Source organism: Caballeronia arationis (assembly GCF_001544975.2).
In the GTDB taxonomy this organism is placed as follows: Bacteria; Pseudomonadota; Gammaproteobacteria; order Burkholderiales; family Burkholderiaceae; genus Caballeronia; species Caballeronia arationis.
The window spans coordinates 1-42,765 of record NZ_FCOG02000053.1; the positions used below are offsets into that span (position 1 = coordinate 1).

Below are 42,765 nucleotides of genomic sequence, written 5' to 3' on the forward strand. Positions count from 1 at the left end.
CCGCTCAAATCCTTTGAGGGCGACACTTAGGGGCTGGGCCACTCTGTACTGCGAGGGTGGTGACGTCCTAACACCGTAGGCCCCCTAGCTGCATTCTTTGCTTACTTTCTTTGCAGCAGCAAAGAAAGTAAGTCCCGCCCCGGACAGGGGCAGAGCTAATAGACCACAAAGAAAGCAGGTTCCATAGGAGCGCAAAACCACTAGAGGGTGTCAAGAACAAGAACAACAACAAACCCCACCCCGAGCGCCAGCAAAAAAAACTCACCCGACAGTTACCGCCGCCGCCGGCGTCAAATCCTGACGATGATCAGTCAGGGCCTCGCGCACGATCGGATGCATCGCGGCGCTGGCCTCGGCGTCGTCGAGGGAGTTGAGGATCGCGAGCCGCATGCGCGGCTCCCAGAAGCGGCGAATGTGATCGGCGACGCTGTCGGCCGCTTCATGCTGGTCCGGCAGCGAATCGAAGAACTCGCCGATGCGGTTCGCCATGTCGATCAGGTTGTCCAGGTCCATGTCTATTTCCCCGAAGTCGTGACGAGCGAGTCCGCAGTCGCGTCCGTGCGCATTTCGAGCAACCCGATCTGCTGCGCGTTAAAGCGCGAGTAGTCCTTCTGCCACTGCGACGGCTGCTCGACCGGCATCACCTGCACCGCCGTCACCTTGTATTCCGGACAGTTCGTCGCCCAGTCGGAGGAGTCGGTGGTGATCACGTTCGCGCCCGATTCCGGGAAGTGGAACGTCGTGTAAACAACGCCCGGCTGCATCCGCTCGGTGATCTTCGCGCGCAGCACGGTCTGCCCCGCGCGCGATTCGATGCCGACCCAGTCGCCCGTCTTGATCCCGCGATCCTCGGCATCGACCGGATGGAGCTCGAGCCGGTCCTCGTCGTGCCAGCGCGAATTCTCCGTGCGCCGCGTCTGCGCGCCGACGTTGTACTGCGACAGGATACGGCCCGTCGTGAGCAGGAGCGGGAACTTGCGCGTGACCTTTTCCGGCGTCGCAACGAACTTCGTGATGACGAACTTGCCTTTGCCGCGAACGAATTCGTCGATGTGCATCGTAGGCGTGCCTTCCGGCGCATGCTCATTGCACGGCCACTGGATGCTGCCGAGTTCGTCGAGCCGGTCGTACGAGACGCCGTGGAAGGTCGGCGTGAGACGCGCGATCTCGTCCATGATCTGCGACGGATGCGTGTAGTTCATCTCGTAGCCGAGCGCGCGGGCGAGCATGATCGTCACTTCCCAGTCCGCGTAGCCGGGCTGCGGCGGCATGACACGGCGCACGCGCGAGATGCGGCGCTCGGCGTTGGTGAACGTGCCGTCCTTTTCCAGGAAGCTCGCACCCGGCAGCAGCACGTGTGCGTACTTCGCCGTTTCGTTCAGGAAGATGTCCTGCACGACGATGCATTCCATCGCCGCCAGCGCGCCCGTCACGTGATGCGTATTTGGGTCGGACTGGACGATGTCCTCGCCCTGGCAGTAGAGGCCCATGAAGGTGCCGTGCGCCGCGGCATCGAACATGTTCGGGATGCGCAGGCCCGGCTCCGGCTGCAGCTTCGCGCCCCAGGCTTCCTCGAAGAGGGCACGGGTGGCGGCGTCGCTGATATGGCGATAGCCCGGCAGTTCGTGCGGGAACGAGCCCATGTCGCACGAACCCTGCACGTTGTTCTGGCCGCGCAGCGGATTCACGCCGACGCCTTCGCGGCCGATGTTGCCCGTCGCCATCGCGAGGTTCGCGATGCCCATCACCATCGTCGATCCTTGCGCGTGCTCGGTGACGCCGAGGCCGTAGAAGATCGCCGAGTTGCCCGGCCGTGCATAGATGCGCGCGGCTTCGCGCACGAGCTGCGCGGGCACGCCGGTGATCGCTTCCATTGCTTCGGGCGAGTTGTCTTCCTGCGAGACGAAGTCGCGCCATTGACCGAATGCGCGTGCCTCGCAGCGCTCGGCGACGAACGCTTCGTTGACCAGCCCTTCCGTCACGATCACGTGTGCGAGCGCGTTGATTATCGCGACGTTGGTGCCCGGACGCAGCGCGAGATGATGCGAGGCCTTGATGTGCGGGCCATCGACGATATCGGTGCGGCGCGGATCGATCACGATCAACTGCGCGCCTTCGCGGATGCGCTTCTTCATGCGCGATGCGAAGACCGGATGGCCGTCGGTCGGATTCGCGCCGATCACGACGATCACGTCCGACTTCTCCACGGATGCGAATGTCTGCGTGCCGGCCGATTCGCCGAGCGTCGTCTTGAGGCCATAGCCCGTCGGCGAGTGGCAGACGCGTGCGCAGGTGTCGACGTTGTTGTTGCCGAACGCGGCACGCACGAGCTTCTGCACGAGATACGTTTCCTCGTTCGTGCAGCGCGACGACGTGATGCCGCCGATCGAGTCGCGGCCGTACTTGTCCTGGATGCGGCGGAATTCGCTCGCCGCGTACTTGATCGCTTCGTCCCACGAGACTTCGCGCCACGGGTCGGTGATCTTCGCGCGGATCATCGGCTTCTGGATGCGGTCTTTGTGCGTCGCGTAACCCCACGCGAAGCGGCCCTTCACGCACGCGTGGCCTTCGTTCGCCTGGCCGTTCTTGTTCGGCACCATGCGCACGACCTGGCTGCCCTTCATCTCCGCCTTCAGCGAGCAGCCGACGCCGCAATAGGCGCACGTCGTCACGACCGAATGCTCCGGCTGGCCGAGCATGATGACGGTCTTTTCCTGCAGGGTCGCGGTAGGGCAGGCGGCGACGCACGCGCCGCACGACACGCATTCCGATTCCATGAACGGCACGTTCTCGCTCGCGGCGACGCGCGATTCGAAACCGCGCGCGGCGATCGTCAGCGCGAAGGTGCCTTGCGTTTCCTCGCAGGCGCGCACGCAGCGGTTACAGACGATGCACTTCGACGGATCGTAGGTGAAGTACGGATTCGACTCGTCCTTCTTGTCCTTCAGGTGATTCGCGCCTTCATAGCCGTAGCGCACTTCGCGCAGGCCGACGACGCCCGCCATGTCCTGCAGTTCGCAGTCGCCGTTCGCGGGGCAGGTGAGGCAGTCGAGCGGGTGATCGGAGATGTAGAGCTCCATCACGTTCTTGCGCAACGACTGCAGCTTGTCGCTTTGCGTGCGCACCTTCATGCCCGCTTCGACAGGCGTCGTGCACGACGCCGGATAGCCGCGCTTGCCTTCGATCTCGACGAGGCACAGGCGGCACGAGCCGAACGGTTCGAGCGAGTCCGTCGCGCAGAGCTTCGGCACGTTGACGCCGGCTTCGATGGCCGCGCGCATCACGGAAGTGCCGGCGGGCACCGTCACCGGTTCGCCGTCGATTTCGAGCGTGACGTCGACGTCGGCGTGGCGCAGTGGCGTGCCGTAGTCGGTGAAGTCGAAGGGATCGCGCCGCTGCACCGAGGCCGCGCTCTTGCACGCGCAATTTCCGGAGCCGCAGCCGTTGTTCGTGTTGGACATGTCTTGTCTCCTGTCGATCAGAGTTGGCGCTTACGCTGGTCCCATGCGCCTTACTCTGGTCCCACCCAATGTATAAGTGCCTTAAGCCGCTTTCTGCGACGGCGCTTTCGCAAGGCCGAAGTCTTCAGGGAAATGTTCGAGTGCCGACAGCACCGGGAACGGCGTCATGCCGCCCATCGCGCAGAGCGATCCGGACACCATCGTGTCGCAGAGATCGCGCAGCAGCGTGACCTGTTTCGGCGACGTGTCGCCCGAGCGGATCTTCGCGATCACCTCGACGCCGCGCGTCGAGCCGATCCGGCAAGGCGTGCACTTGCCGCAGGATTCGAGCGCGCAGAAGTGCATCGCGTACTGGGCGAGATCGGCGAGGTTCGAGGTGTCGTCGTGGACCACGAGGCCGCCGTGGCCGACCACCGCGCCGACCTTCGCGTATTCCTCGTAGTCGAGCGGGATGTCCCACTGGCTTTCCGGCAGGTAAGTGCCGAGCGGACCGCCCACCTGCACCGCGCGCGCCGGCCGGCCGCTTGCCGTGCCGCCGCCATAGTCGTAGATCAGTTCGCGCAGCGTCACGCCGAACGCGAGTTCGACGAGGCCGCCTTGCTTTACGTTGCCCGCAAGCTGGAACGGCAGCGTGCCGCGCGAGCGTCCCATGCCGAAGTCGCGGTAGAACGCCGCGCCCTTCGCGAAGATGATCGGCACGGTCGCGAGCGTGATGACGTTGTTGATGACGGTCGGCTTGCCGTACAGGCCGACGAGCGCCGGCACCGGCGGCTTCGCGCGCACGATGCCGCGCTTGCCTTCGAGCGATTCGAGGAGCGCCGTCTCTTCGCCGCACACGTACGCGCCCGCGCCCTTCGCGACGAACAGGTCGAACGCGTGCGAGCTGCCGAGCACGCTTTCGCCGAGCCAGCCGGCTTCGCGTGCGCGGTCGATTGCGCGATTGAGCGTCGTGATCGAATGCGGATATTCGCTGCGCACGTAGATGTAGCCCTTCGTCGCGCCCGTGACGATGCCCGCGATGATCATTCCTTCGATCAGCACATAGGGATCGCTTTCCATCACCAGCCGGTCGGAGAACGTGCCGGAATCGCCTTCGTCCGCGTTGCAGACGATGTACTTCTGGTCCGCCAGCGCGCCGCGCACCGTGCGCCACTTGATGCCGGCGGGGAACGCCGCGCCGCCGCGTCCGCGCAGGCCCGATTCGATCAGCGACTCGCAGGCGGCATCGCCATTCATCACGAGCGCGTTGCGCAAGCCTTCGAGGCCGCCGTTCGCGGTGTAGTCCTCGACGGAGAGCGGGTCGGTGATGCCGATGCGCGCGAACGTCAGACGCTGCTGGTTCTTCAAGTAGGAAATTTCGTCGACCACGCCGACGTTCTTCTCATGCGCGCCGCCTTCGATAAAGCCGGCGTCGAACAGCGCCCCGACTTCCTCGGCTTCGACATTCGAATAGCCGATACGGCCTTGCGGCGTTTGCACTTCGATGAGCGGCTCGAACCACAAGAGGCCGCGCGAACCGTTGCGCACGATCTGGACTTCGACGCCGCGCTTCGCGGCTTCATCTGCGATGGCGAGCGCGACTGCGTCAGCGCCGAGCGCGAGCGCCGACGAATCGCAGGGAACGTAGATGCGTGTCATGCCGTTTCCTCCGTGCCGGCGTTCGCGCGGGTTTGCGCGGCGGCAAAAAGCCGATCGAATTTCTGCGGCGTGACCTTCGCGTACAACTCGCCGTTGATCATCATCGACGGCGACAGCGCGCACTGCCCGAGGCAGAACACCGATTCGAGTTCGGTATCGGCGTGATGGCCGCTGTCGAACTTGCAGCCCGTGTGACCTTCGACGTGCTGCGCGAGCGCTTCGGTGCCCATGCTGCGGCACGCTTCCGCGCGGCACAGCTGCACGGTGACGCGTGCGGGCGGCTCTGAGCGGAAGTGATGGTAGTAGGTGATGACGCCGTGGACCTCGGCGCGCGAAAGCGACAGCGCCTGCGCGAGCGGCGGGACGACCGCGGGCGGCACGAAGCCGACATCGTCCTGGATCGCGTGCAGGATCGCCATCAGGGTGGCGCCCTGAGTGGCGTGGCGACGCACCAGTTCGTCGGGCGCGCTAACGGAAACGGCAAGGGCTTGCTGCGGTTGTGTCATGGGGCTCCTCCAACGCTCGGTATATGTTTATCGTGTGCATATTCAAGACTTATAATTCGTGCACCGAGCCGATGTAGTGAACAATAGGCGCCGTGATATATCTTGGCAATAGGAAGGAGGAGTTCATATGATCGACGTCCAATGCCGCGCTGAACTCGTGCTGCGCGACGCCGATGGCCGGGAAACCAGTCTCAGCGCGGTTGTGCCGCTCCTGCAACTGGTATCGCAGACCGGAAGCATCGCGAATGCCGCAGCCGCTAAGGGTTTGTCCTATCGGCACGCGTGGGGTTTGCTGCGCGAAATCGAGGCCCGGCTGGGCGGCGCGCTGATCACCAAATCGCGCGGGCGCGGCTCCGTTCTCTCCGAACTCGGCGAGTCGGTGCTGCGCGCGCAGCGCATCTCCGGCGAAAGGCTCGATGCGCCGCTGCAATCGGTCGCGAACGAAGTGGCGGGCGAACTGAACCGCCGGCTTTCGCGCGACGCTTCGCCCGTGCGTATCCACGCTTCGCATGGATACGCCGTCGCGACGCTCGTGCGCGCGCTGGGCGAAAAGCGCGTTCCCGTCGACATCAAGTATCGCGAAAGCGCCGAGGCCGTGAGCGCCCTTGCTCGCGGGGAATGCGAACTGGCCGGCTTTCACTTGCCGATCGGCGAATTTCGTGCGACCTGCGCGCAGGTGTACCGGCAATATCTCGACGCCGGCAAGCATCAGCTCATTCACCTCACGCGCCGCACGCAGGGGCTGTTCCTGCCGAAGGGCAACCCGAAGCGCATCGAGGGTTTGCACGACCTCGCCCGCGGCGACGTGCGCTTCGTGAACCGGCAGCCGGGTTCCGGCACGCGGATGCTGCTCGATTTGTCGCTGCGCAGCATCGGCGTCGATCCGGACGAGATCAACGGCTACGCGACCACGGAACTGACGCACTCCGCGATTGCCGCGTTCGTCGCGAGCGGCATGGCGGATCTCGGCTTTGGCGTGCAGCCCGCGGCGCAGCATTTTGCGCTCGACTTCATCCCGGTCATCGACGAGGACTATTTCTTCGCCTTCGAGCGCAAACGCCTGGACGAAGGCCGGCTTGCCAGCGTGATCGGAATTTTGCGCAGCGACGCGTTCAACGACAGCGTCGCGCGTCTCGAAGGCTACGATCCGGCGCGCTGCGGCGTGGTGGTCGGGGTGGAGCAGGGCTTGAGCGGCGTGGAGGCGGCTTGAGCGGCCGGCGCGGCCTCGGTCCAACAGCAGCGAAACTGGCCGTAAACCGGTCGCAAAACTCCCGTTCCGAAATGAACGGTAAAATTCTCGCGTCGACAACGCCTGCCGCCCATCCCAAATTACGTTAACCTATCGGCTTGCCGTCCACGTTCTGCGCGTTGCCTACGCTTCGCCCCAATCCGCCATGAAACTGCCTCTCGTCGCTTCCGCCTGTGCCGCGCTCGTCGCCGGCGCGGTCTATCTCGTTCCCGTCGCCTTTGCCCAGAACTCGCCGGGCATCCCGGGCGGCATCCTCCAGGACCAGTTCCGTCTGAACGAGCATCCGCAGATGCAGTTCGCCGCCTCCGCGCCGAGCGACAAGTACCAGCAGGGCAAGTCGGCCTCGCGTCGCCGAGCGGACAACGGCGATCCGAACGGCTGCAACCTGAAGTGCCCGAAAGAGCCGGAATAACTTCCCCATGCGTCGGCGAGCCTGTCTGAGCATGGGTTCGTCGTCCGCCGCTGTTTTCTTCGCCCGTTCTTTGCTGTGCCGCGCAGTATCTGGCCGGCAAGCTTCCCGCTACACTGAAAAATCGACCGTCTTCGCGGCCGGAACGTGCGCCGTTTCCGGGCGCGTGTTGGCTATCGCGCGCTCAAGTTCAACAAACGCTGCACAGCGACCGAAAAACACTACGAGATGGCGGGCGTTTAGTATGACGTCAGGAGTAACTTAACAGGGCGTTGCCGAGAACCTTTCGGCGATGAGCCACTTCCTTCCAGACAAACAATAAAGGAAGCGCGCTGGTTGGCCCGCAGTCGCGCAAATTCAACGTGCGGCGACATGCGGCGACGGGGGCCGTGGTTACCCATTTTTTGCCCGTCGGGCCGCCAGGTGACGCTTCGGATATGCCGAGGGACTGCATAAATGCGAATTCTCCAGGTCATACTGGCGCCGCGCCTGTCGGGGGCAGAGGTGCTCGCGAAGGGCGTCGCGATCGGGCATCAGCGCGACGGCCACGACGTGTGCATCGCGTCGCTCATGCCGCAGCACAGCGACTTCGAGCACATTAGCGCCGAACTTCGCTCGCATGACGTGATGTGTCTGTTCCCAACGCGCACGCATGGCAAAGTTGGCCGGCTGCTGTTCCTGTATCAGGCGATCCGCGCGTTCAAGCCGGACATCATTTTTGCCCACTCGACCATTCCCGCGCTCTACGTGCGCGCGTTGCCGACGCGCGTGCCGATCGTCTGGGTCATGCATTCGGGCGCCAACGATTTTTCGAACAACGCGCTGCTGCGCGCGGAGCGCCTGCTGTCGGGGCGCGCGAAGGCGGTGATCGGCGTGTCGCAGAAGAATATCGACGACTACGTGAAGGAAGTCGGCCTGCATCCGTCGATGATCGTCGTGCCGAATGGCGTCGACGTCTCGCGCTTCACCGACGACGTTCCCGCCACGCCGGTCGCCTACAAGCAGATCGTGCAGGTCGGGCGCTATATCCCGGAGAAGAACCAGTTGCAGACCGTGGAGGCCTTCGCGCGGGTTGCCAGGGCCGATCCGGACGCGCGTCTCTTGCTGTGCGGCGTGATCGAGAACCTTGCCTATCACGCGGCCGTGGTCGATCTGGTCGCGAATCTCGGGCTGAAGGATCGCGTGACGATCGACGGTCCGCAGTCGAACGTCGCGCAAATTCTGCGGGCGTCGGCGGCGTTCGCGATGCCGTCGAGCTTCGAGGCGCACAGCATCGGCTTTCTGGAGGCGCTGGCTTCGGGGATTCCGGTGGTCGCGAACGCGATTCCGTCGTTCGCGTTCGCGGGCAATTTCTCGGGCGTTCGCCTCCTCGACACGAGCGATGCTGATGCCTACGGCCGCGCCCTGCTGGAATCGCTGACGCAGCCGCGCGCAACGCGCCCGCTCAACGGACTCACGCTGCAGAGCACCGCCGACCGGTATCTCGCCATCGCACGCGATGTGCTGAATCTGCGAGTGGGATTGAGCTGAGGGATTTTGTCGATAAGAAAGCGCCGCCGGTGAGAATCGGCGGCGTTTTTTTTCGCCTGACGATTGAGGCCCGGCAGCTGGCCTCGCTGCCGGTGGTCGCTTACTGGCTGAGCGATCTCAGCCAGAGCGATTCGGAGAACAGCCCCGGCAGGTTGCCCCAGATCTGCACGGTGCCGAGCCGAGTGCCGCTGTCGAAGTCGTAGCCCGAGATGCTCGGCGCGCCGCCCGTGAAGTAGTACTCGCCGAGCGTCGCGTTGGCGCGTTTGAAGAGCATCAGCGTCGTCCGGTCGTTGCGGCGGACGATCGCGGGCATCGTGTCGGCGTAGGACGTGTCGGCGAGGGTCGCGATGCGCGCTGGTGCGCCGAACGTCTTGCCGCCCTTCATCTTCCACACGTCGACGCTCGCGCTGTCGCCGCGCGGCTGAAGCAGGACGAGGTCGTCGATGCCGTCGCCGTCGACGTCGCCCGCAGCGACCTTCACCCACGCGGCCGGGAATTGCGGATACGGCGTGCCGCGCTCACCGATCGCGAACGCGCTGCCGGTGCTCGCGATCGGCGTCACGGCGAGCGCCGATTTCACGTTTTCGATGGCGAGGACCCCGTCGTGCGCGGAACCCGCGACGCGCGCCGGCAGGAAGCGCGCGGCGGCGTCGAGTTGCGGGGCCTCGAGCCAGCGCGCCGGGGCGCTGCTGGCGGTGTTGCCCGACGCGCTGCCGGTCAGCACCCAGAGGTCGACGCCGGTGTCGCCGCGCTTCTGCGCGATCATCACGTCGGCGCGGCCGTCGCCGTTGAAGTCGCCGGCGACATATTGCTGCGCCGTCGCGGGCGTGAACGCCGAGTCGGTCTGATACCAGAGGCGGGGCGGCTCGAAGCGGTTGCCGTTACTGCGCAGGAGCCAGAAAGCCGTACCGCCGTTGCGCGGCTCGACGACCATCAGGTCGGCGCGGCCGTCGCCGTCGAAATCGGCGACCAGGAAGCGTGCGCCGTCGAAGCAGAGCGTGTCCGCCGTGCAGGTGGGGGCGGTGGCTTCCGGGTCGAACGGAACGGCGTTCAGATACCACGGCATCGCGCCCTCGAAGCGCGACATCTCCGCGACCCACGCGTTGAAGCCCGGGCCGTCCTTGCGCCGCTGGATGTAGACCGTGCTGTCGCGTCCCGCGCCGCGCACGTCGCCGTAGAGCGCGCCTTCTTCGCGCGTGTCGGTCCATTGCGAGCGCGGCGACACCGCCCAGCGATATTCGGCGGTCAGGAGCGAGCAGCGCCCGATCGATACCGCGCCGTTCACCGCGCCGAGACAGCGGCCCGTCGGCGTGTAGACGAGCCCGAAATCCCACGGTGTCCAGCGCTGCGCGGTGGCGCTCGCGCTGCAGGCTTCCTCGACGAGCCGGCCGTCGCGCTCGGCGACGCACAGGTGCGTCGCCTCGTTGACGAGCTGCGCGTCGTTCTTGTCGCCGGGCGTGACGGGCAACGGCTGCCAGTGCCAGTCCTGCGCGACGGATTCCGAGCATGCCGCAAGGCGCGGGCTCTTGCCCGCACCGCCGCCGGAGCTCAGGCACTGGCTCGAGTATTCGTTGACGAGCTGCGTCGGGCGCGGCCGGAAGTCGGCGCCGGCGTCGCTCGTGCGGGCGGTGCTCCAGTAGCGGCGCGCGACCCAGTTGCCGTCCCACTGGAACTCGCCGAACACGTGGCCGGCGTCGTTGCCGTCGACGGCGAAATAGCTGCCGACGACATCGCGCTTGCGCAGCGTTTCCGTGGTGCTCAGGTTCTTCGGCAGGCCGCCCGTCGGGTAGGTCACGTGATAGCCGATCGGCAGGCTCTTGTCGAGGCTCTGCGCGACCGTGCGCGTGATGCGCGCGGCGTAGATGTGGTCCGGATGCTCGATGAACGGCACGGTGTCCGGGTTGAGCGTGTAGACCTCGGTCGCCTGCGAGAGGATCGCGCGCAACGTCGCGATGAGGGCCGGCCGGTCGTAGGTCGTGAAACCGGTGCCGTCGCGCTCCATCGGGTAGGTGCTGAGCGTCGCGCCTCGGTCCCACAGCAGGCCGAGCGGCACCTTTCCGCCGCGCACGGCGCCGCCCGGCAGACGCAATTCGAGCAGTTTCACGCGCGGCTGCTGCTTCAGCACCAGTTCGTGGACCGGCTTGCCCGCGAACATCACGTTCGATTCGCTCCATTCGTTCGCGACGCCGGCCATGCGCGCGTAGGCGAGCTTGGTGCCCGTTTCGCGCAGGAGCACGTAGTCGAACTTCGCGCCGTTGGCGCCGCCGATCAGATGCACGACCGTGACGCACCAGCCGGCGTCGATCTTGTCGCTGATGCCGGGGTTGACGAAGAGGAGGTCGTCGTCGAGGTGCGCGACGACGGTCACGAGCGTGCCGACGTGACAGTCCGCGGTCGATGCGCTGGTCGGCTCCGCCGCGCGCGCGTTCGCCGGGAACAACGCCGCGCAGAAGGCGCAGACGAGCGCGAGCCACGTGATCGACATCGACTTGCCCCTGCCCATGCTTCCTCCTTAAACGCCCGTTTAGCAGAATAAATCGGAAGATTGCCGCCGGCTAGCGTGGGAGTCGGTGGTCAAGCGAACACGGGCGCGGTTTCGGGGCGTGTTAAGGGGGGGCGGGCGAGGGCGGAGCGGGCAAGACTAAGGCCACGCGTAGCGTTCGCCGCGCGGGGTGATGGGGGCATCGAACTTCCGTTTGCGTAAAGTACGCACGGATCAAGCCGGACATCGGCGGACGCCGCAGGAAATAAAAAACCCCGCAGACGTTAGTCGAACGGGGTTTTGAAGACATCGACGGACATCTCTGTCCAGAATATTGGTGGAGGCGGCGGGAATCGAACCCGCGTCCAGTAGCGCTCTACGACCAGTTCTACATACTTAGTTCTGTCTTTTGATTTAACCGCACCGACGCGAACGAACACGCTTCGTTACAGCGATTCACTAGATTTTCGACCCTGGCGTCGTGACGCCACCAGGACTTAACTGACGTATATGACCTCTGTCGGTATTGCTACCGGTCTTGCGACACTAGCCCGTCAGTAAACTAGGCAGAGGACGGCGGCCCTTAGGCTGCCAGTGCGAACGTATCGTCGTTTGCAGTTACGTTTTTCCCATTGATTAACGAGGTGACGGGTCCTCGGTATGCCCTGGCCGCTTCGCAACCCCTGTCGAAACCAGGTCGCCCCCAAGCGGACATTGATTATCCCACAGAAGCCCATCTGAGGCGAACCGCCCGTGATTCAAGGCGCGGTCCGCGAGCGATCAGCCGATATCGCGCAGAAGATGCTGCAGTTCGACCGGCGATTCCACCACATGATTCGCGTGCCAGCGGCGCGGCGGGATGTCGTCGCCGCAATAGCCGTAGGCCGCCGCGACTGTGATCATGCCCGCCGCGAAACCGGCCTGGACGTCGCGCAGGTCGTCGCCGACGTAGACGATGCGCTCCGGAGCGACGTCGAGCAGTTCCGCCGCGTGCAGCAGTGGGGCAGGGTGCGGCTTCGAATGCGGCGTGGTATCGCCGCAGACGAGGCACGCCGCGCGAACGTCGAGCCCGAGCAGCGCGACGAGCGGCTGCGAAAGGCGCGTGACCTTGTTCGTCACGATGCCCCAGCGCACGCCGCGCGCGTCGAGCTGATCGAGCAGGATGTCGATGCCGGGAAACAGCGTCGTCTCTATGCACAGATCTGCTTCATAGTTCGCGAGGAATTCGTCGCGCATCGCCGGAAAGTCGTGATGCTCCGGCCCGATTTCGAACGCGCCGCCGAGCAGCCCGCGCGCGCCCGCCGACGCGAACGGCCGCAGCGTCTCCAGCGGCCGCATCTCGAGTCCGCGGTCGTGGCGCATCTTGTTGACCGCCGCGACGAGGTCGGGCGCGGTGTCGGCGATGGTGCCGTCGAGGTCGAAAAGTACCGCCTGGCACAAGCCCAGCCGGTCACCGTCCAGAACATGCTGCGGCAGGGGCGTGGGGTCGTCGGGCAGGACGGCTTGCTTCTGTTCGCCCATCAGGTCGTCTTGGTTCATGGCGTCAGGCTTCGCGGCGGCAAGCCATCAGGTAGTTGATGCTGGTGTCGCTGGAAAGGCCGAAGTGCTTGCTGAGCGGCCGGTACGTGATGCCCTTGATGTCGACCGGCAAAAGCTCGGCTGCGCGCGCGAAGCTCGCGAGCTCCGACGGTTTGATGAAGCGCGCGTAGTCGTGCGTGCCTTTGGGCAGCATCCGCGCGATGTATTCGGCGCCGATCACCGCGAAAAGGTAAGCCTTCGCATTGCGGTTCAGCGTGGAAAAGAAGACCCAGCCGCCCGGCTTCACGAGCGATGCGCACGCGGCGACCGTGCCCGCCGGATTCGGCACGTGCTCGAGCATCTCCATGCAGGTGACGACGTCGTACGTGCCGGGCTCGCGGGCGGCGAGCGCCTCGGCCGAGATCTCCTCGTAAGCGACTTCCACGCCGCTTTCCAGGCTGTGGAGGTCGGCCACGCCGAGCGCGCTCGACGACAGGTCGATGCCCTTGACCGTCGCGCCGCGCGAAGCCATCGATTCGGACAGGATGCCGCCGCCGCAGCCGATGTCGAGGACGCGTTTGCCCATCAGATGCGCGTGCGCGTCGATCCATCCGAGCCGCACCGGATTCAGCTCGTGCAGCGGTTTGAACTCGGCGTTCGGGTCCCACCAGCGGTGCGCGAGCTCGCTGAATTTCTGGAGTTCGTGGGGATCGACGTTCGTCATGATGAAAGCTGCCCTTCCTGATGTCGTGAATCGGTTAGCCCCGAGTATATAGGCGGCGCATGGGGTGGGCAAAAGGCGGCCAGGCGTCGCGGGCGCTTGTCGGCGGGTGCTGAAATGCTTGCCGCGAGCGAGCGCCGGTCGCCGCGCTCAAGTGTGCACGCATAAAAAAACCCCCGCCGAGGCGGGGGTTCGATCCTGCGGCAACCTTGCGGCTATTACTGCGGTGCGCGCGAGGTACCAACAACTTCGACTTCCACGCGACGATCCGGTGCGAGGCAGGCGATAAGTTGCTTGCGGTTCTTCTGGTTGCAACCAGTCGTGACCGGGTTCTTCTTGCCCTTGCCTTCCGTATAGATACGGTTCGCTTCGATGCCCTTGCTGACGAGGTATGCCTTGACAGCTTGTGCACGACGCAGCGACAGGCGATCGTTGTACTTGTCCGAACCAATGCGGTCGGTGTAGCCGGTTGCGACCACCACTTCCAGGTTCAGGCTGCCGATCTTCGATGCGAGATCGTCCAGCTTTTCCTTGCCAGCCGGCTTCAGGACTGCCTTGTCGAAGTCGAACAGCGCGTCAGCCTGGTAGGTAACCTTTTGGCTCACGATAGCGGGCGGCGGAGCGACCGGTGCCGGCGGCGTCGGTGCTTGGGCGACCAGCGCGCCATCACACTTTGCGTTTGCCGTGGCCGGCGTCCAGAACGCATCACGCCAGCAAAGCTCGTTCGTGCCGTTCATCCACACGTATTCGCCCGTGCCGTTCACCCAGTTGTCGTTCACAGCTTGTCGCGATGCCGGCACCGACTGCGCCGAAGCCGATGCAGCCATAACTGCGGTAGCTGCAATGAACGCGAGCTTTGAAAGTTTATTCATATTTCTCCTCTCGAAATTGAGATTACCGCAGGTTTACTGCGAGCTTGTTGACGAAGACAAGTCATACATTGCTCGAAGTATAACATTACCGCGGAACAAAACGCGCCGTGTAGACTTCGAGCAGTGTCTAACTTTGTGCGTTGGCATTTTGCCATATCGTTCCCTTGCTTCGATAAAAAATATCCCCCCTCCTATAGACCCGCAACCTTATGTGGTGCTAGAGCAACAAGAAAGGGACAGGAAACGAATGAAGCTTTGCTCAGGCGCGCGGTTTGCGCATTTTGCGTGCCACGACGCGCCATTTTTTTAGCTTTTTTTGCCAATTCCCTCTCAAAGGGTCCTAACAGGCGAGGCGGCATCATAGCCCTTTCACATGACGATTTCACGCGCTCTCTTGCAGCAATTTGTAAGCGTCCGTGACCGTGTTCCGCTGTCTCCGATTCCGGTGTATACGACCCCGCCCCGGCGACTATTCCATTCGCATCGGCTGCGAACTGTATGTATACGCACCCCATCCGGGCGCGGATGTCGCGCATGTTAGAATCGCGTGATTCGCTGCGTTCGCAGCGTCGTTGCGAAATTGCAGTCAAGCGGCAGCCAGCCGGTGGTGATCGGGTCCCGATGCGGGTCATTAGCGCCCGAACCGGGCTCGCCGCCGCGCTGCCGTCGCACAGTTCAAGAAACGGATAATGGATCAATTCGCCAAAGAGACCCTGCCAATCTCCCTAGAGGAGGAAATGCGCCGCTCATATCTCGATTACGCGATGAGCGTGATCGTCGGGCGGGCGCTTCCCGATGTCCGCGATGGCCTGAAGCCGGTTCACCGTCGCGCGCTGTATTCGATGCACGAGCTGAACAACGACTGGAATCGCGCTTACAAGAAGTCGGCGCGTATCGTCGGCGACGTGATCGGTAAATATCACCCCCACGGCGACGCCTCCGTCTACGAGACGATCGTCCGGATGGCGCAGCCGTTCTCGCTGCGCTACATGCTCGTCGACGGGCAGGGCAACTTCGGTTCGGTCGACGGCGACAACGCCGCCGCCATGCGCTACACCGAAATCCGCATGGCGAAGATCGGCCACGAGTTGCTTGCGGACATCGACAAGGAAACCGTCGACTTCGGCCCGAACTACGACGGCAGCGAGAACGAGCCACTCGTCCTCCCGGCGCGCATCCCGAACCTTCTGATCAACGGCTCGGCCGGGATCGCGGTCGGCATGGCGACCAACATTCCGCCGCACAACCTGCGCGAAATCGTCGATGCCTGTCTGCACCTGCTGAACAATCCCGAATCCACGGTCGACGAGCTGATCGAGATCGTGCCGGCACCGGATTTCCCGACGGCCGGCATCATCTACGGCGTCGCCGGCGTGCGCGACGGCTACCGCACGGGGCGCGGGCGCGTCGTGATGCGCGCGACCACGCACTTCGAGGAAATCGACCGCGGCCAGCGCATGGCGATCATCGTCGACGAGATCCCGTATCAGGTGAACAAGCGCACGCTGCTCGAGCGAATCGCCGAACTCGTGAACGAGAAGAAGATCGAGGGCATCTCCGACATCCGCGACGAGTCCGACAAGAGCGGCATGCGCGTCGTGATCGAGCTGAAGCGCGGGGAAGTGCCCGAAGTCATTCTCAACAACCTGTACAAGCAGACGCAGCTCCAGGACACCTTCGGCATGAACATGGTCGCGCTCGTCGACGGCCAGCCGAAGTTGCTGAACCTGAAGGAAATGCTGGAGTGCTTCCTGTCGCACCGGCGGGAAGTACTGACGCGGCGCACCGTATACGAACTGCGCAAGGCGCGCGATCGGGGTCACATCCTCGAAGGTCTGGCGGTTGCGCTCGCGAACATCGACGAATTCATCGCGCTCATCAAGGCCGCGCCCACGCCGCCTATCGCGAAGCAGGAATTGATGAACCGCACGTGGGATTCTTCGCTCGTGCGCGAAATGCTCACGCGCGCCGAGACGGAAGCCGCCGGCGGGCGCATCGCGTACCGGCCGGAAGGGCTGAATCCGGCGTACGGGCTGCAGGAAGACGGTCTGTATAGATTGTCGGACGTCCAGGCGCAGGAAATTCTGCAGATGCGCCTGCAACGCCTGACGGGGCTCGAACAGGACAAGATCGTCGGAGAGTATCGCGACGTGATGGCGCAGATCGCCGACCTGCTCGACATCCTCGCGCGTCCGGAGCGGATTCGTCAGATCATCGTCGACGAACTCGGCCAGATTCGCAGCGAATTCGGCGACGACCGCCGCTCGCGCATCGAACTGAACGCCACCGAACTCAACACCGAAGACCTGATCACGCCGCAGGAAATGGTCGTGACCATGTCGCACACGGGCTACGTGAAGTCGCAGCCGCTGTCCGAATATCGCGCGCAAAAGCGCGGCGGGCGCGGCAAGCAGGCCACGCAGATGAAGGAAGACGACTGGATCGACACGCTCTTCATCGCGAACACGCACGATCACATGTTGTGCTTCTCGAACCGCGGCCGCGTCTACTGGGTCAAGGTGTACGAAGTGCCGCAGGGCTCGCGCAACTCCCGTGGCCGGCCGATCATCAACATGTTCCCGCTGCAGGAAGGCGAGAAGATCAACGTCGTGCTGCCGATCAAGGAGTTCTCGGCGGACCAGTACGTGTTCATGGCAACTGCGCTCGGCACCGTCAAGAAGACGCCGCTCGAAGCATTCAGCCGACCGCTGCGCAAGGGCATCATCGCGGTGGGTCTGGACGAGGGCGACTACCTGATCGGCGCGGCCATCACCGACGGCGAGCATGACGTGATGCTCTTCTCCGACGCCGGCAAGGCGGTGCGTTTCGACGAGAACGATGTCCGTGCAATGGGGCGCGAAGCGCGTGGCGTGCGCGGCATGCAGCTCGAAGACGGGCAGCAGGTCATCGCGCTGCTGGTTGCGGGCGGCGAGAACCAGTCGGTGCTCACGGCCACGGAAAACGGCTTCGGCAAGCGTACGCCGATCAACGAGTACACGCGTCATGGCCGCGGTACGAAGGGCATGATCGCGATCCAGACGTCGGAACGCAACGGCCGTGTGGTCGCCGCGACGCTCGTCGAGCCCGAAAGCGAGATCATGCTGATCACCAATTCCGGCGTCCTGATCCGCACCCGTGTTTCCGAGATACGCGAGATGGGCCGTGCAACCCAAGGTGTTACACTCATTAGTCTTGATGAAGGGACGAAGCTCTCGGGACTGCAGCACATCGCCGAGGCGGAAGCCGAAGCCGAGCTTGATGCCGACATCGACAATGACAACGCTGCCGACTCAAATGGCGTTAATGGCGTTAATGGCGTTAATGGCGTTAATGGCGAAGGCGACGTTAATGGCGATGAGGGCGGTGCAGCCTGATTCTCGTTTCTCTCGCGTGACTCGCGTTCTGCTTTCGAAAGCCTGAATGGATCAAGTCGTGCGACTCGCGTTATGCCGCCGGGCTTCGCTCGTTTGAAGACGAGCCGGGCCACGGGCGGCGAAGCGGTGTCGCACGGCCGGTTTGAATACTTTTCAAAGGGAGTAATGATGCAAAAACGATTTAAACAGTGGATGTTGCTGGCCGCCTTCGTGCCGACCTTCGCGATGGCCCAGTCGCTCCAGAATCAGGCCCCGAACCAGGCAGCCGCTCCGGCAGCCCCGGCAGCGGCGCCGGTCGATTCTGCGAAGCAGGCGGCCATCAACGATCTGCTGAGCGCCATCGACGCGCAGAAGCTCGTCGGTGCCATCGGCAACAGCGCGCAGATGCAATCGAAGCAGCTCGTCCCGGCAATCCTGTCGGACGCGCTCTCCGAAAACAAGTCGATGAACGACAAGCAGAAGCAGGCCGCCGTGCCGGCGCTGCAGAAGAACGCCGTGCCGAAGCTGGTTGACTCGGCGGGCCAGGTGTTCGCGACGGACTCGTTCCGCCAGGACGCGATGAAGGCTCAGTTCGACGCCTACGCGAAGTACTACACGACGGATGAAATCAAGGACCTGACGGCGTTCTACAAGAGCCCGACTGGCCGTAAGTTCATCCAGGTGCAGGACCAGGTTGGCCGCGACGTCGTGAACGGTCTGATGCAGAAGTACATGCCGCAAGCCATCAAGGCGACGCGCACGCAGGCCGACGCCGAAGTGGCCAACGTGAAGCCGGCCAAGTAAGCGCGCCGATCGGCCTGAACCGGTTGTCTGAGCGGGCGCCGCGCGGCGCCCGCGGATTGGCGGGTTTTCAGGACGGTGCGATAATGGCTGTTTGCGCGAAAGCGCAAACAGCCATTTCTTTTTCGGGCGCGGTTTTCAGTACGTGTTGTTCCTTCCCGCCGCGCCTGGCCATTCGGGGTTCCTAGATGCGCGTGTTCAATTTCTCCGCCGGTCCTGCGGCGATGCCCGAAGAAGTGCTGCGCCAGGCAGCCGACGAGATGCTCGACTGGAACGGCAGCGGCATGAGCGTGATGGAAATGAGCCATCGCGGCGCCGAGTTCATGTCGATCCACGAAGCCGCGCTCACCGACCTGCGCGAATTGCTGAACGTGCCGGCGTCGCATCGGATTCTGTTCCTGCAGGGCGGCGGCATTGGCGAAAACGCCATCGTTCCGATGAACATGCTCGGCACGAAGAAGACCGCCGATTTCATCGTGACCGGTTCCTGGTCGCAGAAATCGTTCAAGGAAGCGCAGAAGTACGGCACGCCGCACATCGCCGCGAACGGCAAGACGGAGCAGGGCTTCACGCACGTACCGCGCATCGCGGAGTGGCATCTCTCCGACGACCCCGCCTACGTGCACCTGTGCACGAACGAAACCATCGACGGCGTCGAAACGTTCGAGATTCCCGATCTCGGCGATATTCCGCTCGTCGCCGATGCGTCGTCGCACATCCTGTCGCGCCCGATGGACATCGCCAAATACGGCGTGCTCTTCGGCGGCGCGCAGAAGAACATCGGCATGGCGGGCGTGACGGTCGTGATCGTGCGCGAGGACCTGCTCGACCGCGCGCTCGCGATCTGTCCGTCGGCGTTCGAATGGAAGACGGTCGCCGAGAACAATTCGATGTACAACACGCCGCCCACCTACGCGATCTACATCGCGGGCCTCGTCTTCAAGTGGCTGAAAAGGCAGGGCGGTCTGGAAGCGATCGAGGCACGCAACGCCGAGAAGGCGAAGCTGCTCTACGACACCATCGATTCGAGCGATTTCTACGTCAACAAGGTGGAGCGCCAGTCGCGCTCGCGCATGAACGTGCCGTTCTTCCTCGCGGACGAATCGCGCAACGCCGATTTCCTGGCCGGCGCAAAAGCGCGCGGGCTGCTGCAACTGAAGGGCCACAAGTCCGTAGGCGGCATGCGGGCATCGATCTACAACGCGGTGCCGCTCGAGGGCGTGAAAACGCTCGTCGAATACATGAAGGATTTCGAGCAGGGCCGCGCGTAACGCGCGCCTTGCACTCCGCATTCTGACTTGCCCCGCTCAACTGCCCGCCAGCAAAACGCATGGACGACGATCTCAATTCAAGACTCAAACCGCTGCGCGAACGCATCGACGCGATCGACGCGCAACTCATCGCACTTCTGAACCAGCGCGCCGCGGTGGCGCTGGAAGTCGGCGAGGTGAAGAAGCATTTCAACGCGCCCGTGTTCCGTCCGGAGCGCGAAATGCAGGTGATCCAGCGCCTGCAGGACATGAGCGACGGTCCACTCGCGCACGATCACATCAGCGCGATCTGGCGCGAAATCATGGCCGCGAGCCGCGCGCTCGAACAGACGATCCGCGCCGCGTTCCTCGGCCCGGTCGGCACGTATAGCGAGCAGGCGATGTTCGAATACTTCGGTCATTCGATCGAAGGCGTGCCGTGCCCGTCGATCGACGAAGTGTTTCGTTCGGTCGAGGCGGGCGCAGCGGAATTCGGCGTCGTGCCGGTCGAGAATTCGGCGGAAGGCGCGGTGTCGCGCACGCTCGACCTGCTGCTGCAGTCGTCGCTGACGATCGGCGGCGAACTGGCGCTGCCGATTCATCACAATTTGTTGACGTCGACCGGCAAGCTCGACGGCGTGACGCGCGTCTGCGCGCATCCGCAGGCGCTCGCGCAGTGCCAGCGCTGGCTCACGGCGAACGTGCCGCATCTTGAGCGGCAGGCGGTGTCGAGCAATGCAGAGGCGGCCCGCATGGCGGTCAACGATCCGACCGTCGCGGCCATCGCCGGCGATCGCGCCGCGACGCACTACGGCCTCGGCATGGTCTTCACGCATATCCAGGACGATCCGCACAACCGCACGCGTTTCGTGATGATCGGCAAGCAGCCGACCGACGCGAGCGGCCATGACCAGACCTCGCTGATCGTGTCGGTGGCGAACGAACCCGGCGCGATGTTCAAGCTGCTGGAGCCGCTCGCGAAGCACGGCGTCTCGATGACGCGCTTCGAGTCGCGCCCGGCGCGCGTGGGTACGTGGGAGTACTACTTCTACATCGACCTGGAAGGGCATCGCGACGACCCGTCCGTTGCCGCTGCGCTCGCTGAACTCGACCAGAAAGCCGCTTTCCTGAAGATCCTCGGTTCGTACCCGCGCGCGCGCTGAACGCGCACAAAGCGGACAATCGCGCCGCATCGACTGGAGAAGAAAATGACATCGCAATTCGGCCCTTCCTATGTGCGCGCGATCGCGCCGTACATCGCCGGCAAGCCGATTTCCGAAGTGGCCCGCGAGTTCGGCCTGAACGAGGCGAGCATCGTCAAGCTCGCGTCGAACGAGAATCCGCTTGGCATGCCCGAGTCGGCGAAGCGCGCGATGACGCTCGCCATCGACGAACTCGGCCGCTATCCGGATTCCAACGGGTTCGAGCTGAAGGCCGCGCTCGCCGAGCGATACGGCGTGCCGCCGGAATGGATCACGCTCGGCAACGGCAGCAACGACATCCTCGAAATGGCGGCGCACGCGTTCGTCGAGAAAGCGCAGTCGATCGTCTACTCGCAGTATTCGTTCGCGGTCTACGCGCTCGCGACGCAGGGTTTGGGCGCGCGCGCGATCGTCGTGCCGGCGGTCGAATACGGCCACGACATCGACGCGATGCTCGCCGCCATCGCGGACGACACGCGCCTCGTCTTCGTCGCGAACCCGAACAACCCGACCGGCACGTTCATCGACGGCCCGGCGCTCGAAGCGTTCATCGCGAAGGTGCCGCGCCACGTGGCTATCGTGCTCGACGAGGCGTACACCGAATATCTCCCGGCCGGCAAGCGCTATGACTCGATCGACTGGGTGCGCCGCTATCCGAACCTGCTCGTGTCGCGGACGTTCTCGAAGGCGTTCGGACTCGCGGGCCTGCGCATCGGCTTCGCGATCGCGCAGCCCGAACTCACCGATTTGCTCAACCGCCTGCGCCAGCCGTTCAACGTCAATTCGCTCGCGCAGGCGGCCGCGGTCGCCGCACTGAACGACCGCGCGTTCCTCGAAGAGAGCGCGTCGGTGAATGCGCGCGGCTACCGGCGGCTGACCGAAGCCTTCGACAAGTTGGGGCTCGAATACGTGCCGTCGTACGGCAATTTCGTGATGGTGCGCGTCGGCGAAGACGATGGCGCCGGCGCGCGCGTGAATCTCGGCTTGCTGAAACAGGGCGTGATCGTGCGGCCGGTCGGCAACTATGGTTTGCCGCAGTGGCTGCGCGTCACGGTCGGGCTGCCGGCGGAGAACGAAGCCTTTATCGCCGCGCTCGAGCAGTCGCTCGCGTCCGTCTGAACCCGCGCGCCGCGAGGCGCGCTTCTGTCAAGGTCCCGTGGCTGCGTTCACTTTCAACAAACTGGTTATTTTCGGCGTCGGCCTGATCGGCGGATCGCTCGCGCGCGCGTTGCGCGAGCGGGCGGGGCTCGCAGGCGAGATCGTCGGTGTCGGGCGCTCGGCAAAGTCGGTCGCGCGCGCGCTGGAACTCGGCGTGATCGATTCGGCCGTTGCCATCGACGACGACCGCGCGCTCCGCTCAGCGCTCGAAGGCGCCGATGTCGTACTGCTCGCCGCGCCGGTCGCGCAGACCGAGCCGCTCCTCGCGCGCATCGCGCCGTTTCTCGATGTCCACACGGTCGTGACGGACGCCGGCAGCACGAAAAGCGATGTCGTCGCGGCGGCGCGCGCGGCGCTCGGCGCGCGGATCGCGCAGTTCGTGCCCGGGCATCCGATTGCCGGCCGCGAGTCGAGCGGTGTCGATGCCGCGTTGCCCGAACTGTATGTGAATCGGAACGTCGTGCTGTGTCCGCTCGCGGACAACCCGTACGAGGCGGTCGAACGCGTCGCTTCGATGTGGCAGGCAACCGGCGCTGCCGTGCACCGGATGAACGAGGCGCAGCACGATCGCGTGTTCGCGGCGGTGAGTCATTTGCCGCACGTGCTGTCGTTTGCGCTCGTCGAGCAGATTCTCGAAGCGCCCGACGCCGCGCTCAAGTTCTCGTTCGCCGCCGGCGGATTCCGCGATTTCACGCGCATCGCGGCGTCGAGTCCGGAAATGTGGCGTGATGTGTGCGTCGCGAACCGGGCAGCACTGCTGGCCGAACTCGACGCGTACACGGCCGTGCTCGCGCGCTTTCGCGCGGCCATCGATGCCGCCGACGGCGCCGCGCTGGAGGTGGCGTTCGCCCGCTCGCGGTCCGCGCGCACCGAATGGCAGGAACGCGGCACGATCGACGCGGCCAAGGCGCACGGCACATCCGGCACGGCGAACGCCCCCAAACGCGCCGACGACTTCCCCGCGAAATAGGCGCCCACACCGCAGCCAAAAGCGCGAATTAAGGACTCAATCATGGAATATCTCGATCTCGGACCCTTCTCACGTGCGTCCGGCACGGTCCGGCTGCCCGGCTCGAAGAGCATTTCGAACCGCGTGCTGCTGCTCGCCGCGCTGGGCGCGGGCGAAACGACGATCACGAACCTGCTCGACTCCGACGACACCCGCGTGATGCTCGCCGCGCTCGCCGCGCTCGGCGTGAGTATCCAGAACGACGGCGAGCGCTGTGTCGTGAAAGGCACGGGCGGCGCGTTTCCGGTCAAGACGGCAGAACTCTTTCTCGGCAACGCCGGCACGGCGGTGCGCCCGCTGACGGCTGCACTCGCGGTGAACGGCGGCGAATACCGCGTGCACGGCGTGCCGCGCATGCACGAGCGGCCGATCGGCGATCTCGTCGACGGTTTGCGGCAGATCGGCGCGCGCATCGACTACGAACTGAACGACGGCTTCCCGCCGCTCAACATCCACCCGGCGCAGATTGCCGTCGACAAGCCGATCCGCGTGCGCGGCGACGTGTCGAGCCAGTTCCTCACCGCGCTTTTGATGACCTTGCCGCTCGTGAAGTCGCAGGGCGGCGCGATCACGGTCGAAGTCGAAGGCGAACTGATCTCGAAGCCATACATCGACATCACGATCCGCCTGATGGAGCGCTTCGGCGTCACGGTCGAGCGCGACGGCTGGGCGCGCTTTACCGTGCCGGCGGGCGCGCAGTACCGCTCGCCGGGCACGATCATGGTGGAGGGCGATGCGTCGTCGGCGTCGTATTTTCTTGCGGCGGGCGCGATCGGCGGCGGTCCGGTGCGCGTAGAAGGCGTCGGACGCGCGAGCATCCAGGGCGACGTAGGTTTCGCCGATGCGCTGATCCGCATGGGCGCCAACGTGATGATGGGCGACGACTGGATCGAGGTGCGCGGGGTCGAATCGGACGACGGGCGGCTCGCGGCCATCGACATGGACTTCAACCTGATCCCCGACGCCGCGATGACGATCGCGGTCGCCGCGCTTTTCGCGGACGGCCCGACGACGCTGCGCAACATCGCGAGCTGGCGCGTGAAGGAAACCGACCGCATCGCCGCGATGGCGACCGAGCTGCGCAAGGTCGGCGCGACGGTGGAAGAGGGCGCGGACTATCTGATCGTCACGCCGCCCGTCACGCTTGGCGCCAACGCCGCGATCGACACCTACGACGACCACCGCATGGCGATGTGCTTCTCGCTCGTCGCGCTCGGCGGCGTGCCGGTGCGCATCAATGACCCGAAGTGCGTCGGCAAGACCTTTCCCGACTATTTCGACCGCTTTGCGACGCTCGCGAAACCCTGAACCAGCTGAACGACATGACTGTAACAATGCGTCCGCGCACCTCTATTCAATGAAACCGACCCGTCCCTTTCATCAGACTCCGGTCATCACCATCGACGGGCCGACGGCATCGGGCAAAGGCACGGTCGCTGCGCTGGTTGCCGCGACGCTCGGTTTCCACCTGCTCGACAGCGGCGCGCTATACCGCCTGACCGCGCTCGCGAGCCTGCGCTACCAGATCGGCGCAGAAGATGCCGGCGCACTTGCAAAACTCGTCGACGCGCTGCATATCACGTTTCGCGAAGGTTGCGCGCAGCTCGACGGCGTGGACGTATCGGCGGAAATCCGCGCCGAGGAAGTCGGCAACCGGGCTTCCGCGATCGCTGTCCACCCCGAGGTCCGAAAAGCGCTGATTGCCCGCCAGCGGGCCTTCCGCAAGCTTCCGGGCCTAGTCGCGGACGGCCGCGACATGGGCACTGTGATCTTCCCCGACGCCACCTTGAAGGTCTTCCTGACCGCGAGCGTCGAGGCCCGCGCGGCCAGACGGTATAAGCAATTGATACAAAAAGGTTTTTCTGCTAATATGGAAGACTTGCTGAGAGATTTGCGTGAACGTGACGCGCGCGATAGCAATCGTGCCACCGCGCCACTCAAGCCCGCAGCGGACGCAAGGACGCTGGATTCATCCGGCTTATCCGTCGACCAGGCGGTCGAACAGATCATCGGCTGGTTCAGCGAAGTGCGCGTCTAGTAGGGAAGTAGAAGTAGACAAGCTGGCGAGGGATCGCCGGTTCGCAAGGTGCTCCGTGAGAAACACGGAGCGTGGTTCAACCCTTTAACCCCGCGTGGCATTCGCTCTTTTTGCCGTTTTTGCCTTTTGGTCGCCGACCAGACAGGCAGGCATCGCGAAACAGTCATGCAAATATCGATTTTTATGTCCGACCTGCAAACCTCCACCCCGAATACCGAATCTTTCGCGGCTCTGTTCGAAGAGTCGCTGACCAAGCAGGACATGCGCGCCGGCGAAGTGATCTCCGCCGAAGTCGTGCGCGTCGACCACAACTTCGTGGTCGTCAACGCTGGTCTCAAGTCCGAAGCCTACATTCCGCTCGAAGAATTCCTGAACGACGCGGGCGAGGTCGAAGTGCAGGCGGGCGACTTTGTTTCCGTCGCGATCGACGCGCTGGAAAACGGTTACGGCGACACGATCCTGTCGCGTGACAAGGCGAAGCGCCTCGCTTCGTGGCTGTCGCTGGAAAAAGCGCTCGACAACAACGAACTCGTGACCGGCACGATCACGGGCAAGGTCAAGGGCGGCATGACCGTCATGGTCAACGGCATCCGCGCGTTCCTGCCGGGTTCGCTCGTCGACACGCGTCCGGTCAAGGACACGACGCCGTACGAAGGCAAGACCCTCGAATTCCGCGTTATCAAGCTCGACCGCAAGCGTAACAACGTCGTGTTGTCGCGCCGTGCCGTGATCGAAGCCACGCAAGGCGAAGAGCGCGCAAAGCTGCTCGAGACGCTGAAGGAAGGCGCGATCGTGGAAGGCGTGGTCAAGAACATCACCGACTACGGCGCGTTCGTGGACCTCGGCGGCATCGACGGCCTCCTGCACATCACCGACATCGCATGGCGTCGCGTGCGTCACCCGAGCGAAGTTCTCTCGGTTGGCCAGGAAGTCACCGCGAAGATCCTCAAGTTCGACCAAGAGAAGAACCGCGTCTCGCTCGGCATCAAGCAACTCGGCGACGATCCGTGGGAAGGCATTTCCCGCCGCTACCCGTCGGGCACGCGCCTGTTCGGCAAGGTCACCAACATCACCGACTACGGCGCATTCGTCGAAGTGGAATCGGGCATCGAAGGCCTGGTTCACGTGTCGGAAATGGACTGGACGAACAAGAACGTTGCACCGTCGAAGGTCGTGCAGCTGGGCGACGAAGTCGAAGTCATGGTTCTCGAAATCGACGAAGACCGCCGCCGTATCAGCCTCGGCATGAAGCAGTGCAAGCCGAACCCGTGGGACGACTTCAGCCGCAACTTCAAGAAGGGCGACAAGATCAGCGGCGCCATCAAGTCGATCACCGACTTCGGCGTGTTCATCGGTCTGCCTGGCGGCATCGACGGTCTGGTTCACCTTTCGGACCTGTCGTGGAGCGAAACCGGCGAAGAAGCCGTGCGCAAGTACAAGAAGGGCGACGAAGTCGAAGCCGTGGTTCTGGGCATCGACGTCGAGAAGGAACGCATTTCGCTCGGCATCAAGCAGCTCGAAGGCGATCCGTTCAGCAACTTTGTCGCGATCAACGACAAGGGCGCAATCGTCGACGGCACGGTGAAGTCGGTCGACGCGAAGGGTGCGGTCATCACGCTGACGGCTGACGTCGAAGGCTACCTGCGCGCGTCGGAAATCGCTCAGGACCGTGTGGAAGACGCTCGCAACGTGCTGAAGGAAGGCGACAAGGTCAATGCGATGATCATCAACATCGACCGCAAGTCGCGCGGCATCAACCTGTCGATCAAGGCCAAGGATTCGGCCGAGCAACAGGAAGCGATGCGCGGTCTGGCAGCATCGGACTCGAACGCCGCTGCTACCGGCACGACCAACCTCGGCGCGCTGCTCAAGGCCAAGCTCGACGGCCAGAACAGCTAAGCCTTAACGGTACTGCTGCAGTATGACCAAATCGGAATTGGTCGCCCAACTGGCGTCGCGATTTCCGCAACTTGTCCTCAAGGATGCGGATTTCGCGGTGAAGACGATGCTTGATGCGATGTCGGAGGCTCTGGCCAACGGCCATCGCATCGAAATTCGCGGCTTCGGCAGCTTCGGGCTCAATCGTCGTCCGTCTCGCGTCGGACGCAATCCGAAGTCGGGTGAAAAAGTGCTGGTGCCGGAGAAATTCGTGCCGCACTTCAAGCCGGGCAAGGAATTGCGTGAACGCGTCGATGGTCGCGCAGGCGAGCCGATGAAGGCGTCCGACGACGAAGACGACGATCTCTGATCGGCGTCGGAATCGAAGGCCGCAGTGTCCAGCCAGACGGCAATGACCGGAAAAAGCACCCCACGGGGTGCTTTTTTTTCGCCCGTCACTTTCGAATGCGTCGACTGCGGCGCGCATGGGTTCGACTCTTGCTGCAGCAGGCGATGCCGTTTCACTCTTACCGGCCGTCACCCGTTGCACTGCCGGGGATACGCATCAATTACAATACCGGTCACTTTCGGCCCGGGTCGTCGCTCGCGCGGATTCACGCGCGCAGTCAAACCGATGCCGTCCGCCACCGCCGTCGAGAGAGTCTCCATGAAATTTTTTGTCTGGCTGATCCGCGTTCTCGTCTTCGTCCTGCTGCTGGTCCTGGCGCTCGCCAACACGCAGACCGCGGAACTCAAATTCCTCGCCGTCTATGTCTGGCAGGCGCCGCTGATCCTGATCGGCCTGGCATTTTTTGTCGTCGGCTTGCTGGCGGGGCTCGTGTCCGCGCTGCCTGCGATGTTCCGCCTGCGCATGGAAAACGGCCGGCTGAAGCGCGAACTGCGCATTGCGCGCGAGCAGCCGGTGGCGGTGGAAGAACCGCCGATGCCGCCGCTCATCTGACCGGTCATCGCCGGCCATGCACCACTGCGCCGGCAACCTCAAACCCGACTCACCGACTATTCGCATCGCATGGATCTCGACTTCTGGTGGCTGCTTGTCATTCCTGTCGCTTTTGCACTCGGCTGGATGGCATCGCGCTATGACCTGAAAACGCTGCTGTCCGAAAACGCGAATCTGCCGCGCTCGTACTTCCGCGGCCTCAACTTCCTGCTCAACGAGCAGCACGACAAGGCGATCGACGCTTTCATCGAAGTCGCGAAGCTCGATCCCGAAACCATCGAATTGCACTTTGCGCTCGGCAACCTGTTTCGCCGGCGCGGCGAGACCGACCGCGCGATCCGGGTGCATCAGAACCTGCTGAGCCGCGCTGACCTGCCTGCCGCCGAGCGCGACCACGCGCTCTTCGAACTCGGCCAGGACTTCCTGAAGGCGGGCCTGCTCGACCGCGCCGAGGAAACGTTCCGCTCGCTCGAAGCGGGCGAGTACGCGCTGGGCGCCCAGCGCGCGCTCTTGACCATCTACGAAATCGAGAAAGACTGGCCGAAGTCGATCGTGACGGCCGAGCGCATCGAGAAAATGGGCGCGCCGACGCTCACGAGGGAAATCGCGCACTTCCACTGCGAACTCGCGCAGGAAGCGCTGCAGCGCAAAAACCCCGACGACGCCCGTGCCGAGCTGAAACTGGCGCTCGAAGCGAACCCGGACAATGTGCGCGCGACCATCCTCTCGGGCGACGTCGATGCGGCTGCCGGCAATCTCGTCAGCGCGATCGCGTGCTGGAAGCGCGTCGAGGAGCAGAATGCGGCTTATCTGCCGCTCGTCGCCGAGAAGCTGATGAACGCGTACAGCGCGCTCGACCGCGCGGAAGAAGGAGTCGATCTGCTGACCGACTATGTGAACCGCTATCCGTCGAACGATCTGCTCGACGTCGCGTTCAAGCACGTCGAGGTGCTACGCGGCCTTGACGCCGCGCACGCGCTCGCGCGCAAGCAGATGCAAAGCTCGCCGAATCTCGCGGGCATGACGCGTCTGCTCGAAGCGCAGGAAGCAGTCGCCGAGGAACCGCGGCGCGGCGAACTGCAACTGATGCGCACGCTTGTCAAACAGCGCACCAAGAACCTGCCGCGTTATACGTGTCAAACTTGTGGTTTCCGCGCACGTCTTTTCTACTGGCAATGTCCCGGCTGTAGCGGCTGGGAAACGTATGCGCCGCGCCGCGTCGAGCCGATCACGGCTTCGGCCTGACAACGCGAGCGGCAAGCCTGCCGGCAAGAGGCACTCGGGCCGACACTTGGCCGCGCCCCTGCCGGCATCCTCAGAACAACCGGAACGCGTATGAAAATTACCATCGTCGGCACGGGTTACGTCGGTCTGGTGACCGGCGCGTGCCTTGCTGAAATCGGCCACGACGTGTTTTGCGTCGACGTCGACCCGCGCAAGATCGAAATCCTCAACAACGGCGGCGTGCCGATTCACGAACCGGGCCTGCTCGAAATCCTGAAGCGCACGCGCGCGGCCGGCCGCATCCAGTTCTCGACGGACGTCGAAGCGAGCGTGAAGCACGGCGAAATCCAGTTCATCGCGGTCGGCACGCCGCCCGACGAAGACGGTTCCGCTGACCTGCAATACGTGCTCGCGGCGGCGCGCAATATCGGCCGCTATTCGAACGGCTTCAAGGTGATCGTCGACAAGTCGACGGTGCCGGTCGGTACGGCGCTCCAGGTGCGCAGGGTCGTCGGGGAAGAACTGAAGGCGCGCGGGCTCGATACGTCGGACAAGCACGGCTTTTCGGTCGTGTCGAATCCGGAGTTCCTGAAGGAAGGCGCCGCGGTCGACGACTTCATGCGCCCGGACCGGATCGTGATCGGTCTCGACGACGACGAAGCCGGCAGCAGCGCGCGCGAAAAGATGAAGCGGCTCTATGCGCCGTTCAACCGCAATCACGAACGCACGCTGTACATGGACGTGCGTTCGGCGGAGTTCACGAAGTACGCGGCCAACGCGATGCTCGCGACGCGCATCTCGTTCATGAACGACTTGTCGAACCTGGCGGACACCGTCGGCGCGGACATCGAAGCGGTGCGTCGCGGGATCGGCTCCGATCCTCGCATCGGCTACCACTTTCTGTATGCGGGCTGCGGCTACGGCGGCTCGTGCTTCCCGAAGGACGTGCAGGCGCTCGTGCAGACGGCGCGTGAGAACGGCCATCGGCTGCGCATTCTCGAATCGGTCGAGGAAGTGAACGACGCGCAGAAGGAAGTGCTCGTGAACAAGATCACGAAGTGCATGGGCGAAGACCTGCGCGGCCGCACGTTCGCGGTCTGGGGCCTCGCGTTCAAGCCGAACACGGACGACATGCGCGAGGCGTCGAGCCGGCGCCTGATCGCGGCGCTGCTTTCGCGCGGCGCGACGGTGCGCGCGTACGACCCCGTGGCGCTCGACGAAGCGCAGCGCGTGTTCGCACTCGATCTCGCGGGCCGCCCCGACGACCTGAAGCGCCTCACGTTCGTGACCTCGCAGAAGGAAGCGCTGCCCGGCGCCGACGCGCTCGTGATTGTCACCGAGTGGAAGGAGTTCAAGAGTCCCGATTTCGCTCATCTGAAGAGTGAGCTGAAAATGCCGGTCGTCTTCGATGGCCGCAACCTGTACGAACCCGAAGCGATGGCCGAACTCGGCATCGACTATTACGCGATAGGACGTCCCCATGTCGAACTCGACGGCGCCTGATCAGAAGCCCGAACAGTCAGGCAAGCAAGCGCCCATTCCGGTGGTGCCGCGCGCGCGCATTTCGGCGGCGCGCGTCCTGGTCGTCGGCGATGTGATGCTCGACCGCTACTGGTTCGGCAACGTCGACCGCATCTCGCCGGAAGCGCCCGTGCCGGTCGTGCACGTGCAGAAGAAGGAAGACCGTCTGGGCGGCGCGGCGAACGTCGCGCGCAACGCGGCGGCGCTGGGCGCGCAGGCGGGGCTGCTTTGCGTCGTCGGGCACGACGAGCCGGGCGAGCGCGTGGTCGAGCTGCTCGGCGAGAGCAAAGTCGCAGCGTACCTGGAGCGCGACCCCGAACTGCTCACGACGATCAAACTCCGCGTGCTGTCGCGCCAGCAGCAACTGCTGCGCGTCGATTTCGAGAACTCGCCGACGCACGAAGTGCTGCGTGCGTGCCTCGCGCGCTTCGGCGACTTGCTGCCGCAACACGACGTCATCCTGATGTCGGATTACGCCAAGGGCGGCTTGACCCACGTCACGCAAATGATCGCGGACGCGAAACGTGCGGGCAAGCCGGTGCTCGTCGATCCGAAGGGCGACGACTGGGACCGTTATCGCGGCGCCACGCTCATCACGCCGAACCGCGCGGAATTGCGCGAAGTGGTCGGGCAGTGGAAGTCGGAGGAGGATTTGCACGAGCGCGTCGCGAAGCTGCGCAGTGAACTCGAATTCGACGCGTTGCTGCTCACGCGCTCGGAAGAAGGCATGACGCTCTTCACGGACAATCGCGTGGTGCACACGCAGGCCGACGCGCGCGAAGTCTACGATGTGTCCGGCGCGGGCGACACCGTCATCGCGACGGTCGCGACCATGCTCGGCGCGGGCGTGCCGCTGATCGACTCGATCGTGTACGCGAACCGGGCGGCGGGCATCGTCGTCGGCAAGCTGGGCACGGCCACCGTCGACTACAACGAACTTTTCGCTTGAGATTACCATGACCATCATCGTCACCGGCGCGGCCGGGTTCATCGGCAGCAACATCGTGAAGGCGCTCAACGATCGCGGCGAGCAGCGCGTGATCGCGGTCGACAACCTGACGCGCGCCGACAAGTTCAAGAATCTCGTCGATTGCGAGATCGACGACTATCTCGACAAGACCGAGTTCGTCGAGCGCTTCAAGCGCGGCGATTTCGGCAAGGTGCGCGCGGTGTTCCACGAAGGCGCCTGTTCGGACACGATGGAAACCGACGGCCGCTACATGATGGACAACAACTTCCGCTACAGCCGCGACGTGATGGACGCGTGCATGGAGCAGGGCGTGCAGTTCCTGTATGCATCGTCGGCGGCGACGTATGGCGGGTCAAGCCTCTTCGTCGAGGAACGCGAATTGGAGAAGCCGCTGAACGTCTACGGCTATTCGAAATTCCTCTTCGACCAGATCGTGCGCCAGACGCTTCCGAAGGCCAGGACGCAGATCGTCGGCTTTCGCTATTTCAACGTGTACGGGCCGCGCGAGACGCACAAGGCGCGCATGGCGTCGGTGGCGTTTCACAACTTCAACCAGTTCCGCGCCGAAGGCAAGGTCAAGCTCTTCGGCGAATACAACGGTTACGCGGCGGGCGAGCAGACGCGCGATTTCGTCTCGGTGGAGGACGTGGTGAAGGTGAACCTCTTCTTCCTCGATCATCCGGAGAAGTCGGGCATCTTCAATCTCGGCACGGGGCGCGCGCAGCCGTTCAACGACATTGCATCGACGGTGGTGAACTCGCTGCGTGCGATCGAAGGCGAGGCGACGACGCTGTCGCTCGCCGAACTCGTGCAGCGTGGGCTGATCGAGTACATCCCGTTCCCGGACGCGCTGCGCGGCAAGTATCAGTGCTTCACGCAGGCCGATCAGTCGAAGCTGCGCGCGGCGGGCTACGACGCGCCGTTTCTGAGCGTGCAGGAAGGCGTCGATCGCTACGTGCGTTGGCTATTCGGCCAGCTATAAAAGCACGGATCGTTTTTTTAAACTGGGTCTCACGGTCAGCGAGCGACGCTGACCGGTTCCTCACGGTTCTCAAGGGAGACTCAGATGATCAAGAAAGTAATCGCAGCGTTCGCGCTCGCCATGTCGATCGGTTCCGCGTTCGCGGCCGTCGACGTCAACACCGCCAACACCGATGCGTTGCGCGGCATCAAGGGCATTGGCCCGGCAAAAGCCAAAGCCATTCTCGACGAACGCGAAGCACACGGCCCGTTCAAGGACGCCGCCGAACTCAGCAAGCGCGTGAAAGGCATGGGCGGCAAGACGGTCGAACGCCTGCAGGCCGAGGGTCTCACGATCGGGTCGGCCAGCAAGACGGCCGCCGCTCTTCATCCGGGCTCGGCTGCATTCACGGCGACCGCGGCGGGGCAGCCTGTCGTCGTGAAGAAATAGGCGGGGCGCGGCGCACGCAGCCGACGCGCCGGTCGGTCCGTGCGCCGCTCTCGTTGTCGTTCCTGGTCAAAGGGTTGCGCAAGTTGGAGGACAAGGCTCCTTCAGCCATCAGGTGCTTGGCTCCCGCGGTGTTTGCCGCGGGCTTTTTGACTTTGATCGCCGTGCGATCGGCCCGCAATCCCTGTGGCCGATAGGGCCGGCCGGCGTCGAAAGGACCGCTGGGCTACAATCGTTGGATTCCCCGCATCGCAAAACGCACCACTTATGGCTTACATGACAATCGAAGACACGATCGGCAACACGCCGCTCGTGGAGCTCGTCCGCCTCGTCGACGACGAGATTCGCAACCGCAACAACGTGGTTCTCGGCAAGCTGGAAGGCAACAATCCGGCGGGCTCGGTGAAGGACCGCCCGGCGCTCTCGATGATCAAGAAGGCGGAAGAGCGCGGCCGCATCAAGCCCGGCGACACGCTGATCGAAGCGACCAGCGGCAACACGGGCATCGCGCTCGCGATGGCGGCAGCCGTGCGCGGTTACAAGATGGTGCTGCTGATGCCGGAGGACCTGTCGGTCGAGCGGCGCCAGAGCATGTCCGCCTATGGCGCGCAGATCATGCTCACGCCCGTGACGGGCGGCATGGAATACGCACGCGATCTCGCCGAGCAGATGCAGCGCGAAGGCCGTGGCATCATCCTCGACCAGTTCGCGAACCCGGACAACCCGCTCGCGCACTACGAGACCACCGGTCCCGAACTGTGGAGCCAGACCGAAGGGCGCATCACGCATTTCGTCTCGGCAATGGGCACGACCGGTACGATCATGGGCGTGTCGCAATACCTGAAGGAAAAGAACGAAACGATCGAGATCATCGGCGCGCAGCCGGAAGAGGGCTCGCGCATTCCGGGCATCCGCAAATGGCCGGAAGCCTATCTCCCGAAAATTTTCGACCGCAGCCGCGTCGACCGCGTCGAGAACGTGAGCCAGGCCGCGTCGGAAGCGATGGCGCGCAGGATGGCATCAGTTGAAGGCATTTTTAGCGGCATTTCGTCGGGCGGTGCGTGCGAAGTCGCGCTACGCATCGCGCGCCAGGTGGAGAACGCGACGATCGTGTTCATCGTCTGCGACCGGGGCGACCGCTATCTGTCGACGGGCGTGTTTCCCGCCTGATTTTCGGCGCGCAATGTAAAAGGCCGTTCCGACTGCGTCGGAACGGCCTTTTGCGTTTGACCGCTCGCGGTAAGGACTAACGCTTCATTGCACCGCTGTGCCGCTGTCGCCTGCTGCAATCCGCGCCTTGACGGCTTCGCCCAGTTGATAAACCGCGAGCGCGTAGAAGAAGCTGCGGTTGTAGCGCGTGAGCACATAGAAATTGCGCGTGCCGAGCGTGTATTCGGTGGGGCGGCCGGGTGTCGGCAAATCGACGACCGTTACCGGTGTGCCGGCTTCCGCCGCGACGTTCAGTCCCGGCTCGTTGAGCAGCATGCCCGCCTTGAGCAACTGCGCGAGCGACCAGCGCGGTTCCGGCTGACCGTCGGCGCCGGCCTGCGCGATGCCCTGGCTGCCTTCGTCGCCGGCGATGCGCCACACGACCGGACGGCCCGCTTCCCAGCCGTGCTTGTTCAGATAGTTCGCCACGCTGCCGATCGCATCGGCCTGGCTCGTGCGCAAGTCGATGTGGCTATTGCCGTCGTAATCCACCGCGTACTGGACGATGCTGCTCGGCAGGAACTGCGGAATCCCGATCGCGCCGGTGTACGAGCCGAGCACGGTGGCCGGATCGATCTGCGCGTCGCGCGTCCACACGAGCAGGTCTTCGAGGTTCTTGCGGAACGTCGCCTGCCGCTCCGCGCGGTTCGGCGTGTTCGGGTAGTCGAAGGTGAGCGTCGTGAGCGCGTCGAGCGCGCGGAAGTTGCCCATGTAGCGGCCGTAGATCGTCTCCACGCCGATGATCCCGACGATCACCTCCGGCGGCACGCCAAACTGCTCCGACGCGCGCTGCAAGGTCGCCTGGTTGGCGCGCCAGAACTTCACGCCCGCGTTGATGCGGACCGGCTCGATGAAGCGCGACTGGTACACGCGCCAGTTCTTGACCGAAGGAGTCGGCGCGGGCAGTACGAGCTTGACCGCCGTCGCCGAATAGCTGACCCGGTTGAAGAGATCGTGCAGCGCGCTCGAATCGAAATCGTAGCGGGCGACCATGTCGTTGATGAACGCATCGACATTCGGGTTGTTCGCGTAGCGCTGCGGAACGATTTCTTCCTCGAAGATTTGCCCTTGCTGCGTCGGGGTTTGCGGCTGGGACTGAGCAAAGGCATTCGCGGCGACGAGGCCGCCGAGCGCAAAAACGACGACAGCCCTGGAAACGACGGAAGCGAAGGAATGAGGCTTGAACGCGTCCGGCAGAGCAAGCGGGGCAAACTTGAAGGTCATGGTGTGCGTTGTTGTGACGGTGTGTGGCAGTGCGTCGGACAGTCGGGGCAGTATAACCGACGCCTCCTGGCCGGGAGCCCGCAAGAAGACTGCCACGCATGGCTGAATAACGGTGTGGTTAAACGGTGTGGTAACTTAACGTCAATCGCGCGGCATGTGGTCGCGCGTATGACGAAAAGACACGAGACAGGCGGACCCGGCGCCAGGCGGGCCGCCGAGAACGATCATGGCGACCGGCTTCTATTCCCATCCAGACTGCCTCCTCCACGACATGGGTCCGTGGCATCCCGAATGCCCGGGCCGTCTGCAGGCGATCGAAGATCAACTGATCGCGAGCCGCATCGATGCGCTGATCGAGCGCGAAGACGCGCCGCTCGCCGACGAAGCAGAACTCGCGCGCGTGCACACGCAGGCGCATATCGACTTCATCAAGCATCGGCAGCCGCTCGAAGGGCGCGCCGAGATCGATCCGGACACGACGATGTGTCCGCATTCCTACCAGGCCGCGTTGCGAGCGGCGGGCGCGGCGATCGCGGCGACCGATGCCGTGATCGAAGGCCGCTTCGACAACGCGTTCTGCAGCGTGCGCCCGCCGGGACATCACGCCGAGCCGGCCCGCGCGATGGGCTTCTGCTTCTTCAACAACATCGCTGTTGCCGCGCGCCACGCGCTGGAGGTGCACGGGCTGCAACGCGTCGCGATCATCGACTTCGACGTGCATCACGGCAACGGCACGGAAGCCGCTTTTTCGGGCGATCCGCGCGTGCTGATGTGCAGCTTCTTCCAGCATCCGTTCTATCCGTACACCGGCGCCGACAGTCACGCGCCGAACATGGTGAACGTGCCGATGCCCGCGTACAGCAAGGGCATGGCGGTGCGCGAGGCGGTCGACATGCTGTGGCTGCCGCGGCTCAACGCGTTCAAGCCGGAGATGATCTTCGTATCGGCGGGCTTCGACGCGCATCGCGAGGACGATCTCGGCAACATGGGCCTCGTCGAGGACGACTACACCTGGCTCACCGAGCAGATTCGCGCGGTGGCGGAAAAGCACGCGAAGGGGCGCATCGTGAGTTCGCTGGAAGGCGGGTACAACCTGTCGGCGCTCGGACGGAGCGTCGTCGCGCACGTGCGGGCGCTCGCAGGCATCTAGCCGCGTCTACAACTTCGAGCGCGCCAGATCTGCGCGCACGAGCGTCCAGTCGATCAGCTCGCGGATCACGCGGTCACGGTCGAGATCGTTCAGCGTCTCGTGATAGCTTCCGTCGATCATCAGCAGCGTGCTGTCGGTCGAGCCGATGTTCGCGTCGAACTTGCGGCTGCCGTCGGGTTCGGTGAGCTTGTCGGCGCTGCCGTGGAAGATCAGCACCGGCAGCGTGATCGACGCTCGCTTCGCCGCGATGCGCGCCATCGCCGCGACGAGTTCCGCGCCGGTGCGCGCGGGAATCGCGCCGTGATGCACGAGCGGATCGCGCCGGTTCGCCTCCACGACGCCAGGCGCGCGCGACAACAGCGCGGAATCGATGGTCAGCGCGGGAAAGCGCGGCCTCAACCGGCTGATGATCCGGCCCATCGCCAGTTTCCAGCGCGGCACGTCGTGGCCTGGTTCGAGCGCGGCGCTCGACAGGATCAGGCCCGCGAGCTTGCGTTTTGCCGAGCGCTCGGCCACATAGAGCGCCGCGATCGCGCCACCCATGCTGTGGCCCATCAGAAAGAGCGGCACGTTTGCCGGCGGCGCGGTTTCGGCGGCTTCGACCAGCACGTCGGCGTCGAGCAGAAAGTCGTCGAATTGCTCGATCCACACCCGTTCGCCCGACGACTTCCCGTGCCCGCGCAAATCCACCGCGATCAGTTCGATGCCCGCGGCGTTCAGGCGCATTGCGAACGCGTCGTAACGCTGCGCGTGTTCGGCGAGACCATGCACGAGCGCGATCCGCGCGACCGGCCGTCCGTCGACGGTCGCCGGCTGCCAGCGATGGAGGAACAGTTCAACGCCCTGACGCGTCGTAATCCTGCTGGTGGAGTAGGTGCTGCGCCCGGGAGTGCTCATGAGAAGCCCGACGATTCGAGATGACAGCGATGATAAAGCGAGCCGGCCAGACGCATCTTTAATGTCGGCCAGTTATGACGCACGCAAAAATCATTATTAAACCGAATGAGGCGGCTGCGGTAAAATTTGGGATTAAGACTAAGAACTTCCCACGGCGGCCGGCTCCTGCGATACCCGCACGGAGCCTCCCGCCGTTTGCATTTACATGATCGAAATACGCAATCTGTCGCAGCGTTTCGCGGGACCACGGGGTTGGGTCGAAGCGCTGCACAACGTCAATCTGACGATTCCCGCCGGCGAAGTGTTCGGCATCATCGGCCGCAGCGGCGCCGGCAAGAGCACGCTGGTCCGCACCATCAATCTCCTGACGCGGCCGAGCGAAGGCAGCGTGATCGTCGACGGACGCGATCTCACCACGCTCGGGCCGCCCGAGTTGCGCGCAGCGCGGCGCGACATCGGCATGATCTTCCAGCATTTCAACCTGCTCTCGTCGCGCACGGTATTCGACAACGTCGCGCTGCCGCTCGAACTCGCCGGCATGAAGCGCGCCGAGATCGAGTCGACCGTCGCGCCACTGCTCGATCTCGTCGGCCTCACCACGCAGCGCGACCGTTATCCGGCGCAGATCAGCGGCGGGCAAAAGCAGCGCGTCGGCATCGCGCGGGCGCTCGCGAGCAAGCCGAAAGTGCTGCTCTCCGACGAAGCCACGTCCGCGCTCGATCCCGAAACCACGCGCGCGATTCTCGACCTGCTGCGCAAGATCAATCGCGAACTCGGCCTGACGATCGTGCTGATCACGCACCAGATGGACGTCATCAAGCAGGTCTGCGACCGCGTCGCCGTGCTCGATGCGGGGCGCGTCGTGGAAGAGGGCAATGTCGTCGATGTGTTCATGCAGCCGCATCACGAAGTCACGCGCGCGCTGATCGGCGACGTGATCGCGCACGAACTGCCGCCCGCAATGAAGCAGCGTGTCGCCGAGCGGCTCAAGACGGGCAGCGGCCATTTGCTGCGGCTCGCGTTCACCGGCTCGGGCGTCGACCAGCCGATCCTCTCGGAGACGATTCGCCGCTACGAACTCGATTTCAACATCCTGCACGGCCAGATCGACGAGATTCAGGGCCAGGCGTTCGGCTCGCTCGCCGTGCTCGCGGGCGGCCAGCCGGTGAAGGTTGCAGAGGCGATTGCCTATCTGCGCGAACAGGGTGTGGTGGTGGAGGAGCTTTCGTATGTTGAGTGAAATGTTCGACATGTTCGTGCAGTCGTTCTGGGAAACGCTCGTGATGGTGGGCATCTCGGGACTCGTCGGCGCCGCGGTCGGGCTGCCGCTCGGCGTGCTGCTCTATCTCACCGATCGCGACGGCGTGTTGCGGAACCTCGCGGTGAATCGCGTGCTCGGCGGCGTCGTCAATGCGGTGCGTTCGACGCCGTTCATCATTCTGCTCGTCGCGGTGATTCCGTTCACGCGGCTCGTAGTCGGCTCGTCGATCGGCACGGCTGCTGCCGTCGTTCCGCTCACCATTGCCGCTGCGCCGTTCATCGCGCGGCTCGTCGAGACCGCGCTGCGCGAAGTCGATCGCGGCCTGATCGAAGCGGCACAGGCGATGGGCGCGACCACGAGCCAGATTGTCTTCAAGGTGCTGCTGCCGGAGTCGCTGCCGGGCGTCGTCGCGGGGCTGACCATCACGTTCGTGTCGCTCGTCGGCTATTCGGCGATGGCGGGCGCGATCGGCGGCGGCGGTCTCGGCGACCTCGGCATCCGCTACGGCTACCAGCGGTTTCTGCCGGAAGTGATGCTGACAGTCGTTGTGATCCTGATCGTGTTCGTGCAGCTCGTGCAGTCGTTCGGCGACTGGCTCGTGCGGCGCCTGAGCCACAAATAACGTTTACTCACTCATCAAAAAAACCATGCAACGTCGATTCATTCTCAAGTTTGCCGCCGCGCTTTCCGCCGTCACGCTGTTCGCGGGCGTCGCCCACGCCGATGAAGCCATCAAGATGGGCGTCACCGGCGGCCCGCACGCGCAGATCATGGAAGTCGTGAAACAGGTCGCCGCGAAGAACGGGCTGAAGATCACGGTCGTCGAATTCTCCGACTACGTGCAGCCGAACGCCGCGCTCGCCGCCGGCGATCTCGACGCGAACAGCTACCAGCACGCGCCTTATCTCGACGCACAGGTGAAGGATCGCGGCTACAAGCTGATCAAGCTCGCCGACACGGTGACGTTCCCGATGGGCATCTATTCGAAGAAGATCAAGTCGCTCGCCGAACTGCAGCCGGGTGCGCGTATCGCGGTGCCGAACGATCCGACCAACGGCGGCCGCGCGTTGCTGCTGCTGCAAAAGCAGGGCTTGCTGAAATTGCGTGCGGATGCGGGCTTGAAGGCGACGCCGCTCGACGTCGTGGACAACCCGAAGAAGCTGAAGATCGTCGAACTCGACGCGGCGCAGATTCCACGCTCGCTCGGCGACGTCGATGCCGCCGCGATCAACACGAACTTCGCAATGGAAGCGGGTCTGAAGCCGAAATCGGATGCGATCGCGATCGAAGATCCGAAGGGGCCGTACGCGAACATCATCGCGATTCGCGCCGCTGACAAGGACAAACCGTGGGTCGCCAAACTGGTCGCGGCGTATCACTCGCTGGAAGTGAAGCAGTACATCGAGGGCAAATACGCGGGCGCGGTGATCGCCGCGTGGTAACGCGCCCGGACTCGGGTGGAGTTGCACCCCGGGTTTCTTTCTATTTAAAATAGAACGATCGTTCGATAATATTCGGTCAATGCTGATTGATCGGCAACCCGGAGGCCGCTCTCAACCATTAGGTGGTTCGGAGGGCAGGCGTCGCTCGTATAATGAGATGCTGGGTTGACGTAATCGTAACTTTGGAGCGTGTGCATGAAAATCCTGGTGCCAGTGAAAAGAGTGGTCGACTACAACGTCAAGGTTCGCGTGAAGTCGGACGGAAGCGGCGTCGATATCGCGAACGTGAAGATGTCGATGAATCCGTTCGATGAGATTGCTGTGGAAGAAGCGGTGCGGCTGAAGGAGGCCGGCATTGCGACAGAAGTGATCGCGGTCTCGTGCGGCGTCACGCAATGTCAGGAGACGCTGCGCACGGCGATGGCGATCGGCGCGGATCGCGGGATTCTCGTTGAATCGGCTGATGAATTGCAGCCGCTGGCGGTCGCGAAGATTCTTAAAGCGCTCGTGGATAAAGAACAGCCTCAGCTGGTGATCCTCGGCAAGCAAGCCATCGACGACGATTCGAATCAGACCGGTCAGATGCTGGCCGCGTTGACTGGGTTGCCGCAGGCGACGTTTGCATCGAAAGTGGTTGTTGCCGATGGCAAAGCGACGGTTGCGCGCGAAGTCGATGGCGGTTCGGAAACGCTCTCGCTGGAGTTGCCCGCAGTCATCACCACTGACCTGCGCCTGAACGAACCGCGCTACGTCACGCTGCCGAACATCATGAAGGCGAAGAAGAAGCCCTTGGAAACGCTGAAGCCCGCGGATCTGGGCGTCGATGTCGCGCCGCGTCTGAAGACGCTGAAAGTCGCCGAGCCGCCCAAGCGCTCCGCTGGCGTGATGGTGCCGGACGTGAAGACGCTGGTCGAGAAGCTCAAGACCGAAGCCAAAGTGCTGTAAGGAGACGGACGAAAATGACGATTCTGGTAATTGCAGAACACGACAACGCATCGATCAAGGCAGCGACGCTGAATACGGTTGCGGCTGCTTCGAAGATCGGTGGCGACGTTCATGTGCTCGTGGCAGGTTCGAACGCGCAGGCCGCAGCAGACGCAGCCGCGAAGATCGCAGGTGTATCGAAAGTGCTGCTCGCCGATGCGCCGCAACTCGCCGACGGGCTGGCGGAGAACATCGACGGCACGGTGCTGAATATTGCGAAGGATTATTCGCACATCCTCGCGCCCGCGACGGCCTACGGCAAAAACATCGCGCCGCGTATCGCTGCGCATCTCGACGTCGCCCAGATCAGCGACATTACGGCTGTGGTCGCACCGGACACCTTCGAGCGCCCGATCTACGCGGGCAACGCCATCGCAACGGTGCAATCGGGTGATCCGATCAAGGTCATCACCGTGCGTTCGACGGGCTTCGATCCGGTCGCAGCCGAAGGTGGCAGCGCATCGGTCGAGAAGATCGAAGCGGCAGCGGACGCAGGCATTTCGCAGTTCGTCAGCCGTGAACTGACGAAGCTGGACCGCCCTGAGTTGACGAGCGCGACCATCATCGTGTCGGGTGGCCGCGGTCTCGGCAATGGCGAGAACTACACGAAGGTGCTCGAACCGCTGGCGGACAAGCTCGGCGCTGCGCTCGGCGCATCGCGTGCCGCAGTCGATGCGGGCTTCGTCCCGAACGATTATCAGGTGGGCCAAACCGGCAAGATCGTCGCGCCGCAGTTGTATGTGGCAGTCGGCATCTCGGGTGCGATTCAACATTTGGCCGGCATGAAGGACAGCAAGGTCATCGTCGCGATCAACAAGGACGCAGAAGCCCCGATCTTCGGTGTCGCCGATTACGGCCTCGTCGGCGATCTGTTCACGCTCGTGCCGGAGTTGGTAAAGGAACTCGGCTGATCCGCCACGAAGCACGCAGTACAAACAAGGGGCGCGACGAAAGTTGGCGCCCCTTTGCACATCTGCAGGAGGAGACATGAGTTACTCAGCGCCCGTGAAGGAAATGCTCTTCGTCATGAAGGAGCTTGCCGATCTGGAAAGTGTCGCGGCGTTGCCGGGTTTCGAAGACGCGAACCTCGACACCGCCCAGGCTGTCCTCGACGAAGCCGCCAAATTCAACGGCGAAGTGCTGGCGCCGCTCAATTTCGAAGGCGACAAGAATCCGAGCACGTGGTCCAACGGCGTAGTCACCACCACGCCCGGATTCAAGGACGCGTTTCGCCAGTTCGCCGAGGGCGGCTGGCAGGGCGTGATGCATCCGGTCGAATACGACGGCCAGGGCCTGCCGAAGCTGATCGCCACGCCCTGCATCGAGATGCTGAACGCCGCGAACCTGTCGTTCGCGCTGTGCCCGCTTCTGACGGATGGCGCGATCGAAGCGCTGCTGACCGCCGGCACCGATGCGCAAAAGCAGCTCTACGTGCCGAA

General features: G+C 63.9%; 37 protein-coding genes and 1 other RNA gene. 27 read left to right on the forward strand and 11 right to left on the reverse strand.

Features of this window, described 5'->3' with window-relative positions:
* Positions 1-261: 261 nt before the first annotated feature.
* The 4 genes from AWB81_RS25595 to AWB81_RS25610 form a co-directional block, all read right to left on the reverse strand.
* On the reverse strand, positions 262-513 hold the full coding sequence (locus tag AWB81_RS25595) for a formate dehydrogenase subunit delta (RefSeq protein ID WP_062639344.1): 252 nt from the start codon (positions 511-513) through the stop codon (positions 262-264).
* A 2-nt stretch (positions 514-515) separates the two neighbouring features.
* On the reverse strand, positions 516-3,461 hold the full coding sequence (gene fdhF / locus AWB81_RS25600; protein ID WP_062639345.1) for a formate dehydrogenase subunit alpha: 2,946 nt from the start codon (positions 3,459-3,461) through the stop codon (positions 516-518).
* An 81-nt stretch (positions 3,462-3,542) separates the two neighbouring features.
* A complete protein-coding gene (locus AWB81_RS25605; RefSeq protein ID WP_062639346.1) occupies positions 3,543-5,099 on the reverse strand; it encodes a formate dehydrogenase beta subunit in 1,557 nt (518 codons plus the stop codon).
* Positions 5,096-5,605, reverse strand: coding sequence for an NAD(P)H-dependent oxidoreductase subunit E (locus AWB81_RS25610; RefSeq protein ID WP_062639347.1), 510 nt, complete (start codon positions 5,603-5,605; stop codon positions 5,096-5,098). The genes AWB81_RS25605 and AWB81_RS25610 overlap by 4 nt, the downstream gene beginning before the upstream one ends.
* A gap of 127 nt (positions 5,606-5,732) precedes the next feature.
* Here AWB81_RS25610 and AWB81_RS25615 point away from each other — a divergent pair, with 127 nt between their 5' ends.
* From AWB81_RS25615 to AWB81_RS25625, 3 genes are all read left to right on the forward strand, one after another.
* Positions 5,733-6,815: a substrate-binding domain-containing protein gene (locus AWB81_RS25615; protein ID WP_062639348.1), complete on the forward strand. Its 1,083-nt coding sequence runs from the start codon at positions 5,733-5,735 to the stop codon at positions 6,813-6,815.
* A 184-nt stretch (positions 6,816-6,999) separates the two neighbouring features.
* Positions 7,000-7,266 (forward strand): hypothetical protein, encoded by a 267-nt coding sequence (locus tag AWB81_RS25620; protein WP_062639349.1) that lies wholly within the window; start codon positions 7,000-7,002, stop codon positions 7,264-7,266.
* A 453-nt stretch (positions 7,267-7,719) separates the two neighbouring features.
* Positions 7,720-8,793, forward strand: coding sequence for a glycosyltransferase family 4 protein (locus tag AWB81_RS25625; RefSeq protein ID WP_062639350.1), 1,074 nt, complete (start codon positions 7,720-7,722; stop codon positions 8,791-8,793).
* A gap of 100 nt (positions 8,794-8,893) precedes the next feature.
* Here AWB81_RS25625 and AWB81_RS25630 read toward each other — a convergent pair whose 3' ends face one another.
* The 5 genes from AWB81_RS25630 to ompA all read right to left on the reverse strand — a co-directional run bounded on the left by AWB81_RS25630 (position 8,894) and on the right by ompA (position 14,386).
* Entirely contained in the window at positions 8,894-11,296 is a 2,403-nt protein-coding gene (locus tag AWB81_RS25630; RefSeq protein WP_235025915.1) for an FG-GAP-like repeat-containing protein, read from the reverse strand.
* A gap of 314 nt (positions 11,297-11,610) precedes the next feature.
* Positions 11,611-11,980: a transfer-messenger RNA gene (gene ssrA / locus AWB81_RS25635) on the reverse strand.
* Positions 11,981-12,055: 75 nt separating this feature from the next.
* Positions 12,056-12,814: a phosphoglycolate phosphatase gene (gene gph, locus AWB81_RS25640; RefSeq protein WP_235025916.1), complete on the reverse strand. Its 759-nt coding sequence runs from the start codon at positions 12,812-12,814 to the stop codon at positions 12,056-12,058.
* 4 nt (positions 12,815-12,818) lie between these two features.
* Positions 12,819-13,517, reverse strand: coding sequence for a bifunctional 2-polyprenyl-6-hydroxyphenol methylase/3-demethylubiquinol 3-O-methyltransferase UbiG (ubiG, locus tag AWB81_RS25645; protein ID WP_062639351.1), 699 nt, complete (start codon positions 13,515-13,517; stop codon positions 12,819-12,821).
* 215 nt (positions 13,518-13,732) lie between these two features.
* Positions 13,733-14,386: an outer membrane protein OmpA gene (gene ompA / locus AWB81_RS25650; RefSeq protein WP_062639352.1), complete on the reverse strand. Its 654-nt coding sequence runs from the start codon at positions 14,384-14,386 to the stop codon at positions 13,733-13,735.
* Between the two features lie 689 nt (positions 14,387-15,075).
* Here ompA and gyrA point away from each other — a divergent pair.
* The 17 genes from gyrA (at position 15,076) to cysM (ending at position 34,329) form a co-directional block, all read left to right on the forward strand.
* On the forward strand, positions 15,076-17,760 hold the full coding sequence (gene gyrA / locus AWB81_RS25655) for a DNA gyrase subunit A (RefSeq protein ID WP_087135191.1): 2,685 nt from the start codon (positions 15,076-15,078) through the stop codon (positions 17,758-17,760).
* Between the two features lie 168 nt (positions 17,761-17,928).
* Entirely contained in the window at positions 17,929-18,543 is a 615-nt protein-coding gene (locus AWB81_RS25660; RefSeq protein ID WP_062639374.1) for a DUF2059 domain-containing protein, read from the forward strand.
* Positions 18,544-18,728: 185 nt separating this feature from the next.
* Positions 18,729-19,811, forward strand: a complete 1,083-nt coding sequence (gene serC, locus AWB81_RS25665) for a 3-phosphoserine/phosphohydroxythreonine transaminase (RefSeq protein ID WP_062639353.1) — start codon at positions 18,729-18,731, stop codon at positions 19,809-19,811.
* A 59-nt stretch (positions 19,812-19,870) separates the two neighbouring features.
* Positions 19,871-20,953, forward strand: coding sequence for a prephenate dehydratase (gene pheA / locus AWB81_RS25670; protein WP_062639354.1), 1,083 nt, complete (start codon positions 19,871-19,873; stop codon positions 20,951-20,953).
* 45 nt (positions 20,954-20,998) lie between these two features.
* Positions 20,999-22,111 (forward strand): histidinol-phosphate transaminase, encoded by a 1,113-nt coding sequence (hisC, locus tag AWB81_RS25675; RefSeq protein WP_062639355.1) that lies wholly within the window; start codon positions 20,999-21,001, stop codon positions 22,109-22,111.
* A 37-nt stretch (positions 22,112-22,148) separates the two neighbouring features.
* Positions 22,149-23,120 (forward strand): prephenate dehydrogenase, encoded by a 972-nt coding sequence (locus tag AWB81_RS25680; protein WP_235025917.1) that lies wholly within the window; start codon positions 22,149-22,151, stop codon positions 23,118-23,120.
* 42 nt (positions 23,121-23,162) lie between these two features.
* The gene (aroA, locus tag AWB81_RS25685) at positions 23,163-24,467 is read left to right on the forward strand and encodes a 3-phosphoshikimate 1-carboxyvinyltransferase (RefSeq protein WP_062639356.1); all 1,305 of its coding nucleotides are present in this window, start codon (positions 23,163-23,165) and stop codon (positions 24,465-24,467) included.
* Positions 24,468-24,516: 49 nt separating this feature from the next.
* Positions 24,517-25,197, forward strand: coding sequence for a (d)CMP kinase (cmk, locus tag AWB81_RS25690; protein ID WP_062639357.1), 681 nt, complete (start codon positions 24,517-24,519; stop codon positions 25,195-25,197).
* Positions 25,198-25,362: 165 nt separating this feature from the next.
* Positions 25,363-27,096 carry a 30S ribosomal protein S1 gene (rpsA, locus tag AWB81_RS25695; protein WP_087135193.1) on the forward strand — a complete coding sequence of 578 codons (1,734 nt, stop codon included), beginning with the start codon at positions 25,363-25,365 and terminating at the stop codon, positions 27,094-27,096.
* A gap of 22 nt (positions 27,097-27,118) precedes the next feature.
* Entirely contained in the window at positions 27,119-27,445 is a 327-nt protein-coding gene (locus AWB81_RS25700; RefSeq protein ID WP_062639358.1) for an integration host factor subunit beta, read from the forward strand.
* A 297-nt stretch (positions 27,446-27,742) separates the two neighbouring features.
* Positions 27,743-28,036: a LapA family protein gene (locus tag AWB81_RS25705; protein ID WP_062639359.1), complete on the forward strand. Its 294-nt coding sequence runs from the start codon at positions 27,743-27,745 to the stop codon at positions 28,034-28,036.
* Positions 28,037-28,105: 69 nt separating this feature from the next.
* Positions 28,106-29,281 carry a lipopolysaccharide assembly protein LapB gene (lapB, locus tag AWB81_RS25710; RefSeq protein WP_062639360.1) on the forward strand — a complete coding sequence of 392 codons (1,176 nt, stop codon included), beginning with the start codon at positions 28,106-28,108 and terminating at the stop codon, positions 29,279-29,281.
* A gap of 90 nt (positions 29,282-29,371) precedes the next feature.
* Positions 29,372-30,763 (forward strand): UDP-glucose dehydrogenase family protein, encoded by a 1,392-nt coding sequence (locus tag AWB81_RS25715; RefSeq protein WP_062639361.1) that lies wholly within the window; start codon positions 29,372-29,374, stop codon positions 30,761-30,763.
* On the forward strand, positions 30,741-31,730 hold the full coding sequence (gene rfaE1 / locus AWB81_RS25720; RefSeq protein ID WP_062639362.1) for a D-glycero-beta-D-manno-heptose-7-phosphate kinase: 990 nt from the start codon (positions 30,741-30,743) through the stop codon (positions 31,728-31,730). The genes AWB81_RS25715 and rfaE1 overlap by 23 nt, the downstream gene beginning before the upstream one ends.
* A 7-nt stretch (positions 31,731-31,737) precedes the next feature.
* Positions 31,738-32,733 carry an ADP-glyceromanno-heptose 6-epimerase gene (rfaD, locus tag AWB81_RS25725; RefSeq protein ID WP_062639363.1) on the forward strand — a complete coding sequence of 332 codons (996 nt, stop codon included), beginning with the start codon at positions 31,738-31,740 and terminating at the stop codon, positions 32,731-32,733.
* A gap of 84 nt (positions 32,734-32,817) precedes the next feature.
* Positions 32,818-33,162, forward strand: a complete 345-nt coding sequence (locus AWB81_RS25730) for a ComEA family DNA-binding protein (protein ID WP_062639364.1) — start codon at positions 32,818-32,820, stop codon at positions 33,160-33,162.
* A gap of 264 nt (positions 33,163-33,426) precedes the next feature.
* Positions 33,427-34,329, forward strand: a complete 903-nt coding sequence (gene cysM / locus AWB81_RS25735) for a cysteine synthase CysM (protein ID WP_062639365.1) — start codon at positions 33,427-33,429, stop codon at positions 34,327-34,329.
* An 84-nt stretch (positions 34,330-34,413) separates the two neighbouring features.
* Here cysM and mltB read toward each other — a convergent pair whose 3' ends face one another.
* Positions 34,414-35,592 (reverse strand): lytic murein transglycosylase B, encoded by a 1,179-nt coding sequence (gene mltB, locus AWB81_RS25740; RefSeq protein WP_062639366.1) that lies wholly within the window; start codon positions 35,590-35,592, stop codon positions 34,414-34,416.
* Between the two features lie 226 nt (positions 35,593-35,818).
* Between mltB and AWB81_RS25745 the strand changes: the two genes are divergently transcribed.
* Entirely contained in the window at positions 35,819-36,742 is a 924-nt protein-coding gene (locus AWB81_RS25745; RefSeq protein WP_062639367.1) for a histone deacetylase family protein, read from the forward strand.
* Between the two features lie 6 nt (positions 36,743-36,748).
* Here AWB81_RS25745 and AWB81_RS25750 read toward each other — a convergent pair whose 3' ends face one another.
* Positions 36,749-37,600 carry an alpha/beta hydrolase gene (locus tag AWB81_RS25750; protein ID WP_062639376.1) on the reverse strand — a complete coding sequence of 284 codons (852 nt, stop codon included), beginning with the start codon at positions 37,598-37,600 and terminating at the stop codon, positions 36,749-36,751.
* Positions 37,601-37,844: 244 nt separating this feature from the next.
* Here AWB81_RS25750 and AWB81_RS25755 point away from each other — a divergent pair, with 244 nt between their 5' ends.
* The 6 genes from AWB81_RS25755 to AWB81_RS25780 all read left to right on the forward strand — a co-directional run.
* Entirely contained in the window at positions 37,845-38,879 is a 1,035-nt protein-coding gene (locus tag AWB81_RS25755) for a methionine ABC transporter ATP-binding protein (RefSeq protein ID WP_062639368.1), read from the forward strand.
* Positions 38,869-39,522 carry a methionine ABC transporter permease gene (locus AWB81_RS25760; protein WP_062639377.1) on the forward strand — a complete coding sequence of 218 codons (654 nt, stop codon included), beginning with the start codon at positions 38,869-38,871 and terminating at the stop codon, positions 39,520-39,522. Before AWB81_RS25755 ends, AWB81_RS25760 begins: the two co-directional genes overlap by 11 nt.
* A 25-nt stretch (positions 39,523-39,547) precedes the next feature.
* Complete coding sequence (locus tag AWB81_RS25765; protein ID WP_062639369.1) at positions 39,548-40,342, forward strand: MetQ/NlpA family ABC transporter substrate-binding protein; 795 nt, start codon at positions 39,548-39,550, stop codon at positions 40,340-40,342.
* A 195-nt stretch (positions 40,343-40,537) separates the two neighbouring features.
* Complete coding sequence (locus tag AWB81_RS25770) at positions 40,538-41,287, forward strand: electron transfer flavoprotein subunit beta/FixA family protein (protein ID WP_062639370.1); 750 nt, start codon at positions 40,538-40,540, stop codon at positions 41,285-41,287.
* Between the two features lie 14 nt (positions 41,288-41,301).
* The gene (locus AWB81_RS25775) at positions 41,302-42,237 is read left to right on the forward strand and encodes an electron transfer flavoprotein subunit alpha/FixB family protein (RefSeq protein WP_062639371.1); all 936 of its coding nucleotides are present in this window, start codon (positions 41,302-41,304) and stop codon (positions 42,235-42,237) included.
* 76 nt (positions 42,238-42,313) lie between these two features.
* Positions 42,314-42,765: acyl-CoA dehydrogenase family protein (locus tag AWB81_RS25780; RefSeq protein ID WP_200822547.1), on the forward strand; the 452-nt coding region annotated here is incomplete at its 3' end.

What these genes read in the sequence shown, in the direction of transcription:
- rfaE1 (WP_062639362.1), top strand. Translation starts at nt 30,741, where the DNA reads ATGTCGAACTCGACGGCGCCTGATCAGAAGCCCGAACAGTCAGGCAAG.
- AWB81_RS25615 (WP_062639348.1), top strand. Translation starts at nt 5,733, where the DNA reads ATGATCGACGTCCAATGCCGCGCTGAACTCGTGCTGCGCGACGCCGAT.
- AWB81_RS25745 (WP_062639367.1), top strand. Translation starts at nt 35,819, where the DNA reads ATGGCGACCGGCTTCTATTCCCATCCAGACTGCCTCCTCCACGACATG.
- rfaD (WP_062639363.1), top strand. Translation starts at nt 31,738, where the DNA reads ATGACCATCATCGTCACCGGCGCGGCCGGGTTCATCGGCAGCAACATC.
- AWB81_RS25595 (WP_062639344.1), bottom strand. Translation starts at nt 513, where the DNA reads ATGGACCTGGACAACCTGATCGACATGGCGAACCGCATCGGCGAGTTC.
- pheA (WP_062639354.1), top strand. Translation starts at nt 19,871, where the DNA reads ATGGACGACGATCTCAATTCAAGACTCAAACCGCTGCGCGAACGCATC.
- AWB81_RS25765 (WP_062639369.1), top strand. Translation starts at nt 39,548, where the DNA reads ATGCAACGTCGATTCATTCTCAAGTTTGCCGCCGCGCTTTCCGCCGTC.
- serC (WP_062639353.1), top strand. Translation starts at nt 18,729, where the DNA reads ATGCGCGTGTTCAATTTCTCCGCCGGTCCTGCGGCGATGCCCGAAGAA.
- fdhF (WP_062639345.1), bottom strand. Translation starts at nt 3,461, where the DNA reads ATGTCCAACACGAACAACGGCTGCGGCTCCGGAAATTGCGCGTGCAAG.
- AWB81_RS25660 (WP_062639374.1), top strand. Translation starts at nt 17,929, where the DNA reads ATGCAAAAACGATTTAAACAGTGGATGTTGCTGGCCGCCTTCGTGCCG.
- rpsA (WP_087135193.1), top strand. Translation starts at nt 25,363, where the DNA reads ATGCAAATATCGATTTTTATGTCCGACCTGCAAACCTCCACCCCGAAT.
- AWB81_RS25730 (WP_062639364.1), top strand. Translation starts at nt 32,818, where the DNA reads ATGATCAAGAAAGTAATCGCAGCGTTCGCGCTCGCCATGTCGATCGGT.
- AWB81_RS25620 (WP_062639349.1), top strand. Translation starts at nt 7,000, where the DNA reads ATGAAACTGCCTCTCGTCGCTTCCGCCTGTGCCGCGCTCGTCGCCGGC.
- ompA (WP_062639352.1), bottom strand. Translation starts at nt 14,386, where the DNA reads ATGAATAAACTTTCAAAGCTCGCGTTCATTGCAGCTACCGCAGTTATG.
- ubiG (WP_062639351.1), bottom strand. Translation starts at nt 13,517, where the DNA reads ATGACGAACGTCGATCCCCACGAACTCCAGAAATTCAGCGAGCTCGCG.
- lapB (WP_062639360.1), top strand. Translation starts at nt 28,106, where the DNA reads ATGGATCTCGACTTCTGGTGGCTGCTTGTCATTCCTGTCGCTTTTGCA.
- gyrA (WP_087135191.1), top strand. Translation starts at nt 15,076, where the DNA reads ATGGATCAATTCGCCAAAGAGACCCTGCCAATCTCCCTAGAGGAGGAA.
- AWB81_RS25700 (WP_062639358.1), top strand. Translation starts at nt 27,119, where the DNA reads ATGACCAAATCGGAATTGGTCGCCCAACTGGCGTCGCGATTTCCGCAA.
- AWB81_RS25605 (WP_062639346.1), bottom strand. Translation starts at nt 5,099, where the DNA reads ATGACACGCATCTACGTTCCCTGCGATTCGTCGGCGCTCGCGCTCGGC.
- AWB81_RS25705 (WP_062639359.1), top strand. Translation starts at nt 27,743, where the DNA reads ATGAAATTTTTTGTCTGGCTGATCCGCGTTCTCGTCTTCGTCCTGCTG.
- gph (WP_235025916.1), bottom strand. Translation starts at nt 12,814, where the DNA reads ATGAACCAAGACGACCTGATGGGCGAACAGAAGCAAGCCGTCCTGCCC.
- AWB81_RS25630 (WP_235025915.1), bottom strand. Translation starts at nt 11,296, where the DNA reads ATGGGCAGGGGCAAGTCGATGTCGATCACGTGGCTCGCGCTCGTCTGC.
- cysM (WP_062639365.1), top strand. Translation starts at nt 33,427, where the DNA reads ATGGCTTACATGACAATCGAAGACACGATCGGCAACACGCCGCTCGTG.
- AWB81_RS25715 (WP_062639361.1), top strand. Translation starts at nt 29,372, where the DNA reads ATGAAAATTACCATCGTCGGCACGGGTTACGTCGGTCTGGTGACCGGC.
- AWB81_RS25625 (WP_062639350.1), top strand. Translation starts at nt 7,720, where the DNA reads ATGCGAATTCTCCAGGTCATACTGGCGCCGCGCCTGTCGGGGGCAGAG.
- mltB (WP_062639366.1), bottom strand. Translation starts at nt 35,592, where the DNA reads ATGACCTTCAAGTTTGCCCCGCTTGCTCTGCCGGACGCGTTCAAGCCT.
- AWB81_RS25760 (WP_062639377.1), top strand. Translation starts at nt 38,869, where the DNA reads ATGTTGAGTGAAATGTTCGACATGTTCGTGCAGTCGTTCTGGGAAACG.
- AWB81_RS25775 (WP_062639371.1), top strand. Translation starts at nt 41,302, where the DNA reads ATGACGATTCTGGTAATTGCAGAACACGACAACGCATCGATCAAGGCA.
- aroA (WP_062639356.1), top strand. Translation starts at nt 23,163, where the DNA reads ATGGAATATCTCGATCTCGGACCCTTCTCACGTGCGTCCGGCACGGTC.
- hisC (WP_062639355.1), top strand. Translation starts at nt 20,999, where the DNA reads ATGACATCGCAATTCGGCCCTTCCTATGTGCGCGCGATCGCGCCGTAC.
- AWB81_RS25755 (WP_062639368.1), top strand. Translation starts at nt 37,845, where the DNA reads ATGATCGAAATACGCAATCTGTCGCAGCGTTTCGCGGGACCACGGGGT.
- cmk (WP_062639357.1), top strand. Translation starts at nt 24,517, where the DNA reads ATGAAACCGACCCGTCCCTTTCATCAGACTCCGGTCATCACCATCGAC.
- AWB81_RS25770 (WP_062639370.1), top strand. Translation starts at nt 40,538, where the DNA reads ATGAAAATCCTGGTGCCAGTGAAAAGAGTGGTCGACTACAACGTCAAG.
- AWB81_RS25610 (WP_062639347.1), bottom strand. Translation starts at nt 5,605, where the DNA reads ATGACACAACCGCAGCAAGCCCTTGCCGTTTCCGTTAGCGCGCCCGAC.